This window comes from Lysinibacillus sp. LK3 (assembly GCF_001043675.1).
GTDB lineage: Bacteria > Bacillota > Bacilli > Bacillales_A > Planococcaceae > Lysinibacillus > Lysinibacillus capsici.
The window spans coordinates 1-57,671 of sequence record NZ_LDUJ01000029.1; the positions used below are offsets into that span (position 1 = coordinate 1).

Annotated in this window: 54 protein-coding genes and 1 riboswitch (1 of these 55 running past the window's edge); of the genes, 41 read left to right on the forward strand and 13 right to left on the reverse strand. The window is 36.8% G+C overall.

Translation table 11 applies throughout. The features are described from left to right. Nucleotides 1-278: 278 nt before the first annotated feature. From VK91_RS19355 to dnaA, 7 genes are all read right to left on the reverse strand, one after another. Nucleotides 279-1,361 carry an HD-GYP domain-containing protein gene (locus tag VK91_RS19355; protein ID WP_048395194.1) on the reverse strand — a complete coding sequence of 361 codons (1,083 nt, stop codon included), beginning with the start codon at nt 1,359-1,361 and terminating at the stop codon, nt 279-281. Between the two features lie 141 nt (nt 1,362-1,502). Beyond that, entirely contained in the window at nt 1,503-3,968 is a 2,466-nt protein-coding gene (gene gyrA / locus VK91_RS19360) for a DNA gyrase subunit A (protein WP_048395196.1), read from the reverse strand. Nucleotides 3,969-3,993: 25 nt separating this feature from the next. Further along, the gene (gyrB, locus tag VK91_RS19365; protein WP_048395198.1) at nt 3,994-5,928 is read right to left on the reverse strand and encodes a DNA topoisomerase (ATP-hydrolyzing) subunit B; all 1,935 of its coding nucleotides are present in this window, start codon (nt 5,926-5,928) and stop codon (nt 3,994-3,996) included. Nucleotides 5,929-6,021: 93 nt separating this feature from the next. After that, nucleotides 6,022-7,137, reverse strand: a complete 1,116-nt coding sequence (gene recF, locus VK91_RS19370; protein ID WP_048395200.1) for a DNA replication/repair protein RecF — start codon at nt 7,135-7,137, stop codon at nt 6,022-6,024. A gap of 3 nt (nt 7,138-7,140) precedes the next feature. Beyond that, on the reverse strand, nt 7,141-7,365 hold the full coding sequence (yaaA, locus tag VK91_RS19375; RefSeq protein WP_004233303.1) for a S4 domain-containing protein YaaA: 225 nt from the start codon (nt 7,363-7,365) through the stop codon (nt 7,141-7,143). Nucleotides 7,366-7,478: 113 nt separating this feature from the next. Then, nucleotides 7,479-8,615, reverse strand: coding sequence for a DNA polymerase III subunit beta (dnaN, locus tag VK91_RS19380; protein WP_048395202.1), 1,137 nt, complete (start codon nt 8,613-8,615; stop codon nt 7,479-7,481). A gap of 169 nt (nt 8,616-8,784) precedes the next feature. Continuing rightward, nucleotides 8,785-10,179: a chromosomal replication initiator protein DnaA gene (gene dnaA, locus VK91_RS19385; protein WP_369700628.1), complete on the reverse strand. Its 1,395-nt coding sequence runs from the start codon at nt 10,177-10,179 to the stop codon at nt 8,785-8,787. 547 nt (nt 10,180-10,726) lie between these two features. On the opposite strand from dnaA, the gene rpmH reads away from it, so the two are divergent. The 11 genes from rpmH to VK91_RS19440 all read left to right on the forward strand — a co-directional run bounded on the left by rpmH (nt 10,727) and on the right by VK91_RS19440 (nt 21,328). Next, nucleotides 10,727-10,861 (forward strand): 50S ribosomal protein L34, encoded by a 135-nt coding sequence (rpmH, locus tag VK91_RS19390; RefSeq protein ID WP_004233310.1) that lies wholly within the window; start codon nt 10,727-10,729, stop codon nt 10,859-10,861. 100 nt (nt 10,862-10,961) lie between these two features. Next, nucleotides 10,962-11,306 (forward strand): ribonuclease P protein component, encoded by a 345-nt coding sequence (gene rnpA, locus VK91_RS19395; RefSeq protein WP_048395204.1) that lies wholly within the window; start codon nt 10,962-10,964, stop codon nt 11,304-11,306. Between the two features lie 373 nt (nt 11,307-11,679). Beyond that, nucleotides 11,680-12,450, forward strand: coding sequence for a membrane protein insertase YidC (gene yidC, locus VK91_RS19400; protein ID WP_025115704.1), 771 nt, complete (start codon nt 11,680-11,682; stop codon nt 12,448-12,450). Next, nucleotides 12,447-13,244, forward strand: coding sequence for an RNA-binding cell elongation regulator Jag/EloR (jag, locus tag VK91_RS19405; protein ID WP_048395207.1), 798 nt, complete (start codon nt 12,447-12,449; stop codon nt 13,242-13,244). Before yidC ends, jag begins: the two co-directional genes overlap by 4 nt. 249 nt (nt 13,245-13,493) lie before the next feature. After that, nucleotides 13,494-14,879: a tRNA uridine-5-carboxymethylaminomethyl(34) synthesis GTPase MnmE gene (mnmE, locus tag VK91_RS19410; protein WP_048395209.1), complete on the forward strand. Its 1,386-nt coding sequence runs from the start codon at nt 13,494-13,496 to the stop codon at nt 14,877-14,879. Nucleotides 14,880-14,906: 27 nt separating this feature from the next. Continuing rightward, on the forward strand, nt 14,907-16,799 hold the full coding sequence (gene mnmG / locus VK91_RS19415; RefSeq protein ID WP_048395211.1) for a tRNA uridine-5-carboxymethylaminomethyl(34) synthesis enzyme MnmG: 1,893 nt from the start codon (nt 14,907-14,909) through the stop codon (nt 16,797-16,799). Between the two features lie 115 nt (nt 16,800-16,914). After that, nucleotides 16,915-17,631 carry a 16S rRNA (guanine(527)-N(7))-methyltransferase RsmG gene (rsmG, locus tag VK91_RS19420; RefSeq protein ID WP_048395213.1) on the forward strand — a complete coding sequence of 239 codons (717 nt, stop codon included), beginning with the start codon at nt 16,915-16,917 and terminating at the stop codon, nt 17,629-17,631. Between the two features lie 179 nt (nt 17,632-17,810). Further along, complete coding sequence (gene noc, locus VK91_RS19425) at nt 17,811-18,710, forward strand: nucleoid occlusion protein (RefSeq protein WP_048395215.1); 900 nt, start codon at nt 17,811-17,813, stop codon at nt 18,708-18,710. A gap of 223 nt (nt 18,711-18,933) precedes the next feature. Beyond that, nucleotides 18,934-19,695 carry a ParA family protein gene (locus VK91_RS19430; RefSeq protein WP_048395216.1) on the forward strand — a complete coding sequence of 254 codons (762 nt, stop codon included), beginning with the start codon at nt 18,934-18,936 and terminating at the stop codon, nt 19,693-19,695. Beyond that, complete coding sequence (locus VK91_RS19435; RefSeq protein ID WP_048395218.1) at nt 19,688-20,536, forward strand: ParB/RepB/Spo0J family partition protein; 849 nt, start codon at nt 19,688-19,690, stop codon at nt 20,534-20,536. Before VK91_RS19430 ends, VK91_RS19435 begins: the two co-directional genes overlap by 8 nt. Before the next feature lie 78 nt (nt 20,537-20,614). Then, nucleotides 20,615-21,328 (forward strand): DUF554 domain-containing protein, encoded by a 714-nt coding sequence (locus tag VK91_RS19440; RefSeq protein ID WP_048395220.1) that lies wholly within the window; start codon nt 20,615-20,617, stop codon nt 21,326-21,328. Here the strand turns inward: VK91_RS19440 and yyaC are convergent. Then, nucleotides 21,248-21,880, reverse strand: coding sequence for a spore protease YyaC (yyaC, locus tag VK91_RS19445; protein WP_048395222.1), 633 nt, complete (start codon nt 21,878-21,880; stop codon nt 21,248-21,250). The genes VK91_RS19440 and yyaC overlap by 81 nt on opposite strands. A gap of 91 nt (nt 21,881-21,971) precedes the next feature. Here yyaC and VK91_RS19450 point away from each other — a divergent pair, with 91 nt between their 5' ends. From VK91_RS19450 to VK91_RS19465, 4 genes are all read left to right on the forward strand, one after another. Continuing rightward, entirely contained in the window at nt 21,972-22,844 is an 873-nt protein-coding gene (locus VK91_RS19450) for a mechanosensitive ion channel family protein (RefSeq protein WP_048395224.1), read from the forward strand. 1 nt (nt 22,845) lies between these two features. Beyond that, nucleotides 22,846-23,046, forward strand: coding sequence for a DUF951 domain-containing protein (locus tag VK91_RS19455; protein ID WP_048395226.1), 201 nt, complete (start codon nt 22,846-22,848; stop codon nt 23,044-23,046). 97 nt (nt 23,047-23,143) lie between these two features. Further along, nucleotides 23,144-24,244, forward strand: coding sequence for a redox-regulated ATPase YchF (gene ychF / locus VK91_RS19460; protein ID WP_016994923.1), 1,101 nt, complete (start codon nt 23,144-23,146; stop codon nt 24,242-24,244). 85 nt (nt 24,245-24,329) lie between these two features. Then, nucleotides 24,330-25,370, forward strand: a complete 1,041-nt coding sequence (locus VK91_RS19465; protein ID WP_048395228.1) for an acyl-CoA dehydrogenase — start codon at nt 24,330-24,332, stop codon at nt 25,368-25,370. A gap of 67 nt (nt 25,371-25,437) precedes the next feature. Here VK91_RS19465 and VK91_RS19470 read toward each other — a convergent pair whose 3' ends face one another. Continuing rightward, nucleotides 25,438-26,007 carry a DUF3267 domain-containing protein gene (locus VK91_RS19470; protein WP_048395231.1) on the reverse strand — a complete coding sequence of 190 codons (570 nt, stop codon included), beginning with the start codon at nt 26,005-26,007 and terminating at the stop codon, nt 25,438-25,440. Nucleotides 26,008-26,183: 176 nt separating this feature from the next. Here VK91_RS19470 and rpsF point away from each other — a divergent pair, with 176 nt between their 5' ends. From rpsF to VK91_RS19510, 8 genes are all read left to right on the forward strand, one after another. Further along, complete coding sequence (gene rpsF / locus VK91_RS19475) at nt 26,184-26,471, forward strand: 30S ribosomal protein S6 (RefSeq protein ID WP_016992320.1); 288 nt, start codon at nt 26,184-26,186, stop codon at nt 26,469-26,471. 43 nt (nt 26,472-26,514) lie between these two features. Further along, nucleotides 26,515-27,081: a single-stranded DNA-binding protein gene (ssb, locus tag VK91_RS19480; protein ID WP_048395233.1), complete on the forward strand. Its 567-nt coding sequence runs from the start codon at nt 26,515-26,517 to the stop codon at nt 27,079-27,081. Nucleotides 27,082-27,121: 40 nt separating this feature from the next. Continuing rightward, nucleotides 27,122-27,358 (forward strand): 30S ribosomal protein S18, encoded by a 237-nt coding sequence (gene rpsR / locus VK91_RS19485; RefSeq protein ID WP_004233359.1) that lies wholly within the window; start codon nt 27,122-27,124, stop codon nt 27,356-27,358. A gap of 250 nt (nt 27,359-27,608) precedes the next feature. Beyond that, a complete protein-coding gene (locus VK91_RS19490; RefSeq protein WP_048395235.1) occupies nt 27,609-28,550 on the forward strand; it encodes a YybS family protein in 942 nt (313 codons plus the stop codon). Between the two features lie 13 nt (nt 28,551-28,563). Continuing rightward, on the forward strand, nt 28,564-30,534 hold the full coding sequence (locus VK91_RS19495) for a DHH family phosphoesterase (protein WP_004233367.1): 1,971 nt from the start codon (nt 28,564-28,566) through the stop codon (nt 30,532-30,534). Then, nucleotides 30,534-30,980 carry a 50S ribosomal protein L9 gene (gene rplI, locus VK91_RS19500; RefSeq protein WP_004233368.1) on the forward strand — a complete coding sequence of 149 codons (447 nt, stop codon included), beginning with the start codon at nt 30,534-30,536 and terminating at the stop codon, nt 30,978-30,980. The genes VK91_RS19495 and rplI overlap by 1 nt, the downstream gene beginning before the upstream one ends. A gap of 13 nt (nt 30,981-30,993) precedes the next feature. Next, nucleotides 30,994-32,355 carry a replicative DNA helicase gene (gene dnaB / locus VK91_RS19505; protein WP_004233370.1) on the forward strand — a complete coding sequence of 454 codons (1,362 nt, stop codon included), beginning with the start codon at nt 30,994-30,996 and terminating at the stop codon, nt 32,353-32,355. Nucleotides 32,356-32,599: 244 nt separating this feature from the next. Then, complete coding sequence (locus tag VK91_RS19510) at nt 32,600-33,889, forward strand: adenylosuccinate synthase (protein ID WP_048395237.1); 1,290 nt, start codon at nt 32,600-32,602, stop codon at nt 33,887-33,889. Between the two features lie 44 nt (nt 33,890-33,933). On the opposite strand, the gene VK91_RS19515 is transcribed toward VK91_RS19510, so the two are convergent. Then, nucleotides 33,934-34,851, reverse strand: a complete 918-nt coding sequence (locus VK91_RS19515; RefSeq protein ID WP_048395239.1) for a YitT family protein — start codon at nt 34,849-34,851, stop codon at nt 33,934-33,936. A 323-nt stretch (nt 34,852-35,174) separates the two neighbouring features. Here VK91_RS19515 and VK91_RS19520 point away from each other — a divergent pair, with 323 nt between their 5' ends. From VK91_RS19520 to VK91_RS19575, 12 genes are all read left to right on the forward strand, one after another. Further along, nucleotides 35,175-36,635, forward strand: coding sequence for a peptidoglycan DD-metalloendopeptidase family protein (locus VK91_RS19520; protein WP_048395242.1), 1,461 nt, complete (start codon nt 35,175-35,177; stop codon nt 36,633-36,635). A gap of 214 nt (nt 36,636-36,849) precedes the next feature. Beyond that, nucleotides 36,850-37,563, forward strand: a complete 714-nt coding sequence (gene yycF / locus VK91_RS19525; protein WP_036077923.1) for a response regulator YycF — start codon at nt 36,850-36,852, stop codon at nt 37,561-37,563. 5 nt (nt 37,564-37,568) lie between these two features. Further along, complete coding sequence (gene walK, locus VK91_RS19530; protein WP_048395245.1) at nt 37,569-39,434, forward strand: cell wall metabolism sensor histidine kinase WalK; 1,866 nt, start codon at nt 37,569-37,571, stop codon at nt 39,432-39,434. Next, nucleotides 39,431-40,756: a YycH family regulatory protein gene (locus VK91_RS19535; RefSeq protein ID WP_048395247.1), complete on the forward strand. Its 1,326-nt coding sequence runs from the start codon at nt 39,431-39,433 to the stop codon at nt 40,754-40,756. Before walK ends, VK91_RS19535 begins: the two co-directional genes overlap by 4 nt. Beyond that, nucleotides 40,743-41,567 carry a two-component system regulatory protein YycI gene (locus tag VK91_RS19540; RefSeq protein ID WP_048395249.1) on the forward strand — a complete coding sequence of 275 codons (825 nt, stop codon included), beginning with the start codon at nt 40,743-40,745 and terminating at the stop codon, nt 41,565-41,567. The genes VK91_RS19535 and VK91_RS19540 overlap by 14 nt, the downstream gene beginning before the upstream one ends. Next, nucleotides 41,567-42,355 (forward strand): MBL fold metallo-hydrolase, encoded by a 789-nt coding sequence (locus VK91_RS19545; RefSeq protein WP_048395252.1) that lies wholly within the window; start codon nt 41,567-41,569, stop codon nt 42,353-42,355. The genes VK91_RS19540 and VK91_RS19545 overlap by 1 nt, the downstream gene beginning before the upstream one ends. 166 nt (nt 42,356-42,521) lie before the next feature. Further along, complete coding sequence (locus tag VK91_RS19550; protein WP_048395254.1) at nt 42,522-43,817, forward strand: S1C family serine protease; 1,296 nt, start codon at nt 42,522-42,524, stop codon at nt 43,815-43,817. 246 nt (nt 43,818-44,063) lie between these two features. Continuing rightward, complete coding sequence (locus VK91_RS22605) at nt 44,064-44,228, forward strand: CxxH/CxxC protein (protein WP_004233391.1); 165 nt, start codon at nt 44,064-44,066, stop codon at nt 44,226-44,228. Nucleotides 44,229-44,318: 90 nt separating this feature from the next. Continuing rightward, nucleotides 44,319-44,798, forward strand: a complete 480-nt coding sequence (gene rlmH, locus VK91_RS19560; RefSeq protein WP_048395255.1) for a 23S rRNA (pseudouridine(1915)-N(3))-methyltransferase RlmH — start codon at nt 44,319-44,321, stop codon at nt 44,796-44,798. A gap of 231 nt (nt 44,799-45,029) precedes the next feature. Further along, on the forward strand, nt 45,030-45,812 hold the full coding sequence (locus tag VK91_RS19565; RefSeq protein WP_048395258.1) for a transporter substrate-binding domain-containing protein: 783 nt from the start codon (nt 45,030-45,032) through the stop codon (nt 45,810-45,812). 31 nt (nt 45,813-45,843) lie between these two features. Then, nucleotides 45,844-46,509, forward strand: coding sequence for an amino acid ABC transporter permease (locus VK91_RS19570; RefSeq protein WP_004233396.1), 666 nt, complete (start codon nt 45,844-45,846; stop codon nt 46,507-46,509). Between the two features lie 27 nt (nt 46,510-46,536). Then, the gene (locus VK91_RS19575; protein WP_167444822.1) at nt 46,537-47,265 is read left to right on the forward strand and encodes an amino acid ABC transporter ATP-binding protein; all 729 of its coding nucleotides are present in this window, start codon (nt 46,537-46,539) and stop codon (nt 47,263-47,265) included. A gap of 199 nt (nt 47,266-47,464) precedes the next feature. Here the strand turns inward: VK91_RS19575 and VK91_RS19580 are convergent, their stop codons facing one another. Beyond that, the gene (locus tag VK91_RS19580; protein ID WP_048395260.1) at nt 47,465-51,238 is read right to left on the reverse strand and encodes a S8 family serine peptidase; all 3,774 of its coding nucleotides are present in this window, start codon (nt 51,236-51,238) and stop codon (nt 47,465-47,467) included. Between the two features lie 309 nt (nt 51,239-51,547). Next, nucleotides 51,548-51,594, forward strand: a riboswitch (PreQ1 riboswitch). Between the two features lie 125 nt (nt 51,595-51,719). Between VK91_RS19580 and queF the strand changes: the two genes are divergently transcribed. From queF to VK91_RS19605, 5 genes are all read left to right on the forward strand, one after another. Continuing rightward, nucleotides 51,720-52,220 carry a preQ(1) synthase gene (gene queF, locus VK91_RS19585; protein ID WP_004233404.1) on the forward strand — a complete coding sequence of 167 codons (501 nt, stop codon included), beginning with the start codon at nt 51,720-51,722 and terminating at the stop codon, nt 52,218-52,220. A 105-nt stretch (nt 52,221-52,325) separates the two neighbouring features. Then, nucleotides 52,326-52,985, forward strand: a complete 660-nt coding sequence (queC, locus tag VK91_RS19590) for a 7-cyano-7-deazaguanine synthase QueC (RefSeq protein WP_048395262.1) — start codon at nt 52,326-52,328, stop codon at nt 52,983-52,985. A 3-nt stretch (nt 52,986-52,988) separates the two neighbouring features. Then, nucleotides 52,989-53,459, forward strand: coding sequence for a 6-carboxytetrahydropterin synthase QueD (gene queD, locus VK91_RS19595; protein WP_048395264.1), 471 nt, complete (start codon nt 52,989-52,991; stop codon nt 53,457-53,459). Next, the gene (gene queE / locus VK91_RS19600; protein ID WP_004233410.1) at nt 53,452-54,180 is read left to right on the forward strand and encodes a 7-carboxy-7-deazaguanine synthase QueE; all 729 of its coding nucleotides are present in this window, start codon (nt 53,452-53,454) and stop codon (nt 54,178-54,180) included. The genes queD and queE overlap by 8 nt, the downstream gene beginning before the upstream one ends. A gap of 41 nt (nt 54,181-54,221) precedes the next feature. Beyond that, a complete protein-coding gene (locus VK91_RS19605) occupies nt 54,222-54,761 on the forward strand; it encodes a VUT family protein (protein ID WP_048395265.1) in 540 nt (179 codons plus the stop codon). A gap of 116 nt (nt 54,762-54,877) precedes the next feature. Here VK91_RS19605 and VK91_RS19610 read toward each other — a convergent pair whose 3' ends face one another. Then, nucleotides 54,878-56,068 (reverse strand): MFS transporter, encoded by a 1,191-nt coding sequence (locus tag VK91_RS19610; RefSeq protein ID WP_048395267.1) that lies wholly within the window; start codon nt 56,066-56,068, stop codon nt 54,878-54,880. A 244-nt stretch (nt 56,069-56,312) separates the two neighbouring features. On the opposite strand from VK91_RS19610, the gene VK91_RS19615 reads away from it, so the two are divergent. Then, nucleotides 56,313-57,560, forward strand: a complete 1,248-nt coding sequence (locus VK91_RS19615) for a TerD family protein (RefSeq protein WP_048395269.1) — start codon at nt 56,313-56,315, stop codon at nt 57,558-57,560. A gap of 39 nt (nt 57,561-57,599) precedes the next feature. On the opposite strand, the gene VK91_RS19620 is transcribed toward VK91_RS19615, so the two are convergent. After that, nucleotides 57,600-57,671, reverse strand: the final stretch of a protein-coding gene (locus VK91_RS19620) for a tRNA-dihydrouridine synthase (protein ID WP_048395271.1). 912 nt of this gene lie beyond the right edge of the window; only the last 72 of its 984 coding nucleotides appear in the window; its start codon lies beyond the right edge, outside the window; its stop codon occupies nt 57,600-57,602.

The following is a 57,671-nucleotide window of genomic DNA, read 5'->3' on the forward strand; positions in this document are numbered from 1 at the left end:
TTCAGTTTTCAAGGTTCATTTTGTTTATTTCGTCGTCACCTCTTGGCGACTCATTTATAATATCAAGATTCCAAAACAAAGTCAACAGTTTTTCCAAAAATATTTTAATACAATATATAAATGTTTCAAAAAACGATTATGGTTAAAATGCTCACTATTTAATTGATTACTATTATTGCGAAGTGTTTGTTAAGAAAAAATTATATTAGCACTTGCGTAGAGTACATCTCTTACCTAATAAAAAAAGGCAAACCACATAATATAGTTTGCCCGTCTATCTATAAATTAGTTATGATACGTGAAATATAAAAACTGCGATTTTTCCCTAAATCAAAAATTTCCCCTGAATGAATTAATTTAATAAGTGGTCGTGTTGGGGCAAATTTATTTACAAACATTACTTCCCCACGTTCTAAATTAGAAAGCTCTACAATTGTACCTATCGGAAGATCTGCAACAATATCAATTAATGCACGTACTACTTTAATATCAAATTTACCAAACTCAGATTCATTAATCATTTCAATTACTTTAAATGAAGATTGTTTCGTTCTATATACTCGTTCACATGTCATAGCATGAAAAACGTCTGCAACAGCAATGATTTGTGCAAATATAGAAATATTGGCGATCTTTTCGTTCTTCGGATATCCACTACCATTTAAACGTTCATGATGTTGGAAGATTGCTTCTTTCATCGTTTCTTTTAAAATGGTCAAATCTTTCACCATATTATGGCTATAAATCGGGTGTTTATATATCTCATCATATTCTTGCTCTGTTAATGGTGTCTTCTTATCCCTGATACGAGGATGTACTTTAGCCATACCACAATCAGCCAATAAACCACCGATGGCTACTTGAATAGTGGTTCCTCTATCATAACCAAGTTTTTGAGCAATAACTGAGGCAATCAGACCAGTTGCTACACAATGATGATACAGGTAGTCTTTTGGATTTGAATACTCATTTAAATCAAAAATAATAGTACGATCTTCTAGTACCATCTCTACTAAAGGTAAAATAATTGTTCTGGCCTTTGCAATATCCACCTTGGCGCCCGCTTCCCAGTTTTTAAATTCTTTTTTAAACTGTTCAACAGAATGATTATAGATTTTCCTAAAAGTTGGAAGTTCTTCTATTATAACTTCGACATCACTTTCATTCTTTTCTACACGAATATCATTTTCACTTTTATAAACGGGGACGGTGAAAATATTAAATGCATGAAAAACTTGCAAGTGTACATAAGAAATCATTGTATCTTTGAAAATAATCGGATACTGTGTATTAGCAAATATATCTTCAGAAATTACCTTGCCAACACCTAGCTCTGAAATTGGAACATGTATAGTTTCCACAGAATGAACACCTCTCCACTATTTCTTGCTTCAAAATAAGGTATTATCATTTTATCATGGAATTCAAAATAATTACTTATTTTTCATTATTTACGTAAAAAAACCGATGACGACATTCAATAATGTCGTCATCGGATTATATTATTCTTCGACTTCCTCTTCGTCTTCAAAAGACTCTTCTGCTTTTTCCACTTTAGCGACAGTTGCAACCAATTCGTCATCTCCTAGTCGAATTAAACGTACACCTTGCGTACTGCGCCCAATTAATGAAATATCATTTACATCCATACGGATAAGCATACCATTAATAGTTATAAGCATTAAATCCTCAGAACCATCGACGGTTTTTACAGCCACCATTGGACCATTCTTATCTGTAATCTGAATAGTTTTCAGTCCTACTCCACCACGACTTTGTAAACGATAGTCCTCTTCAGAAGTACGTTTACCGTAACCTTTTTCAGTTACTACTAATATTTCTTGCCCTGGTTCAACAATCTCCATGCCAACTACTTCATCACCATCACGTAGCTTAATGCCTCGAACACCACCAGCTGTACGGCCCATAGATCGAATGTCGTCTTCTTGGAAACGAACGAGCATACCATCGCGAGTACCAATAATCACTTGTTTCTCTCCATCTGTAAGACGTACCGAAATAAGATCGTCGTCTTCTCTCAAGCTGATTGCGATTAAACCATTTGTTCGGATGTTAGCAAATTGTGATACAGGGGTACGTTTTGTAATACCTGTTTTTGTGGTAAAGATAAAGTAAGCATCTTCATCAAACGACGCAACACGAATCATAGCTGTTACTTTTTCGCCTTTTTCTATATTAAGCAAGTTTACGATTGGTAACCCTTTAGCAGTGCGACCGAACTCAGGAATTTCATATCCTTTTGCTCTAAATACTTTACCTTTAGACGTGAAGAATAAAATTGTATCGTGGGTAGAAGTATTCATTAGATGCTCTACAAAGTCGTCTTCATTTGTACCCATTCCTTGTACACCACGACCACCACGCTTTTGACTACGATATGTATTCGCAGCTAAACGCTTGATATAGCCATTATGTGTTAAAGTAACAACTGAGTTTTCAACAGGAATTAAATCCTCATCCTCAATCATTTCAATTCCACCTGATGTAATCTCAGTACGGCGTGTATCATTAAAACGTTCTTTCAACTCTAAGATTTCAGTACGAATAATATCTACAATTTTCTCTTCATCTGCTAAGATTGCCTTTAATTCAGCTATAAGAACTTGAAGCTCTTGATATTCTGCTTCAATTTTTTCACGTTCTAAGCCACTTAATCGAACGAGGCGCATATCTAAAATAGCTTGAGCCTGACGCTCCGATAAGTTAAAGCGTTCCATTAATTGAGGTTTTGCTTCTTCACCACTACGTGAACCACGTATAATAGCGATTATTTCATCAATATGATCGAGTGCGATTCGTAAGCCTTCTAAAATGTGAGCGCGGTCTTCAGCTTTTCGAAGATCAAACTCTGTACGACGACGAATAATTACTTTTTGGTGTTCTAAATAATGGTATAGCATTTCTTTTAAGCCTAATACTTTAGGCTGACCGTTTACTAAAGATAGCATATTGATACCGAAGCTAGATTGCATAGCTGTTTGTTTATATAAATTATTTAGTACAACATTAGCATTTGCATCTTTACGAACTTCAATCACTACACGCATACCACGACGGTCTGATTCATCACGTAAATTTGTGATTCCATCTATTTTTTTATCACGTACAAGCTCTGCAATTTTTTCAATAAGCTTAGCCTTATTCACTTGGTAAGGCAATTCATGAATAAGAATAGTTTCCTTACCATTTGCCTTTTGCTCAATTTCCACTTTCGCACGGATGATAATGGAACCTCGACCAGTTTCATAGGCTCTACGAATACCACTACGTCCTAAAATTAATCCACCAGTAGGAAAATCAGGGCCAGGAATGATTTCCATCAGCTCTTCAGTCGTAATGGCCGGATTTTCAGAAAGTGCTATAACAGCATCAATTGTTTCGCCCAATTGATGCGGAGGAATATTTGTTGCCATACCTACAGCAATCCCTGCAGCACCGTTGACTAAAAGATTTGGATAGCGACTTGGTAAAACTATTGGTTCTTTTTCTGATCCATCATAGTTATCTGTATAGTCAATTGTATCTTTATTAATATCACGGAGCATTTCCATTGCTATTTTAGACATACGTGATTCTGTATAACGCATGGCTGCTGCGCCATCACCATCAACAGAACCAAAGTTTCCGTGACCATCAACAAGCATGTAGCGATAGCTAAAATCTTGTGCCATACGTACCATTGCATCATAGATGGAAGAGTCACCATGTGGATGGTACTTACCCATTACATCCCCAACGATACGTGCTGACTTTTTGTAGGCTTTATCTGCTGTATTACCTAATTCCTGCATCCCATATAAAATACGACGATGAACTGGTTTTAATCCATCACGTACATCAGGTAATGCACGTGATACAATTACACTCATTGCATAATCAAGAAAGGATGTTTCAATTTCTTCTGTTATATTAACTCCTTTAACACCGGAGCGTTCTTGTTCTGACAAAGTGTAGACCTCCTCTCAAGAAAAATTAGATATCTAAATTAGCGTATACGGCATTTTCCTCGATAAATTGACGACGAGGTTCAACTTCATCGCCCATTAAACGTTCAAATGCTTGGTTTGCTTTAATTGCATCATCTAATTCTACTTGTAATAATGTGCGGTACTCAGGATCCATTGTTGTTTCCCAAAGCTGTTCAGCGTTCATTTCTCCAAGACCTTTATAACGCTGCACATTTGGCTTTGGCATTTTTGGTAGCCGTTCTAAAATTTCTTTTAATGTCTCTTCATCATAGCAATACTCAATATGTTTACCTTGTTTCACTTGATAAAGTGGTGGCTGTGCAATATAAATATAGCCTGCTTCTATAAGTGGTCGAAGGAAACGGAAGAAGAATGTTAAAAGTAATGTACGAATATGTGCCCCATCGACATCGGCATCTGTCATGATAATGATTTTATGATAACGAGCTTTCTCTAAATTAAACTCCTCACCAATACCAGTGCCGAATGCTGTTATCATCGCACGGATTTCCGCATTCGATAAGATTTTATCTAGACGAGCTTTCTCAACGTTAAGGATTTTACCACGTAAAGGTAAAATTGCTTGGAAGTGTCGATCACGTCCAGATTTAGCCGAACCGCCGGCAGAATCACCCTCAACAATATAAATTTCACAATCAGCTGGGTTAGTAGAAGAACAGTCAGCTAATTTACCCGGTAAGCTAGATACTTCGAGGGCATTTTTACGACGAGTAAACTCACGTGCTTTTTTCGCAGCTACACGAGCACGGGCTGCCATTAATCCTTTTTCCACAATCTTTCGTGCAACCGTTGGATTTTCTAACATAAAACGCTCAAAGCCATCTGAGAACAAAGAATTGGTAATTTGACTTACTTCTGAATTCCCTAACTTTGTTTTTGTTTGTCCTTCAAATTGCGGATCTGGGTGTTTCACAGAAACTATAGCTGTTAACCCTTCTCGTACATCCTCACCTGTAAGATTAGCGTCAGATTCTTTTAGTAATCCACTTTTTCGTGCATAGTCATTAATAACGCGTGTAAGGGCTGTTTTAAACCCTGACTCATGTGTACCGCCCTCATACGTATTAATGTTATTAGCAAATGAAAAAATATTAGAAGAGAATCCAGCATTATATTGCATAGCAATTTCTACTGTGATGCCATCCTTCTCCCCAAGAACATCAATTGGATCATGGATTGGCTCTTTGGATTGATTTAAATGCTCAACATAAGAGCGAATACCACCTTCATAGTGGTATGTTGTTGAGCGAATCTCTTCTTCTCGTTCATCAGCAATCGTAATCTTAATACCACGATTTAAATAAGCCAATTCTCTAATACGATGAGCTAAAATATCATATTCATAAACAGTAGTTTCTTTAAATATTTCTGGGTCAGCTTTAAAACGCGTTGTTGTACCATTATGATCTGTGTCACCGATAACCATTAACTCTTGAACTGTTTTTCCACGTTCAAATTTTATTTCATGGATATGACCTTCACGATGTACTTGAACAATTGTTTCCACAGAAAGTGCATTTACTACTGATGCTCCAACTCCATGAAGACCACCAGAAACTTTATAGCCTCCACCGCCAAATTTACCACCAGCATGTAAAACAGTCATAATAACTTCAACAGCAGGCTTACCCATTTTTTCTTGAATACTAACTGGAATACCACGACCGTTATCTTCTACACGAATCCAGTTTTCTTTTTCAATTGTTACTTTGATATCTGTACAAAATCCTGCAAGTGCTTCATCGATACTATTATCAACAATTTCCCATACTAAATGGTGAAGCCCTTTAGAGCTAGTTGAACCGATATACATCCCTGGTCTTTTACGTACTGCTTCTAAACCTTCTAATACCTGTATCTGATCGGCCTCATAAGCTTGGTTTTGTAAACCTTCGTTCTCTATAGCCACGGCTTTCATCTACTCCTTCATAACATCATTGTGTGTAAATGAATGAACAGTCAACCGAGCTGACTATTACCATTCTTTTTGTAATCTAAAAAACTACCCTGGCTAACTTCTTTCAATCGCACCTTGTTTCACGTGGAACAGTTGAGCCTGTTCCATCGTTTCATGATGAATTCCTTCCACACTTGTGGTTGTAACAAAGGTTTGGACTTCACCCTGAATGGTATTTAATAAATGCGATTGGCGATAATCATCGAGTTCCGATAAAACATCATCTAAAAGTAGTATGGGTGTTTCATTTGTTTCTTGTTTAATTAATTCAATTTCAGCAAGCTTTAAAGACAATGCAGTAGTACGCTGCTGTCCTTGTGAACCATAAGTTTGAACATCATAGCCATTCACTAAAAATTGTAAATCATCTCGGTGTGGACCAACTAATGTCACGCCTCTATCAAATTCACGTTCTCTCGCTTCAATTAATTTTTGATGTAAAGTATTTTCAATTTCACTAGTAGAGTGTTCTTTTTCAATACCAGCTACCGTACGATATTTTATAACCAGTGTTTCCTTACCTTGCGATATACCTGCGTGTATGGGTTCCGCCCACTCTTGCAATAAATCCATAAATTGAAATCTTTTACGAATAATTTGGGTAGCAGCGTGAATATATTGTTCATTGTAGACCTCATACATCACATCATTTGGCATGGACTTGCCTTGGTTCATTTTTAAAAAATGGTTACGTTGTTTTAAAACTTTTTGAAAGGTTAATAAATCATGTAAATAGACAGGCGAAATTTGCCCAATCTCCATATCAATAAAACGCCGACGTATTTGCGGACTTCCCTTAACAACGTTCAAATCCTCTGGCGCAAACATAACGACATTCATTTGACCAATATAATGACTAAGGCGACTTTGCTCTATATGATTTATCTTGCCCTTTTTACCTTTCTTTGTAATCGTAAGTTCGATCGGTAAAATACCATGCCTTTTTTTAACGGCCCCTTCTATTTTACCATAGTCTGAATCCCAACGTATCAATTCTTTATCGTTCGTTGTTCGATGGGACTTAGCCATTGCTAAAACATAGATGGACTCCATAACATTTGTTTTTCCTTGTGCATTTTCACCAATGAAAACATTAATTTTTGGAGAGAAGTTTAAAGCTAAGGCATCATAGTTACGGTAATTTGTAAGTTTTATTTGCTCAATATACATAATTTATTGTCCAGTTGGTCCTATAATTTGAAAACGACCACATCCAGGAATATTTACAATATCTCCGTTACGTAATTTACGACCTCGACGATCGTCTACTTCTCCGTTTACATATACAGCATGTTCTTGTAAAAACCACTTGGCCATACCACCTGAACTAATGGCATCAGTAATTTTTAAAAGTTGCCCTAACGTGATGAACTCCTCATCAATTTTAATGTCCTGCATAGTGTGTTCCCCTCCGAATACAGACTGTCTATCTCTCTATCATACCTAAAATTACGCCATAAGTAAAAAAAGATAGTCACAATGAGCGACTATCTTAACAGATCTTATATTCTTTAGTAAGTTCGTACAGGTAAAATTAATTGTAAAATAGCATCATCATGAACGGAACGTAAAATAAACGGTCTCATTGCCCCAGTAAATTGAATAACTACGTCTTGTCCATCTATTGCTTTTAATGCTTCCATCATATATTTTGCACTGAATGAGATTTTCAAACCTTCCCCTTCTAATGCTTCCACAGGAATTTCTTCTTGTACTTTACCGATTTCAGGAGAATTAGAAGAAACCTCAACTGCTTGGTTATCTAAAATTTCAAAACGGACAACATTATTACGATCTCCTCGTGCAACAAGTGATGCACGGTCAATAGCTTGTAATAAAGATTTACCATTAATTGTTATATTTGTTTGATACTCTTCAGGAATTAAACGAGTTGTGTCAGGATAATTTCCTTCCAGTAAGCGAGAGAAGAATAATACATCACCAGTTTTAAATAATACTTGCTGACTTGTAATAACGATTTGGACAAGATTTGTAGAATCTTCAAGTACTTTATTTAATTCATTCAAACTTTTCCCTGGAATTACTACACTATGTTCAACTTCTGGTAAATTTTCGAGTTGCACTTTACGTCTTGCCAAACGATGACTATCTGTTGCAACACAGATTAATGTTTCATTTTTGATCTGCCAGTTTACACCTGTCAACACGGGTCTACTTTCTGAAGTGGCAACAGCGAATACTGTTTCACGGATAATTGTTTTTAAGAGATCAGCAGGAATAGTAAATTTTTGATCTTCTGTAAGCTCTGGTAATAAAGGATACTCTGCTGCATCTGAGCCAATTAAATGGAATTCCGATTTCCCTGAACGAATATGCGTTTGGAAACCTGGTGTTACTTGAATTTCAACATCGTTTGTTGGTAATTTACGTACGATTTCATTAAACATACGTGCTTGTACAACAATTGAACCTGTTTCTGTAATGTGAATAATTTGTTGTCCATCTTCTTCTACTGGAATAAATGTTTGAATAGTTATATCAGCATCACTACCAGTTAAGCGGATCCCTTCCTCTGTTACGTCAATTTTAATACCAGTTAAAATCGGAATAGTTGTTTTTGAACTTACTGCTTTCATGACATCATTTAAACCTTCTAATAAACGGTCACGTAAAATATCAAATTTCATTCGTTTTCCCTCACATATTTATATTATTTATTTATATAAAATAAAAAGATATAGTAATAGGCCCTGTGGATTTGTGGATAAGTATATTTTAATGAATAAAATCAGTCTATCCACATGTAGATAGACTGTGTATAAGTTTGTGTTTAAATAGTTAGTTTGTCCACAGCAATTACTTGCCTAGCATACTACGAATTTGTTTAACATCTTGTTGAAGTTGAACGTCATTTTTCAACATAGAAGATATTTTTTCGTGCGCATGGATGACAGTCGTATGATCGCGGCCACCAAATTCTTCGCCAATTTTGGGCAGCGAAAAATCTGTCAATTCGCGCGATAAGTACATAGCGATTTGACGTGGAAAAGCAATTAATTTAGTACGTTTTTTAGCAGCGAAATCTTCCAAACGTATACTAAAATGTTCCCCTACTGCATTTTGAATGTCTAATATTGTCACTGTTCGCGGTTTTGAATTTGGAATGATATCCTTCAATGCCTCGGCAGCTAATGTCGCTGTAATATCTTTGTTTACAAGAGATGAGTAGGCAACGACGCGAATAAGCGCACCTTCAAGCTCCCTAATATTGGAGTCAATCTGGTTCGCAATATAAAGCATTACTTCATTTGGTACCTCTAGACCGTCTGCTTTTGCTTTTTTACGCAAAATAGCGATACGAGTTTCCAAATCGGGTGGCGCAATATCAGTTATTAACCCCCACTCGAAACGTGAACGGAGCCGATCTTCTAAAGTTGGGATCTCCTTAGGAGGTCGGTCACTTGATATAACAATTTGTTTGGATTCTTCATGTAAAGTATTAAAAGTGTGGAAAAATTCTTCTTGAGTTGATTCTTTTCCAGCAAGGAATTGAATATCATCAATTAGCAGTACATCCACGTTGCGGTACTTATTGCGAAAATCAAGTGCTTTGTTATCACGAATTGAGTTAATAAATTCATTTGTAAATTTCTCGGATGATAAGTACACTACTTTAGCATTTGGATTATGCTCTAATACATAATGACCAATAGCGTGCATTAAGTGCGTTTTACCTAGCCCTACTCCCCCATAAATAAAGAATGGATTGTATGCCTTAGCAGGTGCTTCAGCTACAGCTAGCGAAGCTGCATGTGCAAAGCGGTTACCAGAGCCAATAACAAACGTGTCAAAAGTATATTTCGGGTTTAACATACCTGGTGAAATATCATGATGTTCATTATTTTTTGCTTGGATAATCGGCGCTGGCAAATCAAAATCGTCCGAATCCTGGTTTTTTTGAACAACAAATTTAATAAGCAAGTCTTCGCCTGTTAGCTCCGTTAATATACCTGTAATCAAATGAATATAATGATTTTCAAGCCAGTCTCGAGCAAACGAATTTGGCGCAGCAATTGTCACAGTGGACCCACTACCATTGTAAGATAGTAACTTCGTAGACTTTAGCCACGTTTCGAAGCTTGGTTTAGAAATTTTTTGTTCAACTTGAGCCAGGACATTGTTCCATAGTTCTTCTAAATGTTCCAAGCTACTAATCTCCTTTACAGTGTTCAATACAAAAAAAAATCGCATTTATAGAATTGTAAATACGTTCATTTTATAACTCGTCCACATAATCACAAGTTGTGGATAAAAGTTAACCAAAGGCTGTGATGAAAATTATCCACAGCATATTAACAGTTGTGGATAATTAAAATGTTCGTTTTAGTTTTCAACAAAGTGAAGCACAGTAATCGTATCAGAAAAACAAAGCTATTTCAATAGTTTGTGAAACTTATCCACATAGCTTACAGTTATGCACTTTATAGTTGTCCACAAGCACTGCTTATGTGAGAAACCTGTAGATAATTGTTGTGGATAAAAAATAATGCAAAAAATACTATACACAACTCTGTGTAAAAAAAACAAGTACTCTGTGGATAAATATTTTTATGTTTATGTAGAAAAAAATATTTCTAGTAGAGATCCAAACACTAGAAAATTGAGAATAGAATAAATAGATAGTTGGACGGATTAAAAGAAATTTGTGAAATTCATTGACAAAATAACTAGATACTTTATATAATATTCGAGTCTGTATGTTGAAAAATTCAACTCATATCAGGAGGTGTCTATATAAATGAAACGTACTTACCAACCAAAAAAACGTAAGCACAGCAAAGTACACGGTTTCCGCGCACGTATGAGCACGAAAAACGGTCGCAAAGTTCTTGCTGCTCGTCGTCGTAAAGGAAGAAAAGTTTTATCAGCATAAAATAAGTCCACTGAGCCACATCAGTGGTCTTTTTTTTCTTTATTTTTGGTAAACCTAGAAATGAGGATCAAAAGATATTATCTAATAGCAGGTGAAAGAAATGAAAAAACGCCAACGAGTGAAGAAGAATGATGATTTTCAAAAGGTGTTTAAAAAAGGTAAATCTTTCGCTAATCGTCAGTTTGTTGTTTATTTTTTAGTAAAAGAGGGACAAACGGAATTTCGTGTAGGTTTATCAGTTAGTAAGAAGCTTGGGAATGCGGTAACACGCAACCAAGTAAAACGCTATATTCGACAAAGTATTCATGAATTAAAAGATGAGCTAAAGCCGAATATGGATTATGTTATTATCGCCAGACATCCGGCGGCCACTATGGATTTTCATGAAGTGAAACAAAGTTTGCAGCATGTACTACGAATCGCAAAGGTAATGAAAAAAGTGTAATGTATGCAACCAAGTGGTGAAATTACGCCTGTACTGTTAGCAACAGAATAAATAATATGTGATTTTGCATAAAATTATATGTAAGAGAATTATACACACGGGGGTATTTGTGGTGAGAGTTTTCGCTTAAAAATATGTAAAATTCACAACTTATCTTAGGAATAAGTGTGTGTAGTTAGAATATTTAGTAGAGTGAATGTTATAGGCATGATAAAATAACTGATAACTTTATCTTCATCGAGGACTCTCAAAAGTGGACTGAAATAAAGATAAGGCTACTGACGTTAAACCGATTATGTGATAGGAAACTGTCGGTACAAAAAGAACCATATAGAATAAGAAAAAGTGAATAGTAATTGTAGGGGGAAGAAGGTTGAAAAAACAACATTGGGTAATTTTGTCACTAGTATCGGTAGCCTTACTACTTTCTGGTTGTACAGAATTCAATGAACCAATTTCCAAAGATAGCACAGGCTTCTGGAATGAATTCATTGTTTGGCCGTTGGTATCAGCAATAAAATACTTTGCTGATCTGCTAGGTACGTATGCATGGGGGATCATTGCCGTAACGATTATTATTCGTTTAGCAATTTTACCATTGATGATCAAACAAACAAAGAGTTCTAAAAAGATGCAAGAAATTCAACCAAAATTGAAGGAACTGCAAAAGAAGTATGCTTCTAAGGATGCTCAGACACAACAACAATATCAGCAAGAAATGATGAAGTTAATGAGTGAATCTGGAGTAAATCCACTTGCAGGATGCTTACCAGTAATCATTCAAATGCCAATCTTAATTGGTTTCTATCATGCAATTAGCCGTATGAATGCAACATCAACATTTGATTTAGGGAATTTCTTTATCTTCCCGCTAGCAGATCCTGCACCTGCATTAGCTATTACAGCTGGCTTAATGCAATTTATCGTGTTACGTACAGGACCAGCAATGGATAATCCTCAAATGAAAATTATGATGTATATTATGCCATTCATGATTATTGGTTTTGGTATGGCCTTACCAGCTGCATTATCATTATACTGGGTAATCGGAAACATTATTTCGATTTTCCAAAACTTGTACATTTATAAACCTTGGAATAAAGATAAAACACAACCTGCTCAAAATGGAGGGGCTAAAAAGTGAAACAACTTACGCAAATAGGCGCAACAACACAAGAAGCGATCTCATTGGCGTTACAGAAACTTGGCAAAACCCGTGAACAAGTAGATGTTGAAGTTTTACAAGAAGGTAAAAAAGGATTTTTAGGTTTTGGTGCACGTTCTGCAGAGGTACGTGTAACAGTAAAAGAAGTTCAGGTTCCGACAATTGAAAGCGACAATGCGCAATTGCAGGTAGTAACTCAATTATATGAACCAATAGAAGTAGATGATGTTGAAACACTAAGTTCACAAGTTTCTGAACAACCAAGTGAAATGGAAGAAGTTCAACAAGTCGTTAAAGAACAAGATGAGGATGACTCAGCAAATCCAATTGAAGAGGCAAAGGCTTATTTAAGTAGTATCGCTGAACAATTGGCTATTCATGATCTTGAGATTGCTACGACACGCGAAGGGAAATATGTATTATTTCAACTAAAAAGTGAGAAAGCTGCCCTGCTTATAGGGAAACGAGGTCAAACATTAAATTCCTTACAGCAATTAACACAACTCGTATTAAATAAAAGCGCAAAGCAGTTCTTAATGGTGAAACTAGATGTAGAAAACTATCGCGAGCGTCGACAAGTAGCTTTAGAATTACTTGCGGATCGAATGGCGGATAAAGCATTACGCTTAAATCAACGTGTGGCATTTGAACCAATGCCGTCTTACGAACGAAAGATAATTCATAATCAATTAGCAAATCGTCTAGATCTTGAAACGTATTCAGAAGGTACGGAGCCTAATCGTTATTTAGTAATAGAACCCGTAAAAAAATAAGTAGGCTGTTTCACATAATCATACAGACAATATATTTTGAAAGGTCATTTTATCTTTTAGATAAAATGACCTTTTTTAATGAAACGTAGCAAATTTTGTCGAAAATATGATTAGCGAAAAATTGATTTTATCCACATTTGGAAATGATCCTTACTTTAGATTTTGCTGAAAATATGTTAGTCTAAGGTGTTAGTAAGTATTGGTCGGTTTTGATTATCCACATGTGGATAACGTTGAGGAGGTCATTAAATGGAGTTCGATACAATTGCTGCGATATCCACACCGATGGGTGAAGGTGCCATAGCCATCGTTCGTTTAAGTGGAGACGAGGCTGTGACGATTGCAGACAAAATATTCAAATCACCCGGGGGAAAAAGTTTAACAACCAAAGATTCGCACACTATTCATTATGGACATTTAGTCGATCCTAAAACTAATGAGGTAGTAGAGGAAGTAATGCTATCGCTGATGCGTGGGCCAAAAACATTCACACGTGAGGATGTAGTTGAAATAAACTGTCATGGTGGATTAGTTTCAGTCAAACGCGTGTTGCAACTTGCTTTAACAAATGGAGCAAGGTTAGCTGAGCCAGGTGAATTCACAAAACGTGCCTTTTTAAACGGACGTATTGATTTATCACAGGCTGAAGCAGTAATGGATTTGATAAGAGCTAAAACAGATCGTGCGATGAATGTGGCTCTGGGTCAAATGGATGGAAAATTATCGAGACTTATTGGTGATTTGCGCCAAGCTTTACTAGAGACATTAGCCCAAGTAGAGGTTAATATAGATTATCCAGAGTATGATGATGTAGAAGAAATGACTGTACCTGTATTAGTAGAGAAATGTACATGGGTAAAAAATGAAATTATAAAACTTTTGCAAACATCTTCTCAAGGAAAAATTTTACGTGAGGGATTATCAACAGTTATTTTAGGTCGTCCGAATGTAGGGAAATCTTCACTATTAAATAGCTTAGTACAAGAAAATAAGGCCATAGTGACAGATATTGCAGGGACTACTCGTGATATTATAGAGGAGTACGTCAATGTCCGAGGTGTTCCACTTCGTTTAGTGGATACAGCGGGTATTCGGGAAACAGAAGATATTGTTGAACGAATTGGAGTAGAACGCTCACGGGAAGCTCTTCGTGGAGCTGATTTAATTCTGTTTGTATTAAACTATGCAGATGAATTAACTGCTGAGGATGAGCGTCTATTCGAAACAATTGAAGCGATGGATTACATCGTTATTGTCAATAAAACAGATTTACCGCAAAAAATTGATTTGGCTCGTGTCAAGGAATTAGCTGGTGAGCATCGCATTGTAACAACTTCTCTGCTACAAGAGGAAGGTATTACAGAGCTAGAAGAAGCCATTGCTGCACTATTCTTTGAGGGACAAATCGAAGCGGGCGATTTAACATATGTTTCAAACGCAAGACATATTGCCCTTCTACACCAAGCACAAGCAACGGTAGAAGATGCAATAGCAGCTGCACAGGATGGTGTACCAGTTGATATGGTACAAATTGATGTAACAAGAACATGGGAAATACTTGGCGAAATCATTGGTGATACTGTTCAAGAAAGCCTCATCAATCAACTATTTTCTCAGTTCTGTTTAGGAAAATAATTTTCAGAAAGAAAGGAAGGTACGAGCATGCCAACAAAATATGAGGCAGGCACGTTTGATGTGATTGTGATTGGTGCTGGTCATGCAGGTTCAGAAGCTGCACATGCCGCAGCTAAAATGGGTGCTAACACATTAATGCTAACAATCAATTTAGATATGATTGCATTTATGCCATGTAATCCATCTATTGGTGGTCCTGCCAAAGGAATTGTCGTACGTGAGATTGACGCTTTAGGAGGCGTCATGGGGAAAGTGATAGATAAAACGCATATTCAAATGCGAATGTTGAATACAGGGAAAGGCCCAGCTGTACGTGCATTGCGCGCACAAGCGGACAAAGTTTTGTATCAGCAAGAAATGAAACGAGTATTAGAAGAAACACCAAACTTAACAATCCATCAAGGGATGGTTGAAGAGTTGATTATTGAGGATGGGGAAGTAAAAGGAGTCATTACACAAATTGGTGCCGTTTATCGTGCTAAAACAGTTGTCGTGACAACAGGTACTTTCCTACGTGGTGAAATCATTATTGGTGATATTAAGTATTCAAGTGGTCCTAATAACCAACAACCGTCAATTCGCTTAGCTGATAATTTAAAAGAGCTAGGTTTTGATCTAGTTCGATTTAAAACAGGTACACCACCACGTGTGAATAATCGAACAATAGATTATGACAAAACAGAGATTCAACCAGGTGATGATGTTCCACGTGCATTTAGTTTTGAAACGACTGAATTCATCATGGATCAGCTACCTTGCTGGTTAACATATACAAGCCCTGAAACTCATGAAATTATTGAAGCAAATTTACATCTTTCACCGATGTATTCAGGGATGATTAAAGGGACAGGTCCACGTTATTGCCCATCTATTGAAGATAAAGTTGTACGTTTTAATGATAAGCCAAGACACCAAATCTTCTTAGAGCCAGAAGGCCGCAATACACGTGAGGTTTATGTTCAAGGTTTGTCAACAAGCCTACCAGAGCATGTTCAAACACGTTTACTAAAATCTATACCTGGCTTAGAGAATGCGGAAATGATGCGCGCTGGTTATGCTATTGAATACGATTCAATTGTGCCAACACAACTATGGCCAACTTTAGAAACAAAACGTATTAAAGGCTTATATACAGCGGGTCAAATCAACGGCACATCTGGCTATGAAGAAGCTGCCGCGCAAGGCTTAATGGCGGGCATGAATGCTGCTGCTAATGTACTAGGTAAAGACGAATTAATTTTGAGCCGTTCGGATGCTTATATTGGCGTTTTGATCGATGACCTAGTGACAAAAGGAACAAATGAGCCATATCGTTTATTAACATCTCGTGCAGAATATCGTTTACTATTACGTCATGATAATGCAGATCTACGATTAGTAGAGTTAGCTTACAATATGGGGATGATTCCACAAGAAAGATATGCTAGTTTCAATGAGAAAAAAGAGCTGATTGAAAATGAAATTGCACGTCTTCGTGAAGTCATTATTAAGCCAAATGAAGCGACACAATCTGTTATTCGTTCTGTTGGTGGTAGTGAATTAAAAGACGGTATACGTGGTGCAGACTTATTAAAACGTCCTGAAATGCATTATGAGTTAATCTCTTCTTTAATTCCTGCAGAAATCGAATTGGCGGATGAAGTGAAAGAACAAATTGAAATCCAGCTTAAATATGAAGGCTATATCGAAAAAGCATTGCAACAGGTAGAGAAACTACACAAAATGGAAAACAAAAAAATTCCTGAGAATATTGATTACGATGCTATTTCAGGTTTAGCAACAGAAGCGCGTCAAAAATTAAAACAAGTTACACCTCTATCTATTGCGCAAGCCTCTCGTATTTCTGGTGTTAATCCAGCTGATATTTCAATTCTGCTTGTTTATATTGAACAAGGTAAAATTGCGAAAGTAAGCAGCTGATCATCAACAACAGTAAAGTGAATAAGAGGCGGGCATACCATTGTGCCCGCTTCCTATTTTTAAAGCTATACTATTAGTTGGAGTTGTATAGCTAGATCAACAAAGGAGACTTTACATGAACGAACAACAATTTATTGAGGCTCTGAAAGAGAAAGGTATCGAACTTTCTGATATACAGATTGCTCAATTTAAAAAGTATTTTGAATTACTTGTTGAGTGGAATGAAAAGATGAATTTAACTGCCATTACAGATGTAGAAGGCGTGTATTTAAAGCATTTCTTCGATTCGATTAGTCCTTCATTTTACTTTGATTTTTCAAAAGTCATAACTGTTTGTGATGTTGGGGCAGGAGCTGGTTTCCCAAGTATCCCAATTAAAATCTGTTTCCCACATTTACAAGTTACAATTGTCGACTCCTTAAATAAAAGAATTACCTTTTTAAATCATTTAAGTGATGAGTTACAATTAGAGAATATGCATTTTGTACATGCTCGAGCGGAAGAGTTTGGCCAAAATTTAAAATACCGTGAACAATTTGATGTAGTAACTGCACGTGCTGTAGCTCGTTTATCCGTTCTAGCAGAGTTATGTGTACCTTTAGCGAAACAAGATGGATATTTTGTTGCTTTAAAAGCCGCAGCTGGGGCAGAAGAACTAAAGGATGCTAAAAAAGCTTTAACAACATTGGGTGTTAAACTGAGAGAGGAATTTTCTTTCAAACTACCTGTTGAAGAAAGTGAACGCATTTTATATATATTTGATAAAATAAAAGGAACACCGAAAAAATATCCGCGTAAGCCAGGTGTACCAAATAAAACACCGATTCAATAATTAGTGTTTCATGTGAAACTTCTCAAAGTGGAAAATATTTTTTCTATTTTGAGCATACATACTAGTTATGGATGGTTCACGCAAAAGACATCTATGAACTATATACATTTAAAGAAATATAATAAATAATAATAGAATGACACAGAGCAAGATAGTTACTTAAAGGTGGTGCCACTTGGATGAAAAGTCCTTTTTCACGTTTTTTTGGAGGCGGAAGTAAAACAGAGCCTATTGTGAAAAATGAAGTAGAACAAGCAGAGGCGGTTCATGCAGCGGAAGAAGTCATAAAGTTGCCTATTGATCAAATTGTACCTAACCGTTTTCAGCCACGTACTATTTTTGATGATGAAAAAATTGAAGAATTATCAAGAACCATTCATACACATGGTGTGATTCAGCCAATTGTTGTACGTAAAACATCAGACAATCAATATGAAATTATCGCTGGTGAGCGTCGTTATCGAGCGATGAAAAAGCTACAATGGACAGAAGTCCCTGCTATTGTACGTAATTTAACTGATAAGGAAACAGCATCTATTGCGTTAATAGAGAACTTGCAGCGTGAGGAGTTAACTGCTATTGAAGAAGCGGTAGCCTATCAAAAATTATTAGAGCTTCATGAGCTAACACAGGAAGCTCTTGCCCAAAGACTTGGAAAAGGACAATCCACTGTAGCCAACAAATTACGTTTATTAAGGCTGCCAGATGAAGTACAGCAAGCTATTTTGAAGCGAAAAATATCTGAACGACATGCACGTGCATTAATTGCTATTAAAGATCAACCATTGCAACTAGAAATTTTGCAGCTAGCAATTGAAAATGATTGGAATGTGCGACAGTTAGAGGAGCAAATCCAGGCTATATTACATCCTGTAGTTGATGAGCAGGAAGAATCAATTCCAAAGAAAGCTAAACCGAAACGTAAAGCTATAAGTAAAGATGTACGTATTGCTTTGAATACCATCAAACAGTCTTTAACGATGGTAACGAAAAGTGGGATTACGGTGAAAACTGAAGAAGAAGATACAGAAGAATACTATCAAATTACAGTGAAGATTCCTAAAAAGAAAAAAGTGTAATAAATTATTTTAGAAAAATAATTTATGATCAAATTTATCACTGTACAGGGGAGATATCTCAGAAGATTAATAGAGATATCTCCTTTTTTGTATTTATTCTTAATATTTTATACAACTCTCTTCAAATTTTTTGATAGAATGAAAGTTAGATAGCGGATTAAATAGTGATTTTACAAATGATTTGTCAAAGTAAACTTTGATAGATGAAAGCAGGTGCTTTTAAATGGGTAGAATTATAGCAATCGCCAATCAAAAGGGTGGCGTAGGTAAAACAACAACTTCGGTCAATTTGAGCGCTTGCCTAGCATACTTAGGTAAGAAAGTGCTTTTAATTGATACTGATCCGCAGGGGAATACAACAAGTGGACTTGGTATTAATAAAGGAGAAATACAGGGTTGTATTTATGATGTGCTCATTGATGATGAAGATGTTCAAAATGTCATTCAAAAAACAAATGTTGAAAATTTATCTATCGTGCCAGCAACAATCTCACTTGCAGGTGCAGAAATTGAATTGGTTTCGACTATTTCCAGAGAAGTACGTTTAAAACATGCTTTACAAAATGTGAAAGAGGATTTCGATTATATAATTATTGACTGTCCACCATCTTTAGGGCTTTTAACAATCAATGCGTTAACAGCTTCAGATGCGCTTATTATTCCCGTACAATGTGAATATTATGCATTGGAAGGGTTAAGTCAATTACTATCAACAGTTCGCCTCGTTCAAAAGCATTTGAATCAACAACTTTACATCGATGGCGTTTTATTAACAATGCTAGATGCACGCACAAACTTAGGCTTACAAGTTATTGAGGAAGTGAAAAAATATTTCCAAGATAAAGTATATAAAACAATAATCCCCCGTAATGTGCGATTAAGTGAGGCACCAAGTCATGGTCAACCAATCATCACTTATGATGCAAAATCTAGAGGTGCAGAAGTTTATTTAGAGATGGCGAGGGAAGTGATTAAAAATGGCTAAAGGTCTAGGAAAGGGTATTGGGGCATTATTTCCAGGAGAGTCTTTAGAACACAGTGGTCAAGTGGAAGAAATCCAATTAGATTTAATTGTTGCGAACCCATTTCAGCCACGTAAAATTTTCGATGAAGAAAGTTTACAAGAATTAGCTGATTCTATTAAAGAACATGGAATTTTACAGCCAATTGCTGTGCGTAAAAAAGCACGCAAGTTTGAAATTGTTGCGGGAGAGCGTCGTTATAGAGCTTGTCTATTAGCTGGCCTCGAAGTTATTCCTGTCATTATAAAAGAGCTATCAGATGCACAAATGATGGAGCTTGCTATTTTAGAAAACCTCCAACGTGAGGATTTAACTGTTATTGAAGAAGCAGAAGCCTATCAGAGTTTAATGGAAAACTTACATTTAACTCAGGAAGAGTTATCGAAGCGATTAGGAAAAAGTAGACCACATATTGCCAATCACGTTCGGCTACTGGCATTACCAGAAGATGTACGTAAATTGATGAATGATGGAACTCTATCGATGGGGCAGGGACGAGCATTACTCGGCTTAAAAAATAAAAGAAGAATATCAGAAGTGGCTAATAAGGTAATAAATTTAGGATTGAACGTACGTCAAGTTGAATTATTAGTGCAAAACTTAAATGAAGAAGTTTCACGTGAAACAATCCCTCCTAAGAAAAAAGATATCTTTGTAACTGCAAAGGAGTCACAATTACGAGACTACTTTGGAACAAATGTTCAAATAAAGAAAACAAGCAATAAAGGGAAAATAGAAATTGAATTTTATTCTGAAGATGATTTAGAACGAATATTGGAAATATTAAACATACAAGAAGAATAAAATAATATTTCTATAACTTAATCAGAGCGCCAAGCAAATAGGCGCTCTCTATTTTTTAGAGAGAAAGAAGGCTTAAGTGTGGTATTACTAGGGGCATTAATAAATGCTGTGTTAATTATAGTAGGAGCATTAGTAGGGCGCATTTTTAAAAATCTTCCTGAATCTATGAAATCTACGGTTCTTTCTATTATTGGTTTAGCCGTCACATTATTAGGGATAAAAATGGGCTTTGAAAGTGATAATTTTATTATATTGGTAGTAAGTTTAGTGGTAGGTACAGTAATAGGTGAGTGGTTAGATTTAGATAAACAAATGAATCGTCTAGGTAAATGGGTAGAGAGTTTATTTCGTACAAAACGGGATGACCAAAATCAAATTAGCATAGCAGAGGGCTTTGTAACTGCCTCACTAATTTTTGTTGTAGGATCAATGGCTGTTATAGGTGCTCTTGATAGTGGTCTTCGTAATGATCATAATGTACTCATTACTAAAGGATTAATAGATGGATTTACATCCATTATTCTAGCCTCGACATTAGGTATAGGTGTAATGCTATCCGCTGTACCTGTCTTTGTTTATCAAGGATTAATAGCTCTTTTTGCAGGTGTTATAAGTTCCTTTATCCCTGATGCCGCACTACAAATGTTCATTACAGAAATGACGGCTGTTGGCGGGGTTATGATTATGGCAATAGGGTTAAACATTGCAGGCTTAGCTAAGATCAAAGCTGCTAACTTGCTTCCAGGTATCGTCATTGTTGGTATTATGGTGGCTATCTTCTACATTTTTTAGTGAATAACGATGAGCAGCCAGTAATAATGCTCTTGAAAGCTTTTCAGCCATTGCATAAGAGATATGAAGTCTGGTATTTTGTAAAACAAGCATTTCCATAAAGCCTCCAATATTGACGATTCCTTTCACGGAAATGTCTCCAATTGGGGGTAATTCTTTTTTTACAGCTTTTCCAGGGAAAATGGGTCCACTTTGAACTGAAATATGACCAACATTTTGCTCACTGCCGAGACAGGCATCAATCGCAATAATGAATGGTTTTGTAGTATGATTGTGTAGCTGTTGCATTGTAGAATCTAGGTTTAGAGCATGTAAAGGGTCTTCTAAGGAACCTACAATTTCATAAGGAAAGCTAACAGATTTTTTTAAAAAGCTACCAGTTAATGGACCAAGTGTATCACCCGTACATCGGTCACTGCCAATACAACAAAAAATTAGTCTTTCATGATGAAACGGTATATGTTCTAAAAATAATGTACTTAATTGCCAAACAGCATTTTTACTCTCATGATGAAGGGAATAAGGTAGTAACAAATTTGGTATAGTATTCATAAAAAAACTCACTTTCTTTTTATTTTTAGAAGTGTTCAATTTTTATGCAGTATACGCAAATTTTTAGCAAGTTATTCAAGAGGTGGTAATGATGGAAAAGAATAAAAAGTTAATGGAAAAATACTGGGACAAGCTCACATCTGAGGATCTTTGGGAAAAGGTTATTGATGCATCTATAGAAATTTTGCTCATTCTATTAGTATCGTGGATCGCTGTAAGATTAGGTAAAAAATTTATTAAAAAGGTGTTTTTAATCCGTATGCGTTCACCATTGAGCCACTCAGAGCGACGCCAACGAACAATTTCAAGATTATTACAAAGCGTGATTTCCTATGTCGTTTATTTCTCTGCAATCATTGGTATACTTTCTTCCTTAAATATAAAGGTAGCAGGTTTATTAGCGGGTGCAGGAATTGTTGGTTTAGCAATAGGTTTTGGTGCTCAAAGCTTAGTAAAGGATGTTATTACTGGATTCTTTATTATTTTTGAAGACCAGTTTGGTGTAGGGGATTATATAAAAATAAATGCTGCAGAAGGTACAGTTGTAGAAATTGGCTTACGTACAACAAAAATTAATGGTGCTACTGGTGAACAGTTCATCATTCCCAATGGTGCCATAGGCGAAGTCGTCAATTATTCTGTTAACAACTCCAAAATCTTTATAGATTTACAAATGGCCACGGATGCTGATTTTGAGAAAGCAGAAGGGGTTATTAATAAGTATTTAGAGACATTGCCTAAGATGCATAAAGAATTAATTGCAGCTCCGGTATTTCTAGGTGTGCAAAATGTTAAAGGGACAGAAGTAACCATTCGTATAGCTGCTGAAACATTACCGCAGCAACAATATGGAGTAGCACGTACCATACGCCGCGATATTACGAAACTCTTTGAAGAAAATAATATACCAATGGTCTATCCAAAAATGATGTTCTATGGCAAAGATGAGGGGAGAAGTGTGTAAGATGGAGGCAAAAAAATTTGGTTTAAACGATATTGTTGAAATGAAAAAACAACATCCATGCGGTACTAATAAATGGAAAATTATTCGTATGGGGGCGGATGTACGTATCAAATGCGAAGGATGTCAGCATAGTGTCATGATTCCACGTCGTGAATTTGAGAAAAAAATGAAAAAGGTTTTATTTTCTGCGGAAGAGTCGTAACATCAGGCATATTAGACTTTTTCTGGGTGAATCAATATAATAGATAAGGTTATAAGAGAGAAAATTTGAACTGAGTATAGAAAGGTTGTGTCCATCCATGGCATTAACAGCTGGAATCGTTGGTTTACCTAACGTTGGAAAATCAACATTATTTAACGCAATAACAAAAGCGGGCGCATTGGCTGCAAACTATCCATTCGCAACGATTGATCCAAACGTTGGTATAGTTGAAGTACCTGATGCACGTTTAGATAAATTAACAGAATTAGTGGTACCGAAAAAAACTGTGCCAACTGCATTTGAATTTACAGATATCGCTGGAATTGTTAAAGGTGCTTCCAAGGGTGAAGGATTAGGAAATAAGTTCCTAGCTCATATTCGTGAAGTAGACGCAATTTGTCAGGTAGTACGTTGTTTTGTAGACGAAAACATTACTCACGTTTCTGGTGCAGTAGATCCAATTGACGATATTGAAGTTATTAATCTAGAGCTTGCACTAGCTGACTTAGAATCTGTGGATAAACGTTTACAACGAGTTAGCAAAATGGCGAAACAAAAAGATAAAGAGGCTATGATAGAAGAGCCAGTGCTTCTAAAAATTAAAGAGCAACTAGAAAACGGTAAACCAGCTAGAGCAGCTGAGCTATCAGATGATGAATTGAAGGTAATTAAAGGTCTTCATCTGCTAACAATAAAACCAATGCTTTATGTAGCAAACGTTTCAGAAGATGAAGTAGCAGATGCAGACAACAACGAGTATGTGAAAAAAGTACGTGAATATGCATCCGCTGAAGGTGCACAGGTCATTACTATTTGTGCAAAAATCGAAGAAGAAATTTCTGAGTTAGATGATGAAGAAAAAGCTATGTTCTTAGAAGAATTAGGAATTAAAGAATCTGGTTTAGATCAACTAATTCGTACTTCTTATGACTTATTAGGACTAGCTACTTACTTCACTGCAGGTGTACAAGAGGTACGTGCCTGGACGTTCCGTAAAGGAATGAAGGCACCTCAATGTGCAGGTATTATTCATACTGACTTTGAGCGCGGCTTTATTCGTGCAGAAACAGTGGCATATGATGATCTTCTTGAGGCAGGTTCGCAAGCAGCGGCTAAGGAAGCTGGTAAAGTACGTCTTGAAGGTAAAGAATATGAAGTACAAGATGGCGATATTATGTTATTCCGCTTTAATGTATAAAAAACTTACAAGGGCAATCTAAAATGGTTGCCCTTTTTCGATTGCTTAGTTATCAGAATTTTTAATGTATGGAGGCGACTTATGAATGAATCCTGTGCAAATTAAGGAACGTGGTTTAGAGTTTGAGCAACTGGGGATGCTACCACAAGATGTCTTAGATTATATTTATGAACAACGATTATTCAAATTGTTCACTCCAAGAGAATTAGGTGGTATGGATTTAAATTTAATAGAAGGTGTAAAGATATTTCAACAGATGTCTGCACTTGATGGCAATTTTGGATGGCTCATTACTATTGGTACAGGTGGAAACGCATTTATTCCAACATTCAGTAAGGAAATTTGTGAAAAAATCTATTCTCCTAAAGAAGCAGTTATAGCAGGTAGTGGATATCCAACAGGGATAGCTGTAAAAACAATTGGAGGCTATTATGTAACAGGGCAATGGAAGTATTGTAGTGGTTCTAATTATGCATCAACATTTACGATGAATTGTTTAATTGAAGAAGATGGTATCAAAACCGAAAAAATTATTAGCTGCTCAGTAAATCCACATGATGTAGAAATTTTGAATGATTGGTCTGCAATGGGTTTAAAGGCAACAGCTAGTCATACAATCCGTGTAAACAATGTTTGGGTACCACAGGAAGCTACTTTTCAATTAGGGGTCATCAGAAATGATTATGGCAATTCAGTACATAGCTTTCCATTTACCACTTTTGCAGAGGCTTCTTTTTTAGGCGTTTGTCTTGGGATGACAGAGAATTTTTTAGAAGAAGCTTTTGCTTTAATGAAGCAACGAAATCATGATGGAAGCAGAACTGAGCGAATTGGAGCCTTCCAATTTTTATGGATGCAGCAGCATAAACGTTTCAAGCAATGCGAGGAACAGTTTTATGCAACATTATCTGTCTTTTGGCAACAGCATCAAAAAGGTGAACAATTAACGGAAGAGGAATTATCACAATTTACTCAATTGGCTAAGGATATAGCTGCTGCTTGCTTAGAGATAGCGAATAATTTAATACGCTGTCTTGGTATGGATGCTATTACAGAAACATCTACGATTAACCGTATTTGGAGAAATTTATATACAGCAGCCCAGCATGGATTTTTAACTCCTTAAAGTATAAATAGAATCTGTAGTTGTTCATTTCTAATCTACAGATTCTATTTAATTATGTAGTCTTATTTTAATGATGATCCTTTTCCTGCAATAGATAAACATACAGCTTTGGTAATTTAGAATCATCCTGTACGATAGCATTACGTGGATATTTACGTAGCTCTTTATACATGGCAAAATCGCCTACAGCTCCAGCTATTAACACCGCCCCTATCAATATTAAAACAGTACTGTTAAGATAAAACCCAACAATGGTTGGAAGTACTCCAGTCGTCCAGAATGGCAGTAATAAAGCTTTTTTCATAGCATGGTTGGGGAGAGGTTGCTCAGTAGTTGCATAGGCAATACCTTGCTCTAAATTTATGCCATATTTTAAAGCTTTAAAGGGAACTCTGCCAAAAATCATAAAGCCAATTAAATGAAAAGCCTCGTGTAGGATAATAAAAATTATATACAGCACAACAAATAGTGCTGTGCCACCAATCATCTTCCAAAAAGAAAAATGGAAATCTTTAAAGCAAATATATTGAATGGCAATAAATAATATGACAAGACCACTTGTAATCACAAAATTGTCGATCATTAACTTCTTTAAATCTAATTCGATAACGATAGGCTCCTTATCGTTGGTTAACATGAAGGCACTCCTTTCATAGATAATGAAATATACTGCCATTATATAACGAATTATTAGTTTGTGACTTGAAAGACATGTACCTATATGTTACAATTCATTGATGTGAGTAATAATTAATTACTTGCTCCTTGCTCCCTTAATTAGGAGAGCCTAAGTCCATAAGGAGGTGTAAACAGATGAGAAAATACGAATTAATGTACATCGTACGTCCGAACATTGAAGACGAAGCGAAGAAAGCTTTAGTTGAACGTTTCAACGAAATGTTAACTTCTAACGGTGCAGAAGTCATCGAATCAAAAGAGTGGGGCAAACGCCGCTTAGCTTATGAAATTCAAGACTTCCGCGAAGGTTACTACCAAATCGTAAAAGTAAACGCTACTTCAGATGCAATCAACGAGTATACACGTCTTGCTAACATCAGCGAAGACATCATTCGCCACATTGCAGTTCGCGAAGAAGCTTAATAATTAATTTTTTACAAAACGCTGAAAAGGAGGTTGTATTCTGATGATTAACCGTGTCGTATTAGTTGGAAGACTAACAAAAGATCCTGAGCTACGTTATACACCGAATGGAGTTGCGTCTACAAGATTTACAGTAGCTGTAAACCGTGCATTCTCAAATCAACAAGGTGAACGCGAAGCTGATTTCATTAGCTGTGTTGCTTGGCGTAAACAGGCTGAAAACCTAGCGAACTTCATGCGAAAAGGAAGTTTAATTGGGGTAGAAGGTCGTATCCAGACAGGCAGTTATGAAGGACAAGATGGTAAGCGAGTATACACAACAGATGTCGTGGCGGATAGCGTACAGTTTTTAGAACCCCGTAATGGTAGCGGTGCTCCTGCTCCTCAATATGGTGGACAAACTTACGGTAATAACCAACCGTCATATGGCGGTGGTCAACCACAACAACAGTTTGGTGGCGCTATGCCAGGGCAGGGTTCCTATGGCGGCGATTCGTATCAGCAAAATCAACCACCTATGAATCAGCCGAATTATACACGTGTAGATGAGGATCCATTTGCGAATAGCAAAGGGCCAATAGAAGTATCTGAGGATGATCTTCCATTCTAATGCTTCTAAATGATAAAAAAAGATAAGGAGGAGACACACTATGGCACCACGTCGCGGAGGCCGCAAACGCCGTAAAGTTTGCTACTTCACTTCAAACAATATTACGCACATCGACTACAAAGATGTAGATTTATTAAAAAAATTCATCTCTGAGCGCGGTAAAATTTTACCACGTCGCGTAACTGGCACAAGTGCAAAGTACCAACGTAAATTAACTTCAGCTATCAAAGTATCTCGTATCATGGGATTACTTCCATTCGTAGCAGAAGATAAATAAGATTGATGACGTTAAGGTAACTGACCTTACATCAATTTTAACTACCAGCATATTACGATATTCGTATCGGGTATGCTGGTTTTTTGTTATGGTTAAAAGGAAAATTATCAACTAGTTAGGTAAAAGTTCGAATTAAAATTGAAAAAATAATGACAATGTACATAGTGATCTAAGTGATTTTTGTTCAATACTATGAAAAAATGGTACAATAAAGGGTAGTAAGTTTGACTGAAAAAAAGGAAGGTTTTCAATGCCGAATAATCAAACAAAAGCGCTTGTACAAGGCTCAATGATGGTTGCACTTTTTACAATTTTGATGCTAATTTCTGCATATGTACCATTCATCTTTATAGTAGCTTTATTATTCGCTCCACTACCGATTGCTTGGTATAGCGCAAATTACAAGCGTTCCACATCAATACTCGTAGCAATAGTAGGCTGTATCCTAACCACTATAACGAGTGGAATATCCATGCTGCCATTTGCCTTTATTTTAGGGCTAGTAGGTGTCGTTATGGGTAACGCCATTTATTTGAAGAAGAGTAAGCTTTATTTATTTATGTCAACGGGGATTGCTAATCTCCTTTCGATGGCAATTGTTTATGTTGCTTATGTAAAGCTTTCAGGGATTGACTTCATAAGCATGAGTTTAGAGATGGCACGTAAAAATTATGAGCAATCTAATGAATTTGCGAAGAATGTAACAGGCCAAGTAGCCATTAATCCAGAGCAGCTTGAGGCAATGTTTAAAACAATTGAACTGACTATGCCTGCAACGATAACAATCTCAGCATTTTTTGCTGCATTTATTATCATTACAGTCAATTTACCAGCTCTAAAACGACTAGGGGTAGATGTTCCAAAATTTGCTCCATTCCAAAATATGAGATTACCACGCTCTATTTTATGGTATTACATGATCATTTTATGTATTAATTTATTCATGCGTCCTGAGGCTGGCTCTACGCTAGATATTATTGTATTAAATGTTTCTTATATTTTATGGTTGTTACTGATTTTACAAGGAATATCTTTTATCCATTATTTTATCTCTAAAAAGGGGATGCCAAATGGAGTTAAATGGGTAGCAACTTTATTAGCAATTCCATTATCATCCTTTATGATCTTACTCGGTATTGTTGATTTAGGTTTTGACGTACGTTCACTTGTAAAGGGGAAGACTAAAGAATAAGGGGCTGATTGTAATGGGGACATTTAGAAAACGACCAATTCGCTATCCGCTTTTTGTTCTTTCCATATTTGGAACTGTGACGTTCGTGCTTCTATGTATTTGGAATATCGGGATAGGTATCGGTTATGGTGTAGGTTTTGTTTTACTGATGGCCTACACATGGAAAGTAGAGAAGATAGCTTTTGAGGAAACAGAAAAGCACATTGAATCTATCTCCTTCCGTATGAAAAAAGTAGGGGAAGAGGCACTGCTTGAAATGCCAATTGGGATACTGCTGGTTAATGAGCAGTATGAAATCGAATGGTCTAATCCATATATGCAAGGCATTTTAAATATGGAATCATTAGTTGGAGAAGGTATTGTAAATATATCTGATGACATCTATGTATTAATGAAGACCGAGGAGACTAATGAGGCGACGATTACACTACGTGATCGGAAATATCGTGTTTATTATAAAAAAGAGGAACGACTACTGTATTTCTTTGATATAACTGAACAGATTGCCATTGAAAAGCAATACTATGCAGACCGTACAGTAATCGCTATATTGTTTGTCGATAATTACGATGAAATCACGCAAGCCATGGACGATCAACCACGTAGTTTAACCAACACAATGGTTACTTCAATTGTCAATGAATGGGCTGCAGAGCATGGTGTATTTGTCAAACGAATATCATCAGATCGTTTCTTAGCAGTCTTAAATGAATCCATTTTAACGGAGCTAGAAAAGAAAAAATTTGCTATATTAGATACCATTCGAGAAAAAACAGCTCAAAAGAATTTATCATTAACATTAAGTATTGGTGTAGGAGCTGGATCATCCTCATTAGTGGAGCTTGGTGAGTTGGCACAATCCAGTCTTGATCTTGTATTAGGACGGGGCGGAGACCAAGTAGCGATAAAGCAACCTACTGGAAAACTTAAATTCTATGGTGGAAAAACAAATCCAGTCGAAAAACGTACACGTGTTAGAGCGCGCGTTATTTCACATGCATTACGCGATTTAATTCAAGACAGTGACCAAGTGTTTGTTATGGGACATAAAAATCCTGACATGGACTCCATTGGTGCTTCTGTAGGTGTACGGAAAATGGCACAAATGAATGATGTAAAGGGTTATGTCATTATCAATTTTGATGAATTAAATGGTAGCGTTACACGATTAATGAATGAAATAGAGAGTAAATCAGATTTCTATGAAAATTTCCTTACACCAGAGGAAGCCGCTGGTAAAATGACTGAGAAATCGTTGCTCGTTATTGTTGATACACATAAGCCGAATTTAGTAATTGATGCACACCTATTGAAATTAGCTGAAAAGGTGGTTGTAATCGACCATCATCGTCGAAGTGAGGACTTTATCGAAAATCCTACACTCGTTTATATGGAGCCATATGCGTCATCCACAGCAGAGCTAGTGACAGAGTTACTAGAATATCAGCCGAAGCGTGCAAAAATTAATATGCTAGAAGCTACTGCATTACTAGCGGGTATTATCGTTGATACCAAAAGCTTTACACTTCGAACAGGAGCACGTACATTTGAAGCAGCTTCTTACTTACGAACAAATGGTGCCGATACAGTATTGGTCCAACGTCTCTTGAAGGAGGACGTGGACACATATATAGAGCGCTCCAAAATTGTGCAAACAGTTAAGTTCGTAAAACCAGGAGTAGCTGTTGCTGTAGGTGAGGAATCAAAAGTGTATGACTCTGTCTTAATTGCGCAAACAGCCGATATATTACTAACGATGAAGGATGTTAGTGCATCCTTTGTCATTGCACATCGGGCAGATGGCAAAATTGGTATAAGTGCACGATCACTTGGCGAGGTCAATGTACAGCTAATTATGGAGAGGCTTGGCGGCGGTGGACATTTAACGAATGCTGCCTGCCAAATAGATGCTAAATCCATCGATGGTGTGAAAAAACATTTAGAAGAGGCCATAAATGAGGTCTTTGAAGGGAGTTCTGACTAATGAAAGTAGTATTTTTAAAAGACGTTAAAGGAAAAGGAAAAAAAGGTGAAATTAAAAACGTAGCTGATGGCTATGCACAAAATTTCTTAATCAAGAATGGCTATGCAGCGGAAGCAAATGCGCAAGCTTTAAGCCAAATAGAGGGGCAAAAGAAATTAGAGGCCAAAAATGCTGCTGCCGAATTAGCTGAAGCACAAGCATTAAAGGAAAAAGTAGAAGCACTAACAGTTGAGCTAAAAGCAAAATCAGGTGATGGTGGCCGCTTATTTGGCTCAGTATCTACAAAGCAAATTGCTGATGCATTACAAAAAGTGCACGGCATTAAAATTGACAAACGTAAAATGACTTTACCTGATGGGATTCGTTCACTTGGCTTTACAAATGTTCCTGTAAAACTACATCATGAAGTATCAGCAACGTTAAAAGTACATGTAACGGAAGAATAAGGAGCGACAATCCATGAGTGAACCGATGATGGACCGCGTTCCACCGCATAACCGGGAGGCGGAGCAATCGGTTATCGGTGCTATCTTCCTTGAGCCACAGGCATTAATAACAGCATCAGAAATTTTATTGGCAGATGATTTTTATTTAAATGCCCATAAGAAAATTTTCGAAACGATGTTGCGCTTGAGTGATCAAGGAAAAGCGATAGATGTTGTAACAGTTACAGAAGAATTATCAGCTAAAAAAGAGATTGAGGACGTTGGCGGGCTTTCTTATTTACTAGAGCTCGCCAATGCTGTCCCTACAGCTGCCAATGTCGCTCATTATGCCAAAATCGTTGAGGAAAAGGCCCTCTTACGTCGATTGATTCGAGTGGCTACGAAAATTGTCGAGGACGGCTATACCCGTGAAGACGAAGTAGAGGCATTATTAGGCGAGGCAGAGAAGAAAATGATGGAGGTTGCCAATCGAAAGAATGCAGGTGACTTTAAGCATGTTAAAGATGTGCTAGTGGAAACTTTCGATAATATTGAGCAACTGCAATCACAAAAGGGAGAAGTAACGGGTATCCCGACTGGCTTCCGTGATTTAGATAACATTACTGCAGGCTTTCAACGCAACGATTTAATCATTGTTGCTGCTCGTCCATCTGTAGGGAAAACAGCCTTTGCATTGAATGTTGCGCAAAGTGTTGCTGTACAAGCTCGTGAAAATGTTGCAATCTTTTCTTTAGAGATGGGTGCAGAGCAACTGGTCATGCGTATGCTTTGTGCAGAAGGAAATATAGATGCACAAGTTTTACGTACAGGTGCTTTAACTACAGAAGATTGGGGTAAACTAACTATGGCAATGGGTAGTTTATCGAATTCAGGGATTTTTATTGATGATACTCCAGGTGTACGTATCAATGAAATCCGTGCAAAATGTCGTCGTTTAGCTCAGGAGAATGGACTAGGAATGATCTTAATTGATTATTTACAGTTGATTCAGGGGAGCGGCAAGCCAGGAGAAAACCGTCAGCAAGAGGTATCAGAGATTTCCCGTTCTTTAAAGGGATTAGCCCGAGAATTAAAGGTACCTGTTATTGCGTTATCACAGTTATCTCGTGGTGTTGAGCAACGACAAGATAAACGGCCAATGATGAGTGACTTACGTGAATCGGGAAGTATTGAGCAAGATGCTGATATTGTTGCGTTTTTATACCGTGATGATTATTACGATAAAGAATCTGAGAATAAAAATATGATCGAAATTATCATTGCGAAACAACGTAATGGTCCAACAGGAACTGTTACATTGGCCTTTAAAAAAGAATTCAATAAATTCATTAATGTGGATTGGTCACAAATGCCACCTCCACCGCCACGTGATTAGTCAAGTTACTCGTCATTCAGATAAGTTGCCTATTAGTAATGAAATATTTCCCTTAGATTAAATTAATCTGAATGTTCGATAATATTCATACCATTCTGTTATTAAACACGAACGTTGAATCAGATTTTTTGATTTTATGTTCGTGTTTTTTCGCTATTTTTTATTGACGAGTTGTTTCTATCATTGTTACAATAATTGAGGCTTGAAAATTGAGATACAAAGGTATCTAACGGAGGTGCTGATTATGACATCAGTAGTAGTTGTAGGAACACAGTGGGGAGACGAAGGAAAAGGTAAAATTACAGATTTCCTTTCGCACAAAGCCGATGCCATCGCTCGTTTTGCCGGTGGAGATAATGCAGGACATACCATTAAAATTGATGGTGAAACTTATAAATTACATTTAATTCCATCAGGGATCTTCTATAAAGATAAAACTTCAGTAATTGGTAATGGATTAGTTGTGAATCCAAAATCATTAGTAACAGAGCTTAAAGGTTTACAAGTGCGTGGTATTAATACAGATAATCTACGTATTTCTAATCGTGCACATGTGATTTTGCCTTATCATATTAAACAAGATATTGCGGATGAAGAAAGTCGTGGAGACAATAAAATCGGCACAACTTGTAAAGGTATTGGACCTTGTTATCAAGATAAAGTAGCACGTATTGGGATCCGTATGGCTGACTTACTTGATAAGGAAATCTTTGAGGAAAAACTACGTCATAATTTAGCCATTAAAAATAAGTTATTTGAGAAATTCTATGAAGTTGAAGGCGTAACATTCGAAGAAATTTTCGAGGAATACTATGGTTACGGACAAGAAATTGCTAAGTATGTTACGGACACGTCTAAAATTTTGAACGATGTCCTTGATGAGGGCGGTAAAGTGCTATTCGAAGGTGCACAAGGAATTTTACTTGATGTCGATCAAGGTACGTATCCATATGTAACATCTTCAAATCCTGTTGCTGGGGGAGTAGCAATTGGTGCAGGTGTTGGGCCATCACGCGTAACAAGCGTTATTGGTGTATCTAAGGCCTATACATCTCGAGTAGGAGATGGGCCATTCCCAACGGAGTTGTTCGATGAAGTAGGTCAACAAATTCGTGAGGTTGGTCGCGAATATGGTACAACAACAGGTCGTCCACGTCGTGTAGGCTGGTTCGACACAGTCGTTGTTCGTCACTCACGCCGTGTAAGTGGCATTACTCATCTTGCTCTTAACTCTATCGATGTTTTATCGGGCTTAGAAACAGTAAAAATTTGTACAGCCTATAACTATAAAGGTGAAACAATCACAGAGTATCCAGCAAACCTTCATATTATTGAACAATGTGAGCCGATTTATGAAGAGCTTCCAGGCTGGTCAGAGGATGTAACAAGCTGCAGAACTTTAGAAGAGCTACCTGAAAATGCACGCCGCTATGTGGAGCGTATCAGCGAACTAACGGGCATTCAAATTGCTACTTTCTCTGTTGGACCTGCACGTGAGCAAACAAACGTGTTAGTGGACGTTTGGGAAGCATAATAAAATAAAATGAAAAGGGCGTGCCAAATGTGGCATGCCCTCTTTTAGTGAATATCTTTCTTCTTAAAGCGACCACCTTTTACCTCAGCGATATTACCGATGGCTAGAAAAGCATTGTCATCTATTTCAGCGACGATTGTTTTCAATTTAGATTCTTCTAAACGAGTAATAACGGTAAATATGACTTTCTTGTCATTCCCCGTATAAGCTCCCTCTCCGTGAAGGAAAGTAACACCACGACCAAGTCGATCCATAATCGTTTGTCCAATTTCATCAATGTCATCACTTATGATATAAACCGATTTAGATTCTTCCAATCCTTGAATAACAATATCAATCATTTTATAAGCAATATAGTATGCAATGATGGAGTACATGGCTTGCTCCCAATTAAAAATAAATCCTGCCACCGTAAAAATAATGATATTGAAGAACATGATGATTTCTCCAACTGAAAAAGGTGTTTTGCTATTAGCTAAAATAGCTAATATTTCAGTTCCATCCAATGAACCTCCATAACGAATGACAATTCCGACACCAACTCCTAAAATCATTCCTCCAAAGACTGTTGCCAATAATGTGTCTTCCGTAAATGGATGGATATTATGTAAGGCGAGTGTTGAAAATGAGAGTACGGTAATACCTAGACCTGTGGACAATGCAAAGGTTTTACCAATTTGTTTATAGCCTAAAAAAATAAAAGGTAAGTTTAAAATGAAGATGAAAATACCAAGGGGTAATTTTAATAAATGAGATGTGATAATGGAAACACCTACGATGCCACCATCCATAATGTGGTTGGGTACTAAAAACAGTTCCAAGCCCAATGCCATTATAATCGCGCCTAGCGAAACCATAATAATTCTTGCAAAAACTTTACGCATGCTATTTTTCTGAGGTCTCAACACTTTTGTTGTGATCTCAGAGGTTTGTGAATCACTCAATTTAATCGCTCCAATCAAATAGTGTACCTTCTATATATATTTTATCGGAATATTAAAAAAGTAAAAAGTATTAAGTCAAAATTCACTTGAAAAAATTTGAGAATAGTATACAAATGATAGTTAAATTGAATTTTAAGAACCAATATATGAATAAAATTACAGTATTTATAAACTATATAAAATATATTCTATGTAACAATAAGTAGATAAATAATACATTTACATTACAAAAGAGTGAAATCGTTCAAACGTCATTTTCTTTATGGTACATTATAGGGGTGCAAAAAATCCTTGTGGGTAAATCATCCTACAGTAGGGTAAAGTTGGAAGGGGCTTTATTGATGAATTCGTTTTGGAAAAGAAAAGAAGAAAACAATAGATTCACCTACAATTTTTCTTCTTTTAAAAAGGCTTCAATCATTGTAGTTTTAATGACAAGCCTAACGATTAACATGGGATTTGCTAAGGAATATAACAAAGAAAACTTAAATAAAATTTACCACGTCTATGTGGGGAATGAATATATTGGTGCAGTATCTGATGAGAAAGCAATTCAAGAAATAATTGCATCAAAAGAAAAAGTGGCAAGTCAGCAATTCAAAGGTTTATCCATTGATGCTAGCTCAGCTGTTAAAATAATCCCAGAACAAGTATTTACAAATGAAACAAAAGATACAGAAACATTATCAAAGCTTAAGCAATCTTTAGTGGCCAAATCAGATGCCTTTACATTATTAGTAAATCATAAACCAGTAGTATCACTAAAGAATACGGAAGCTTATGAGAAAACTGTTCAAATGTTAAAGCTACAATATGTTTCTCAGCAAGAATTAGATAACTTATCAAAACGCCAAGCTAGCAATAATCTACCAGAATTAAAAGATGGTGAGGCTAGACTTCTAAATGTTTCCTTTAAACAAGGAGTTTCAGGGTTATCACAAAAAGTGACACCCACTGATATATTATCACCTGAGCAAGCCGTGAAGTTTTTAATGACAGGCTATCTTGAGCAAGAAACATATAAAATTGAATCAGGAGACGTGTTAGGGTCAGTTGCTAAAAAACATAATTTAACAACAAGTGAACTACTAGCTCTAAATCCGGATATCACAGTAGATACAGTTTTACAAATTGGACAAGAATTAAATGTTACTGTGGCAAAGCCATTTGTGACACTTGAAGTAAAAAAGGAAAAGAAAGTAGCGGAAGTCATTCCGTTTAAAAAAGTAATTGAAGAAGATCCTACAATGTATAAAGGTGAAAAGGTCATCAAGCAAGAAGGTGTTAATGGAAAAAAAGAAACAACTTATGCATTAACATCTGAAAATGGTACACAGACATCAAAAGTTGCCTTAGAGGAAAAAATACTTCAACAGCCAGTAGATGAAATTGAAGTAGTTGGTACAAAGGTTATTTCTTCACGTGGAACTGGAGAATTTGCATGGCCAGCAGTCGGGGGCTATATTTCAAGTGGTATGGGTGAACGTTGGGGAGCCTTCCATCGTGGTATTGATATCGCTCGACCAAGTAACTATAATATTTTAGCTGCTGATAATGGTGTAGTTGTTGCTGCTGGCACTTCTGGCACCTATGGTAATCGTATTGTTATTAATCACAATAATGGTTTTACAACACTTTATGGACATTTATCTTCAATTAATGTTGAAGTCGGACAAGTAGTGGAAAAAGGTTCTGTGATTGGTATTATGGGTTCCACTGGAAATTCGACAGGTACACATTTGCACTTTGAAGTTGAAAAGAACGGTTCATTAGAAAATCCGTTATCTTATGTAGGCCGATAAAACATGTTGAATAGAAGGCAGTCCGAATAATGGACTGTCTTTTTCTATTATTTCCCGAGAAATAATTGTTGAATTACATCGCTTTTTGTCACAGTATTAGAGGGATTGAATATCGATTAATGCATAGAATCCGAAAGCATGATAGAGTTAAGAGTAGTGAATTTACAAATACACATTGTTTAAGAATAGATAAGAAGCGAAAGGGAGAGTATGTATGAATAAAACAATTTTAGTTGTTGATGATGAGAAACCAATCGCAGATATTTTGCAATTTAATTTAATAAAAGAAGGCTATAAAGTTATTTGTGCTTATGATGGTGATGAGGCATTAAAGAAAGTAGAGGAAGAGCAACCAGATTTAATGCTTTTAGATATTATGCTGCCAAAGCGTGATGGGATGGAAGTTTGTAGAGAAGTACGTAAAAAATATGATTTTCCGATTATTATGCTAACAGCTAAAGGCTCTGAAATTGATAAAGTATTAGGATTAGAGATGGGTGCAGATGATTATGTCACAAAGCCATTTAGTACAAGAGAGCTGATTGCACGTGTAAAGGCCAATATGCGCCGTTTACAAGTAGTCGCTCCAGCAGCAGAAGAGGCTGAGGAAGAGTCGAATGAGATTGTCGTAGGTTCGCTTGTTATTCAACCAGATGCTTATTTAGTAATGAAGCGTGATGAAGCAATTGAATTGACACATCGAGAATTTGAGTTACTTCATTATTTAGGGAAACATATTGGACAAGTAATGACACGGGAGCACCTCCTACAAACAGTATGGGGCTATGATTACTTTGGTGATGTACGAACTGTTGATGTAACAATTCGCCGTTTACGTGAAAAAATTGAGGATAATCCTAGTCATCCCGCTTGGATTGTCACACGACGTGGTGTAGGTTATTATTTACGAAATCCTGAACAGGAGTAATAGGAATGCAGAAAGTGAGCTTCTTTAAATCCATTCATGTCAAACTAGTGCTGATTTATATTTTATTAATATTGCTTGCTTTACAAATTATCGGTATCTATTTCGCTCGTGAATTAGAAAGAAATTTGAAGAGCAACTTCCAAGATTCCATTTTTCAGCGAGTTGACTTGATGCAATATAGTCTTCGTGAGGAAATTTTAAAGGAACGCGATGAAAGCATGCCTAAACTAGAGGAGAGCCTAAAGTCAATTGTTATGGAGTTTTCTACTGGTTTAAGGGATGTTTCAAATGGCGATATTTTAGAAATTCGTGTTATTGACGATAGACAAAGAATACTTGCAACATCTGAGCTTGAAAACCAGAATTTAATAGGTCAGCGCTCTAATACTGACCTTGTACGTCGAGCGATATCTGCCGAAACACTGTTTGATATTATTAAGCTGGACAATAAGACGAGAAATCGTGTGTGGGTTTTAGCGAATCCCATTCGTGCGGGTGCAGGACCAGATGATGAAATCATTGGTGTACTCTATATTGAAGCCAATATTGAATCCGTTTTTGAACAAATGAATGATATTAATCAGATTTTCCTTGGTGGTACGGCAATGTCCTTGGTCATTACCATCTTCTTAGGTATTCTTGTGGCAAGAACGATTACACAGCCTATTGCTGATATGCGAAAGCAGGCTCAGGCAATGGCGAAGGGGAACTATTCTCGAAAGGTACGTGTATATGGTACAGATGAAATCGGCCAGCTAGCCATCACCTTTAATCATCTAACCAACCGTTTGCAGGAAGCACAATCGACCACAGAAGCTGAACGTCGAAAGCTAGATTCAGTTCTGAGTAATATGACAGATGGTGTAATTGCAACAGATCGTAAGGGACGTATTATTCTCATCAATGACCCTGCATTGGAATTACTGCATATTTCAAGAGATATTACATTAGGGCGCCCTATCGCCTCTGTATTGGGGATTGATCAGGAATATAGTTTTGAAGACTTAATTCATATGAATGATGCCGTGAATTTAAACTTCAGTACAGCAGATGCTCCCTATATACTTCGTGCTAATTTCTCTGTTATTCAAAAAGAAACAGGCTTTATTAATGGTCTGATTACTGTTTTGCACGATATAACAGAGCAAGAAAAGATTGAAATGGATCGTCGGGAATTCGTCTCGAATGTTTCACATGAGTTAAGAACGCCATTAACAACAATGCGTAGTTATTTAGAGGCACTTGCAGATGGTGCATGGAAAGATGAAAATATTGCTCCTACGTTTTTAAATGTGACACAAACCGAAACAGAGCGTATGATTCGTCTAGTAAATGATTTACTGCAGTTATCAAGAATGGATAGTTCAGATTACGAGTTGAATAAAGATATTGTCTTATTTAATTCATTCTTTAACCGTATTATAGACCGATTTGAAATGTCTAAGTCTGACAAGGTACATTTTGAACGATTATTCCCTGAAACCTCCTTTTATGTAGAAATTGATACGGATAAAATCACACAAGTTATTGATAATATCATTTCCAATGCTATTAAATATTCTCCAGATGGTGGCAATATTCGCTTCGGCTTTACGGGACAGGATGACATGTTGAAAGTCATGATTTCAGATGATGGCATGGGTATTCCTAAAGAAAATGTTGGCCGTATTTTTGATCGCTTCTATCGTGTGGATCGTGCACGCGCTCGTTCTATGGGAGGAACAGGCTTGGGACTAGCTATTGCGCGGGAAATGATTGAAGCACACGGCGGTAAGATTTGGGCTGAAAGTGAAGAAGGACAGGGTACAACAATTTTCTTCACATTACCATATGATGCAGATGAATTTGGTGAGGCAGGTGAGTGGGAATGAAATATATAGAGCCAGTTAAATCTGTTGTATTATTTCTACTTGTTATGCTGAGTGTGATTTTAACTTTTTTAATTTGGACCTATACACCTGATTATAAATATATTGAAAAAACAGAGGGCGAGGAAATTTTAATTAAGCCGCAAAAGGATATGGAGGATATTATTCGACCATACAAGGCTATTTTCCGATCTGAAGAAGAGTTTACAGGCACTGTTTCTAATGCAGCTATGAAAGACATGATGAAAGTATTTAAAGGCTGGAATGTTTTAGATTTGGTGTCTGTAAACAATAATCTTTCTGCAAACTATGTGAATCAAATTATTGGCGCAGATCATCGAATGACAATATTTTTTACAGGAGAGATTCCTTTTTCAGCTTTTAACACAACCTTTCAGTTCACTGATAAGGAATTACCAGAAACAACGTTCAATCGTATGATTATAGATTGGAGTAATTACAATAGCAAAGAATTGATGTTGTATTACATTAGTGGTAATAACCAATCATTATTCCGCTCACATGTCAGTGTGCCAAACATGAATCAATTTATACAGGAAGTCATAGAGCCTGCCAAAAAATATGAGGTTTTTAAAGAAGTAGAAAGAGAAGGCTATACATCTCTTTATTTGGCGAACAGTAATATTGAATCTGTAAAATATACGTATTTTATTGAGGATATTACGCCAGAACTATTTAAAAATGTATTATTCCCAGATCCAAATATTGTGCAGCGAAATGTGGAAAGTGCATCCTCTGAAAAATATACAGATGGTATGTCGTTAATGACCTTAGAAACAAATCTTAAATCATTAAACTATGTTTATCCTGCTGCAGAAAGTAGTATTAGAGTCGAGCCATCCAAGCTTTTAAAGGATAGCTTTGAATTTATTAATGAGCATGGAGGATTTACCGCAGATTTCCGCTATGCTTCATCCAATACCAATAAAAATCAAATAGATTATCAAATGTATTTGCAAGGTTTCCCTGTCTATAGCAATCATGTCATTACACGAATGACAACGATTTGGGGAGATAGTCGAATTTTCCATTATAAGCGCCCATACTTCTCATTGGATATGGATATATCATTGGAGAAAGAAATCAAAGAGTTAGCATCAGGTGCGGAAATCGCAGAGAGATTAAAAAGCGCTAACAGTATTCCTCTGTCTGATATCGATGAAATCGTCTTAGGCTATTATTTAACACAAAATCAAGAACAGAATATATTTATATTTGAACCTTGTTGGTTTGTTATTCGTAATGGTACATGGACTAAACTGACTCCTGAAGTATTAGGAGGTGTTAAAAATGGATTGGAATAGAACAAAATCTATTTTTATATTCGTTTTTTTAATACTGAACATCTTCTTGTATTCACTTTATGTCAATCGCTATAATGAAGCAAAAGATATTGAGGTACCAGGTGAAAGAACAATAGAAGCTCGTTTAAAGGATGATAATATTACGTACGGCACATTACCAAATAATATTGAATCTGCTTCGTATATGACAGCTCAAGTGCATAAATTCACACCAGCCGAATTTAATAATAGTAACCAGCAAGTTAAATTTAAGGATGATAATAATACAAAGGCTCGTGTTATTTTTATGAGGCCTGTTAAATTACGTAATGTAAGTGATGACGCAAGCTTTACAGATTTTGTTCTAGCAAACATCATTGAAGGTGCATCTTATGCTTTATGGAAAATAGACCGCGAAGAACGAGTCGCAATTTTTTTCCAAAAGACAAACAATCGAATGTTCTATTATAGTGGTTCATTAAAAATAAAATGGAATGCTAATAACGAAGTAACAATGTATGAGCAAACAATGATTGATAATATTGAAGAAATGGAACAGCAGGAAACAGTTATTCCTCCACTTCAAATTATTCAAACTTTGTATGCAAAGGGACCGCTCAAGCCAGATTCTCGCATTACACAAATGAAACTAGGTTACTCAACGCTTGTTAAATTGACACGTACTCAGGTATTGGTGCCAACATGGGAAGTTCAAGTGAAATTATCTGATGGGACAAAAGAGGAGTACTTTGTGAATGCAGTAGAAGGTAAAGTCATCGAAATCCAGGAGGACAAGCAAGAGAGCGAAGAAGAAGACTGGGGAGTTGAATAATGCGATTTAGTGTTTTAGCAAGTGGCAGTACAGGGAATTCGATTTATGTAGAGAATGACGATCATGCTTTTATCGTTGATGCGGGTCTTAGTGGGAAAAAGATGGAGCAGTTATTTACAAAAATCGACCGTAATATGAAGCAGCTCAGTGGTATCTTTGTTACACATGAGCATAGTGATCATATTAAAGGAATTGGTGTACTGGCACGGAAATATAATGTACCAATTTACGCAAACGCCAAAACGTGGCAGGCAATGGATGGGCTTATTGGGGACATTCCTGTAGAGCAACGTTTTGAATTTGAAATGGATACAGTGAAGCATTTTGGTTCTTTAGCTGTTGAATCCTTTGCTGTTTCACACGATGCAGCAGATCCAATGTTCTATACTTTTCATGAAAATGATCGCAAGCTTGTTATTATTACAGATACAGGCTATGTCAGTGATCGTATGAAAGGAATTATTCGAGGCGCTGATTCTTTTGTCTTTGAAAGTAATCATGATGTCAATATGCTACAAATGGGACGCTATCCTTGGTCTATTAAACGTCGTATTTTAAGTGATGTAGGACATGTATCTAATGAGGATGCAGCAATTGCAATGAGTGAGGTTGTATTTGATAAGACGACCAATATTTATCTTTCACATTTAAGTAAAGATAATAATATGAAAGAGCTAGCACGTATGAGTGTCGCACAAACCTTACAATCTTGTGGCATCCTTGTTGGTGAGCATGTTCATCTATTTGATACGGATGCAGAAGAACCAACAAAATTGGTGACGGTTTAATCATAGGCTATTTAGATAAAATTTGAAGCTGTTCAACGCATAAAAAAATGCATTGAGCAGCTTTTTTTATGCCTATTTTATTTGTTTTTCATCTGATTTTAATGTTTGAATCGTAAGATTAGGGTAACAACTAATTAGATAGCACTCAAAGGAAAGGATGACGAACATGAGCTATTTCCAAGATGATGATAAAAACAGTGATTTCCTTAAAAATGATGAAGTACCGAAATCACCTCTTCAAGAAAGACTAGAGCGCGAGGAGCAAGAAATGCAGACTAAGCGCATGAAAAAGAAAGGTGGAGGAGGTAAAGGCGGCTATTTCTTTAGTGGTCTGGTCGGTGTCATTATAGGTGCCTTACTTGTGTGGCTTATGCTACCGGGACTTGTCAATCAAATGCCTGGAACAACAACAAGTAATACAGGAAAAAATAACACAACAATTAATCAGGTAGCTACAGAAGTAACGACAGATGTGACAACTGCAGTTGATAAAGCCTCACAAGCAGTTGTTGGTATCACAAATATTCAAGAAGTCACAAGCGGAGGTTTTTGGAGCCCACCATCAACGACAACAAAAGAGGCAGGAAGCGGTTCAGGTGTCGTTTATAAAATTGAAGGTGACAAAGCCTTTATCATCACAAATAACCATGTTATTGAAGGGGCAAAGCAGTTAGAGGTCACAATGCCAGACGGAACAAAAGAACCAGCTCAATTAGTGGGTCACGATGTTTGGACGGACCTTGCAGTTATTTCTATTAACTCTAAAAATGTTAAAACAGTTGCGACATTCGGGAATTCAGATGTATTAAAACAAGGCGAAACAGTGATTGCCATTGGTAACCCACTTGGTTTAGACTTCTATGGTTCTGTGACAACTGGTGTTGTTTCTGGTAAAGACCGTTCTGTACCGGTAGACTTAAATGGTGATGGCACAGAAGATTGGCAACAAGAAGTATTGCAAACAGATGCTGCGATTAACCCAGGGAATAGTGGTGGAGCACTTGTGAACTTAGCTGGAGAATTAGTAGGAATTAACTCCATGAAAATTGCTGAATCCTCAGTTGAAGGTTTAGGGTTCTCTATTCCAATTAATTCAGCTATTCCAATTATCGAGGAACTAGAGAAAAATGGAGAAATGAAACGTCCAACAATGGGAGTTTCACTTGCAGATTTAACAGATGTGCCATCATTCTATCAACAACAAACATTAAAATTACCTGCAGAGGTGACAACAGGCGTTGTTGTAACAGATGTCATGAATAACTCACCAGCCTCAAAAGCAGGGGTTCAACAATACGATGTTATTGTAGAGATGGATGGTCAAAAAATTGAAACAACTATTGATTTACGCAAACATTTATATAATGACAAAAAAATTGGTGATAAGCTAACATTAAAAGTGTACCGTCAAGGTAAATTAGTCGAGCTATCACTAACATTAACAAACGGTAATACATTGTAAAGAATATGAAAAGCGATGGGGATCTAATCAATCTCCATCGCTTTTATTTATGAGGATAGAGAAAATACTTTTATGAAATATTGTGGATAACTAGAAAATTGTGAATACTAATTTCGCACAGTAAATCGGGAGTAAAAGGCACTTCTTCCATACATGCTATTACTTTGTTACAATAGATTGTGGATAACATAGACTGATTTGTGAATAAGTTTGTGGAAATTTCGGAAAATAAGGAGACATCAAAAAATGGAAAAGTACAGCTGTGAAAGCCATATAGATCACGCTTTAGACATGTTTGTAGCAGAGCAAAAAGTGTTCCCAATTATGGATAAAATCGAAGAGGATAAAAAGTTATCCACAAAGTGTAGCTACTGTGAACAGGCAGCAGAATATATTGTATCAAGTAAATAACTTTACACAATATATAGAGAGTGCTTGTGGATATGTTGATAACTTTTGTGGATAATTTGTTTGTAAATGAATTGTAAAGGTGGATAACGTGTGAATATAACGATTGTATCAGTCGGCAAACTAAAAGAAAAGTACTTAAAAATGGGGATCGATGAGTACGTAAAACGTCTTGGCGGCTATGCAAAAATGGATTTGGTTGAAGTGCCAGATGAAAAGGCACCTGAACAGCTAAGTGAAGCTGAAATGGATATCGTCAAGAAAAAAGAGGGCGAACGCATCCTAGCGAAAATCAGTCCGGATGCCTACGTAATCGCCCTAGCCATCAACGGCAAAATGAAAACCTCCGAACAAATGGCTGCCGATATGGAATCCCTCATGACCTACGGCAAAAGCAAAATCGCCTTCGTCATCGGCGGCTCCCTTGGTCTGCATGATGATGTGTTAAAGCGTGCAGATGAGCAGCAATCTTTTGGTAAGATGACCCTTCCTCACCAGCTCATGAAGCTTGTACTAGTCGAGCAGATTTACCGTAGTTTTAGGATTATGAAGGGTGAACCGTATCATAAGTAAGTGCGGTTTTCTAGGTTTTATACATTCAAAAAGCAGCATTTTAGGGTAAAGAGAATACCTGAAAGATAATTATATATCGCGAAATTTGTAGAAAAAGTATCAGGCACTATTAAAAGTGCCTGATACTTTTTTGTTTTATTGGGAGTGGATTGGGTATTAACTATCATAAGCAAGTTATATAGCAAGAAAGGATTGTAGGAATAATCGAAAGAGAAAGGAGTTATAGCCAACATGTTGTTGAATAAAAAGTTACTATTGGTCTTTAGCACAATCGTAGTCTGCCTTTTATCTGGTTGTGTAGAGAAACAGAAGCTTGAAGATGGATCTGAACTGATCAATAAAAATCAATTTGTTTTTGCTACTTCTGGTGAATTTAAGCCATTTAGTTATATAAATGACGATCTTACAATGTCGGGCTTTGATATTGAGGTTGGTGAAGCGATTGCAAAGGAAATGGGCCTTGAGCCAGTTCAGAAACGAATCAAGTTCAAAGGGATTGTTGAAGGGGTGAAAACGGGAAGAGCGGATGCAGCCGTTGCAAGTCACACGATTAACCCGCAGCGGAGTAAACATGTTTCTTTCTCTACCCCCTATTATTATTCAGGACCGAAAATTTTCACCAGACCAGATAGTAAAATTAGGACTGTCGAAGATTTAGAGGGAAAGGAAGTAGCTGTTGCAAAAGGATCAACATATGCCGATACAGCTTCCAAGTATACAGACAACATCAAAACATATGACAGCGATATTACGGCATTAAAGGCGTTGAGTAGTGGGCGTCATGATGCAGTAATTACAGATTTTGTTACAGGAAAAACTGCTGAAAAGGAAGGTTTTAAGATTAAAGGACAGCAATTAATTAATCGCAGTGAACAAGCGATTGTGTTGCCTCAGGATAATCCAAAGCTATTGAAGCGAGTTAATGAATCTTTGGAACAACTTCGGGAAAATGGAACATTGACTCAAATCAGTATCAAATATTTTGGTGAGGACATTACCGAAAAATCAGAATAAACCAATGCTATAAAAGAAAGGAAGTAGTACTTTGCCAAGTTTTTCGCATTTTTTTCAAATACTAATGGAAACAAAAGGTGTATTCTTTAAAGCTATGCTTTTAACATTAGAGCTGACGGTGGTTTCTATCTTACTGGGAATCATCATCGGACTAGTCTTTGCCTTATTAAAAATTTCTAATATAAAAATTTTAGAACTTATTTCAGATATATATGTCTATTTGGTTCGAGGAACACCACTGATTGTTCAAATATTTATCCTCTACTTCGGAATTAGCGGGATTTTCCTTCTCCCTGATTTTTGGGCTGCTTCCCTTGCTCTAGCGCTACATAATGGAGCTTATATTTCTGAAATCCTTCGGGGAGCAATTCAGTCAGTCGATAATGGCCAATTTGAAGCAGGACGCTCTTTGGGAATGACAAAGACACTGACATTAAGAAGGATTATTCTCCCACAGGCATTCCGTAGAGCATTGCCGCCTTTAGGCAATCAATTTATCATCAGTTTAAAAGATTCTTCGTTAGCCGCATTTATCTCCATGAATGAGCTGTTTAATGTGGCGACAACACTTGGGTCGAATAATTTCGATGAAATGACCTACTTACTCATTGTAGCAGTCTACTATTTATTGCTGGTAGCGTTGATGACATTTGTAGTGAACCGAACTGAATTAAAATTAGCAGTAAGCGACAGATAGGAGCTGAAAAAATTGGACACTAAGGAAATGATTAAAATAAGTCAATTGAATAAATCGTTTGGAGACTTACATGTATTGAAAAATATCGACATGACAGTCTACGAGAGCGATGTTGTTTGTCTAATAGGATCGAGTGGGTCAGGGAAAAGCACCCTCCTTCGCTGCTTGAACTTTTTAGAAAGAAAAGATAATGGCAATATTATAATTGAGGGAAATGAAGTCAATCCACGGACAGATGATCTTAACAAGATTAGAGAAAAGGTTGGGATGGTGTTTCAAAATTTCAACTTATTCCCACATAAAACGGTTTTAGAAAATATTATTGAAGCACCTGTTATGGTAAAGGGTGTAGACAAAGAAAAAGCTATCATCAAAGCAAAACAATTACTGAAAAAAGTAGGTTTGGAGGATAAGTCGGATGTCTATCCTAGTAAACTATCAGGGGGGCAAAAGCAACGGGTGGCGATTGCTAGAGCACTTGCGATGGAACCAGACATTATGCTTTTCGATGAGCCAACATCGGCACTCGATCCTGAGCTTGTGGGAGAGGTTTTAACAACCATGAAAGATTTGGCTGAAGAAGGAATGACTATGGTTGTTGTAACCCATGAAATGGGATTCGCAAAAGAGGTAGCTGATTGGATTGTCTATATGCATGATGGGAGAATTATTGAACGCGGCACACCTGAACAATTTTTCAATCATCCAAAAGAGGAGAGAACACGAGAATTTTTAACTGCAACGATGCTTAAATAAAACTAAAAGGTTCTGAACGGTAATGTTAGGATCTTTTATGGTTTTGCATTAAATATTCGATTACTAGATAAAGCTTGTACAGAAAAACTGCACATAGACTCGTTACAGCCAACCTTATCATGAGTAAGTGAAATTTAAATAGCAAAAGGAGAAATTGCAAAGCGCAATTTCTCTTTTTGCTGGAACTGTACTTATTTAATTATAACTCAACTTCGGTAACTTCATTATTACCATTACCATTACCATTACCATTACCATTACCGTTGCCGTTGCCGTTGCCGTTGCCGTTACCATTGCCGTTGCCGTTGCCGTTGCCGTTGCCGTTACCATTGCCGTTACCATTGCCGTTGCCATTACCATTGCTCGGCTTTTCAACCAATACATCAAATGTTAATGTGTGGTCACCATACGTTGCTGTAATTGTCGTAGTACCTTGACCTTTACCTTTTACAGCCCCTGCTTTTACAGTAGCTATTTTATCATTTGCTACTTCGTAGGTTGCAAGAGTAGTAACATCTTTTTCTGTTGTTCTACCCTCAAAAGTAGTTACTTCAGTAATCTTAACCATAACCTCTTTACCTATTCTAGTTTCAACCTGAGCTTGGTCAATTTCTAGTGTTACGATTGGTGTTTCTACAACAGGTGCTTTTACTGTAACATTTACCGTAACTTCATGATCACCATATGAAATAGTAATCGTAGTCGTGCCCTCACCTACAGCAGTTACTAATCCATTTGCTATTGTTGCAACATTTTCATCTCCCACAACATAAGTTGCTTTTGAAGTTACATCTTCCTCTGTTGCTTCACCTTCTGGAGGAGTAGATGTCTCTGTTACCGTAAGTTGTGCAGATTCCCCAGCTGTTAGGTCTAGCTCAGTTGGATTGACAGAAAGTGTTACTTTTGGTTCAACTACATCTTTTTCAAATATTAGTGCTTCACCAACATTCCCTGCAGCGTCTTCAATTTTTACTGATACAGCATTAGTTTCTGTTGTTACTGGGAATGTGAAGCTACCGTCTTGATTTAATTCAAAAGGAACTGGCGCTTGTATTTCGCCATTCACAGTCGCAATATAGGAAGCTTTTAATTTATCATTTAAATTGTAGTTTAAACCATATAAATATAACTCTTCATTGTAGTCGATATACTTATCTGTTACCTTTCCTGTAGCGACACCTTCAGCTACTGAACCAGTAATTTCTGGTTTAGTTGTTTTCACGATAATTGGTCCAACATAATCGGAAACTACCCCTGATGCCGCAAGACCAGTAAAGTCAATAGTATAGAGACCATCTGGAATTGTTGTGGCAGGTTCTGTTCCCCATGGTTTGTATTGCCCAGCGATATTCAGCGTATAAGAGCCTTTTCCTAGCGCAGTACCTGCATGTAGATAACCGATGTAGCCATCACCATATTCTCCACCTTGAGGATTCATAATATCCCATAGCTCGATATAGTTAGTTGTTACATCGCCAGTTAATGTAAATGAAAGTACAGCTGAATCTTTCACGCCATCTCCATTAAAGGAGAGGTCTGTTTCTGTAATCTTTAAATCTTTAATTTCAGTTACTGCCTCGCTTCCAAAGTCAGCTGCGAATGGCAATGAAATTTCTGTAGCACCACCGCTGATGTGAATATACCCCAGTATTTCCGAGCCGTTTGGAGCTGTAGCTTGTGAAGCCGTTAATGTAAGATTTAACACTTGCTCACCAACTAGATTAAATGTTGGCTGGTCGACTGTAACAGTTGCATCACCAAATGATTTTGTCACATCAATTGATACATTATAATTACCGCCGTGCCCCTTTATATCTTTTACTAAAACTTGTTTCGTTACGGAAATATCCTGGTCTTTAAGTGATTGTGGACCAAAAGTAACTGTCCCTTTTAAGTTTTCTGAAACAGCTCCTGTTCCATCTAAAATTGCACTATCCAATGCATAGGCAAGAATTTCTGGATGTGCTGCAGCATAAGCATTTACACGACCTGCACCTTGAGAGAACACATCGTATTTTGTTTTATCTAAAACCTTTGCTGTATTAGAAAGCGCCACTTTTATGTCGAACGCATTCCAATCAGGATTTGCTTGTTTAAGTAATGCAACAATACCTGTAATATGCGGTGTTGCCATAGAAGTTCCTGTTTTACGATCATATGCCTCTGCATAATCTGCATTAGGGAAGTCCTTTTTATACATTGGAATCGTTGACATAATGTTTGTTCCAGGTGCACTTACATCTGGTTTAATATCAAAGTTTGGCGTAGATGGGCCACGGGAGCTTGAATCGTTTACTTCATCTCCCAGTGTCTTTGTGGAAGTAAATTGACTAAAGCTAACTTTTCCAGTTCCACCGGCTAATGCAGCACGAATTGCATTGCCATCCGTTTGGGACATATCAAATGTTGGTAGAAAAGCAAAGGAATCACCCAGGAATGTACCTGAAATATTAGGTGCATTTGTTCCACCAGCAAAGTTATGAATAATTGTGGCGACTGCTCCATTTGCCTTTGCATTCGCAATTTTATCAACAAATGCGATACTGCCACGAGAGATTAATGCCACTTTACCTTCTACATCAATTCCCTCATAGTCTTTTACTTCTCCGTTTCCAGGAATAGCAACTAGGTCAAATTCTCCTTGAAGCTGTGTTGCTAAATCCCTTCCAAAAGTTGTTCCCATTAATGGGAGCTGTTTTGTTAAGTTGTAGTCACCAACTGTAACATTCACTTCACCGTTATACATTGTTTCTGGATTTGTTGTGTTACCCACAGCAATTCCTAAACGAGCGGTTGCAGGCGTGCCCATTGTTCCTCGATTTGGGCCGGAGTTCCCTGTTGCAATTACTCCGATTGTTCCAGCCATCATTGCATTATTAATAGCAAATGAACCAGCGTCCGTTTCAGAGTTAGCCCCCCCACCAAGAGAAAGGTTGATTATGTCCATTTTTTCTGTTACAGCCGTTTCAATTGCTTTAACAATACCAGATGTAGCCCCACTTCCATATGCACCAAGAACACGGTAAGCATAAAGGTCTACTTTTGGAGCAATTCCTTTAATGCCGAAATTGTTAGCTCCAATTGCTGCAATGGTTCCAGCAACATGGGTACCGTGAGAAGTATAGAACGAGCTTCCCTTTTCATTAAATTCAGGTGTTCCAGCAGGACGCTCAGAAGGCAAGGTTTCCGATGCATCGTCATCTGCCCGAGGCTTTGTGTAAGTTGATGAATTTGGAATGAAGTTTTTCCCACCCTTGTAAATTCCGGCGAACTCAGGGTGATCTGTGTCAATACCAGTATCTAATACTGCTACCTTTATACCTTGTCCTTCAATTCCTTCATTCCAAAGCTGTTCGATGCCGAGGAAAGAAATACTTGTATTCATTTGAGCCTCTAATTGATCTTCCTTAATCAGTTCTGATGATTTCATTGTATTATCTTCAGATGCGTAAACAATTGCATCAGGTTCAATTAATGTTATTCCTTCTATTGAAAGCAGCTTTGGGAGATCATTTGCTTTCACAGTTGCTGCAAAACCGTTTAAAACAGTATCAAATGTGTAGCCTTGAGTCATTTGAACATTTTTAGTAGCTAATTCTTTCTTAACTTGTGCTTGTTGAGATTTTACATTTGATCGAACTTCATTTGCTCGCGCATTAGAGAACTTTTGGCCTTTCAATTGGCTCATTCCTTGCTCTAGTGCCACAGGCTTTTCAGATAAATGTACGATGACTGCAACTTCTTGATTGCCTGATACATTTTGTAAGCTTTCGTGAAGAGTTGGACCATCTTTAGACAAGCTTAGCTGTTCAGCGATAGCCGCCTTTAATTGAAGTATACTTTCACTTTGGCTATCCTGCTTGAATGGTTTCGAATCTTCAGCATTAGCACTCGATAATGGAACCAATAGAAAAAGCACCATAACGAAAGCTATCATACTACTTAAAAACTTCGTAAACTTAAACTTTTTCAAATCTCATTTCTCCCTCCACTCTTAATTATCACACTTTTCAGTTTAGTGTGATATTTCCAATTTATCACAGGTGAGATAATTCGAATATCGTAATATTGAAAAATCTCAAAATATTGATAATTAGTATTACTTTGTCAAAAATGAATTAATTCTATTTTCCTAGTAATTTAATAAAAAAGTAGAACTTTCAAATGAGTATTGACTTACAGTAATTCATACTTTTTATCATTTAAGAGTTTTATAAAAAATCTATTTGACGTCCTGTATTATTTTTTGTACGATATTGAAGAAAAGAATGCCCGAACTAGAACGGGAGAGGTTCATAGCTGATACCCTCTATAAAAAACTATGGAAACATGACAATATGCCATGTCCATATCGGACGTGGCTTTTTTTATCTGTTTACTTATGTTTTAAATAGAATGATTGGTGATACCTCTCTTGAAAAGTGTTGGGAAACATTTTACAAGGAGGTTTTTTTATGTCTGGCAGAAGTCATGAAGAAGGATTAAAGGATTTGACCCTATTAGGTAATCAAGGTACAAAGTATTCCTATGATTATGCACCTGAGGTATTAGAGGCAGTGGATAATCTTCATGCTAATCGAGATTATTTTGTTAAGTTTAATTGTCCAGAGTTTACTAGTTTATGTCCGCTTACAAATCAGCCGGATTTTGCAACGATGTACATTTCATATATCCCAGATAAAAAAATTGTTGAAAGTAAATCTCTAAAGTTGTATTTATTCAGTTTTAGAAATCACGGCGATTTCCATGAAGATTGCGTTAATATCATTATGAATGATTTAATTGCATTACTTGATCCAAGATATATAGAGGTTTGGGGGAAATTTACTCCACGTGGGGGTATCTCGATTGATCCATGGTGTAACTATGGGAAGCCAGGAACTAAATACGAAGAAATCGCCAATTATCGTTTAATGAACCACGATCTTAACCCAGAAAAAATTGATAATCGATAAATGAAGCAAGACAGAGGTTTTTAGCTACCCTCTTAAAAAAACTAAGAAGAAAGCAGCACTTTTTCTTAGAGTGCTGTTTTTTTCGATATAAGGGAGTCTATATAGATGAAAAAGGAAAAAGCAATTGTAGTATTTAGTGGAGGTCAGGACAGTACAACTTGTTTGTTCTGGGCAAAAGAACGCTTTGAAGAGATTGAGGCAGTAACTTTCGATTATGGTCAAAGGCACCGTCTTGAAATTGACTGTGCGAAGGTGATAACAGAGGAGCTTGGTATCAAGCATCACATACTTGATATGTCTCTCCTGAATCAACTTGCTCCGAATGCATTGACACGACAAGACATAAAGGTGAGGGACGGAGAAAATGGTGAGCTCCCATCGACTTTTGTGCCTGGCCGCAATCTCCTTTTTCTTTCATTTGCGGGCGTTTTAGCGAGCCAAGTAGGGGCAAAGCATATTGTAACAGGTGTTTGTGAAACTGATTTTAGTGGATATCCGGATTGCCGAGATGTCTTTATTAAATCCTTAAATGTAACGTTAAATTTATCGATGGATGATTCCTTTGTGATTGATACACCCTTGATGTGGCTGAATAAGGCACAAACATGGGAATTAGCTGATCAGCTTGGGGCACTTGAGTTTGTACGACAAAGAACGTTGACTTGCTATAACGGTGTCATAGCAGATGGATGTGGTGAATGCCCAGCATGTAAATTGCGAAATAAAGGGCTTGATGAGTATTTAAGTTATAGGAAGGAGTCTTAAGGCATGTCAGATTTTAAAATCGTTGAGAGACTCCAGAGAATTGATGTGGATATTCAAAGAAATCAATTGAAATACCATGCAAAGCGTGTTCTTATAAGCAAAGAATTTACCTTCGATGCTGCTCATCATCTACATCATTATGAAGGGAAATGTAAAAATCTACACGGGCATACCTATCGAGCTATATTAGGACTGAGTGGCTACACTGATGAACGTGGTTTGATGATCGATTTCGGCGATATAAAAGAAATATGGAAACAAAAAATAGAGATTCATTTGGATCACCGTTATTTAAATGAAACGCTTCCACTCATGAATACGACGGCAGAGAATATTGTTGTTTGGATTTACGAAAAGTTGACTGAGGCCTTGCGTGATGAAGGATATAACGGTGTACGTGTAGAGTTTATCAGGCTTTACGAGACTCCAACAAGCTATGCAGAAGCTAGAAGGGAGTGGATGGAAGTTGAGTAAAGTACCTGTTATCGAGATTTTTGGGCCAACGATTCAAGGAGAGGGTATGGTCGTTGGCCAGAAGACAATGTTTGTAAGAACTGCGGGCTGCGATTATTCCTGTTCTTGGTGCGATTCATCGTTTACATGGGATGGCAGTGGAAAGCACCTTATTGTCCAAATGACAGCGGAAGAGATTTGGTCTGAGTTGAAACGTTTAGGGGGCAATGGTTTTTCATTTGTCACAATTTCAGGCGGCAATCCTGCACTCAATCCGAATTTAGCAGAGCTTATTGCCATTTTAAAAGAAAATGACATAAAAATCGGGGTAGAAACACAGGGGAGTAGGTGGCAAAAGTGGATGTATGAAATTGATGAACTGACAATTTCACCAAAGCCACCTAGTTCTGGAATGACCACAGACTACTCGGTGCTCTCTTATATCTTCGAAAAACTTAAAGATCGGAACAGCAATCACCATGTATCCCTCAAAATAGTCGTTTTTAATCAAGAGGATTACGATTATGCTAAACAAATTCACCATCGATATCCCATGATTCCTTTTTATCTTCAAGTCGGTAATGATGATCTCACGGCAACTGATAATTCACAATTAATGATGAATTTATTGGATAAATATCGTGCACTGATTGATAGAGTAATGAAGGATGAGGATTTAAGAGATGTTAAAGTACTGCCACAGTTACATGCCCTTGTGTGGGGAAATAAAAGAGGCGTGTAGGGTGCTCTTACAAAAATTAAATTTACTTGAGGAGTAATAGTTTGAGAATATTATTTTATTTATTATCTATTGTTATTGCTAATGTGGTAACGGCAGCATTTGCACCTTTACATTTTGGTATGTTTATTGTCCCAATGGGAACGCTTTTAATTGGGGCAACCTTTATTTTTCGGGATCTAGTACAAAATAAATATGGTAGAAAAAAGACGTATTTATTTATTATTACAGCTTTAATTTTATCAGCTGTGGTGTCATTCCTACTAGGTGATACACTTTTAATTGTGGTAGCCTCAGCACTATCATTTGTTGTCGCTGAAACGGCTGATACTGAAATTTATACTCGATTAAAATTACCAATGGCTTGGCGTGTGTTCTACAGTGGTCTTGTTGGAGGATTTCTAGATTCTGCAATTTTCGTAGTAATCGGCTTAAGTCCACTTGGTGCCAATATATTGCCATGGGAAGCGGTACCTGCCGCCATCTTGGGGCAAATTATTGTGAAGACGATTATACAAATGATTGGCGCAATTATTTTAAATAAAGTTGGGCCAATGAAAGAAAAATATATTATTCCAGAATAATTATTCCTTATTATGAAGATACGGATCACAAGTAAGCTTTTTAAAAACAGGCCCATTCGCTTTATTCGAATGGGTCTGTTTGATTTATATTCTTTCTAATGTACCTCTTGCATTTTTTATGCTGTTTTCTTTTGTTTAAGGTCTAAATGATAACTAAAGAAAGTTAGTAGACTTGCACTGACGGCAACTATACCACCGACCCATGTGACATTCATCAAATTTCCTTGATGATATACAATGCCGCCTAATGCAGACCCAAAAGCGATGCCTACGTTACTTGCCACGGGCATAAGAGAAGCAGCGAGTCCTTTAGCATCTGGTTTATAAATTTCGGCCAAATCTATTAAATAAAGTTGAGTAGATGTTGTTAAGAGGATGGCCATTAGTGACATTAGTCCGATGTTCGCTAATCCTAAAGTAAAATGGTTTGTTGTCCAAAATAAGCTTGTCAATACAATAGCTTGTGCGAGAAAGACAAACCGAAGTCGGCCGATGGCATTGTGAGTGGCAATTTTACCGGCAAGAATGTTGCTGAAAATCGAAAGAAAGCCGTAGCCGAATAAGATTAAACTTATAGAATTATTTGGTGCACCCATTCCCTTTAAAATAGGAACAAGGTACGTAAAGACTGCATAGGTTGCACCAAACCCGAGAGCAGGAATGAAAAAGGCAATTAAAATTCGAGGCTGAATTATTAAAGAAAATTGATCCCGTATTGAGCTTCGTACTTGGCTGAGTCGAGTAGGTAAGACAAAAAAAGATGCCGCAAACGCCAACCCTCCGAGAAGAGTGGTTAACATAAAAGTGGCATTCCAGCCGTACCATTCAGCGATTACAATTCCAATGGGTACTCCAACTACATTGGCCAGTGTAAAACCACCGAAAACAAATGATATAGCAAGGCCGCGTTTATTAATCGGCATGGTTTCGCTTGCAACAATCATGGCTAGAGAGATCAATACACCTGTTACAATCGCGGTCATAACCCGAAGTATAAGGAGCATAATATAGCTCGTTGAAATTACACACAGAGCATTTAAGGCAATGAAGGAACCTATCAAAAACAACATCCATTTACGCTTTGGAAAATGGCTTGTTGCTGACATCACGAGTGGTGTAGCGATGGCAAATGTGATAGCGAACGCAGAAACGAGTGTGCCTGCTTTTGCATTTGTCATATGAAGGCTTGAAGAAATATCAGTTAAGATCCCGACAATAACAAATTCGCTTGTCCCAAGAACAAATGTTAATAATGCAAGTGTTAAGATAAGTAACCAATGTCGCTTGGATAACTGTGTATGATGCATAAATACCTCTTTCTTTGAAGAATGTAACTGTGCTACTTAGTAGACACACAATTTAAACATCATATCATAAAATGCATTTATGAGAAATTAGATTGGTTTTCTGTAAATAACAGTGTTTGTTTCCGGTTATTTTCCTCTAAAGAAGGATTTTGTAAATATTACTCGAATTTTTTAATTGGAAGATTAACTTTACAATTTTATCAATTTGATATCTATACATAATAAGGGGATAAGGGGGATTCACATGATTCAATTCCTTCAGATGGGAGCAAATACAGTTATAAGTTCCCAAAAAGGTAGTGTTACTATTAGCTACGAAATGTCTAATTCGATCGATATTTCGTTAACTGCATTCCTTTTAACGGATGTAAACAAGGTACAAGGAGATAGCGGCATTATATTTTATAATCAACCAACTAGCTTATCTGGTGCAGCTACCCTGATACCATCTGAGATTGTAGGGAATATAAAAATACATAAAATGAATTTTGACATGAGTAAAATCCCTGAAGGTATTACTAAAATAGCTATAACACTTACAGAAGATAATAGCCAAGGTTTTTCAAATGTGAAAAATTTAAAGGCAGAAATATGTACTGATAACAATATTATCAATTTAGCACCAGCTAATTTTGCAAATGAAAATGGAATCGTAGTATTAGAATTATATCTAAGAAGTAGTCAGACAAAGGTGAGATCTATTTGGCAGGGATTTGATTCTGGGTTAGAGGGGTTATGTAAAAATTACGGTGTTGAGGTTGAACCTGAAGAACAAAACAAGTTTTCTAAATCAACAACTATAAAAAAACAAATGCTGATAGAACCTGATCAATCATTAAATGTTCCAGAAAGTACAAATAGACAAAGCATGTTATCACAGATAAATCTTGAAAAGGTAAAAGGGAATGTCAGTCTCACCAAAGGTCAAAAGCCAGTTATCATTGATAAAACGCCTGAAATTACTGCTACGGTATCATGGCAAACTGGTACTGACTACGATATATATGCTTTAGTCTATACAAAGGATGGTCAGCAGATCGATGTAGCTATGTTTGGGGCGAAAAATACACCTCCACTTAGGAGTTTTCACAACGGGGTAGTCGAACACATGGGGGATGTTGGGAGAGATGCTGGTTCAACAAAAACTGAAGTAATCAAATTGAGATTAAATAATAATGTTTTAGCTGTTGTTCCTGTGGTTTATTCCGCCCAATCAAATGGCACAGGCTCATTCTACAGATATAAGGTGTCTATGAGTATAGATAATCATAATGGAACCTCCGTTACTATTTTTGCTAAAAATGCTAATAATAATGATAGAATTTATTCCTGTGTACCTGGAATACTTCATAATACTCCAGATGGTGTGATTATCAGCCCATTAGAGCTTTATAGTGAACCAAATTCTGAACGTAGACCTAAGCTGAAGATGGGCTCTTCTAATATGGTAGAAGTTCTAATGGATAAAGGCCCAATAAATGATTACAAGTAAAAGCAAATAAAAAGGAGAGTGGCGATAGCCAATCTCCTCTTATTTTTTCTCCTTTAGTTCGTGGGCAATATACGTAGCTAGTAATTCACGGACTTCATCCGTAGAATGTGC

Excerpts from the sequence above, each read along its gene's own strand:
- rpmH (WP_004233310.1), top strand. The coding sequence starts at position 10,727 with ATGAAACGTACTTACCAACCAAAAAAACGTAAGCACAGCAAAGTACAC.
- VK91_RS19455 (WP_048395226.1), top strand. The coding sequence starts at position 22,846 with ATGGAGGCAAAAAAATTTGGTTTAAACGATATTGTTGAAATGAAAAAA.
- queF (WP_004233404.1), top strand. The coding sequence starts at position 51,720 with ATGTCTGGCAGAAGTCATGAAGAAGGATTAAAGGATTTGACCCTATTA.
- rpsF (WP_016992320.1), top strand. The coding sequence starts at position 26,184 with ATGAGAAAATACGAATTAATGTACATCGTACGTCCGAACATTGAAGAC.
- noc (WP_048395215.1), top strand. The coding sequence starts at position 17,811 with ATGAAAAGTCCTTTTTCACGTTTTTTTGGAGGCGGAAGTAAAACAGAG.
- VK91_RS19510 (WP_048395237.1), top strand. The coding sequence starts at position 32,600 with ATGACATCAGTAGTAGTTGTAGGAACACAGTGGGGAGACGAAGGAAAA.
- VK91_RS19610 (WP_048395267.1), bottom strand. The coding sequence starts at position 56,068 with ATGCATCATACACAGTTATCCAAGCGACATTGGTTACTTATCTTAACA.
- VK91_RS19430 (WP_048395216.1), top strand. The coding sequence starts at position 18,934 with ATGGGTAGAATTATAGCAATCGCCAATCAAAAGGGTGGCGTAGGTAAA.
- ychF (WP_016994923.1), top strand. The coding sequence starts at position 23,144 with ATGGCATTAACAGCTGGAATCGTTGGTTTACCTAACGTTGGAAAATCA.
- recF (WP_048395200.1), bottom strand. The coding sequence starts at position 7,137 with ATGTATATTGAGCAAATAAAACTTACAAATTACCGTAACTATGATGCC.
- walK (WP_048395245.1), top strand. The coding sequence starts at position 37,569 with ATGCAGAAAGTGAGCTTCTTTAAATCCATTCATGTCAAACTAGTGCTG.
- VK91_RS19535 (WP_048395247.1), top strand. The coding sequence starts at position 39,431 with ATGAAATATATAGAGCCAGTTAAATCTGTTGTATTATTTCTACTTGTT.
- VK91_RS19565 (WP_048395258.1), top strand. The coding sequence starts at position 45,030 with ATGTTGTTGAATAAAAAGTTACTATTGGTCTTTAGCACAATCGTAGTC.
- dnaN (WP_048395202.1), bottom strand. The coding sequence starts at position 8,615 with ATGAAATTTGATATTTTACGTGACCGTTTATTAGAAGGTTTAAATGAT.
- ssb (WP_048395233.1), top strand. The coding sequence starts at position 26,515 with ATGATTAACCGTGTCGTATTAGTTGGAAGACTAACAAAAGATCCTGAG.
- yycF (WP_036077923.1), top strand. The coding sequence starts at position 36,850 with ATGAATAAAACAATTTTAGTTGTTGATGATGAGAAACCAATCGCAGAT.
- rsmG (WP_048395213.1), top strand. The coding sequence starts at position 16,915 with ATGAACGAACAACAATTTATTGAGGCTCTGAAAGAGAAAGGTATCGAA.
- rnpA (WP_048395204.1), top strand. The coding sequence starts at position 10,962 with ATGAAAAAACGCCAACGAGTGAAGAAGAATGATGATTTTCAAAAGGTG.
- VK91_RS19465 (WP_048395228.1), top strand. The coding sequence starts at position 24,330 with ATGAATCCTGTGCAAATTAAGGAACGTGGTTTAGAGTTTGAGCAACTG.
- yyaC (WP_048395222.1), bottom strand. The coding sequence starts at position 21,880 with ATGAATACTATACCAAATTTGTTACTACCTTATTCCCTTCATCATGAG.
- gyrB (WP_048395198.1), bottom strand. The coding sequence starts at position 5,928 with ATGAAAGCCGTGGCTATAGAGAACGAAGGTTTACAAAACCAAGCTTAT.
- VK91_RS19540 (WP_048395249.1), top strand. The coding sequence starts at position 40,743 with ATGGATTGGAATAGAACAAAATCTATTTTTATATTCGTTTTTTTAATA.
- VK91_RS19495 (WP_004233367.1), top strand. The coding sequence starts at position 28,564 with ATGGGGACATTTAGAAAACGACCAATTCGCTATCCGCTTTTTGTTCTT.
- queC (WP_048395262.1), top strand. The coding sequence starts at position 52,326 with ATGAAAAAGGAAAAAGCAATTGTAGTATTTAGTGGAGGTCAGGACAGT.
- dnaA (WP_369700628.1), bottom strand. The coding sequence starts at position 10,179 with ATGCGATTTTTTTTTGTATTGAACACTGTAAAGGAGATTAGTAGCTTG.
- rpsR (WP_004233359.1), top strand. The coding sequence starts at position 27,122 with ATGGCACCACGTCGCGGAGGCCGCAAACGCCGTAAAGTTTGCTACTTC.
- VK91_RS22605 (WP_004233391.1), top strand. The coding sequence starts at position 44,064 with ATGGAAAAGTACAGCTGTGAAAGCCATATAGATCACGCTTTAGACATG.
- VK91_RS19470 (WP_048395231.1), bottom strand. The coding sequence starts at position 26,007 with ATGTTAACCAACGATAAGGAGCCTATCGTTATCGAATTAGATTTAAAG.
- rplI (WP_004233368.1), top strand. The coding sequence starts at position 30,534 with ATGAAAGTAGTATTTTTAAAAGACGTTAAAGGAAAAGGAAAAAAAGGT.
- VK91_RS19575 (WP_167444822.1), top strand. The coding sequence starts at position 46,537 with ATGATTAAAATAAGTCAATTGAATAAATCGTTTGGAGACTTACATGTA.
- VK91_RS19520 (WP_048395242.1), top strand. The coding sequence starts at position 35,175 with ATGAATTCGTTTTGGAAAAGAAAAGAAGAAAACAATAGATTCACCTAC.
- dnaB (WP_004233370.1), top strand. The coding sequence starts at position 30,994 with ATGAGTGAACCGATGATGGACCGCGTTCCACCGCATAACCGGGAGGCG.
- yaaA (WP_004233303.1), bottom strand. The coding sequence starts at position 7,365 with ATGCAGGACATTAAAATTGATGAGGAGTTCATCACGTTAGGGCAACTT.
- VK91_RS19545 (WP_048395252.1), top strand. The coding sequence starts at position 41,567 with ATGCGATTTAGTGTTTTAGCAAGTGGCAGTACAGGGAATTCGATTTAT.
- VK91_RS19615 (WP_048395269.1), top strand. The coding sequence starts at position 56,313 with ATGATTCAATTCCTTCAGATGGGAGCAAATACAGTTATAAGTTCCCAA.
- VK91_RS19550 (WP_048395254.1), top strand. The coding sequence starts at position 42,522 with ATGAGCTATTTCCAAGATGATGATAAAAACAGTGATTTCCTTAAAAAT.
- VK91_RS19450 (WP_048395224.1), top strand. The coding sequence starts at position 21,972 with ATGGAAAAGAATAAAAAGTTAATGGAAAAATACTGGGACAAGCTCACA.
- VK91_RS19435 (WP_048395218.1), top strand. The coding sequence starts at position 19,688 with ATGGCTAAAGGTCTAGGAAAGGGTATTGGGGCATTATTTCCAGGAGAG.
- mnmE (WP_048395209.1), top strand. The coding sequence starts at position 13,494 with ATGGAGTTCGATACAATTGCTGCGATATCCACACCGATGGGTGAAGGT.
- VK91_RS19490 (WP_048395235.1), top strand. The coding sequence starts at position 27,609 with ATGCCGAATAATCAAACAAAAGCGCTTGTACAAGGCTCAATGATGGTT.
- queD (WP_048395264.1), top strand. The coding sequence starts at position 52,989 with ATGTCAGATTTTAAAATCGTTGAGAGACTCCAGAGAATTGATGTGGAT.
- mnmG (WP_048395211.1), top strand. The coding sequence starts at position 14,907 with ATGCCAACAAAATATGAGGCAGGCACGTTTGATGTGATTGTGATTGGT.